Origin of the sequence: Shimazuella soli (assembly GCF_022511585.1) — a bacterium.
GTDB classification, from domain to species: Bacteria; Bacillota; Bacilli; order Thermoactinomycetales; family Thermoactinomycetaceae; genus Shimazuella; species Shimazuella soli.
In genome coordinates, this window is the sequence record NZ_JAKWBN010000001.1 from 458,822 (window position 1) to 516,492 (window position 57,671).

The following is a 57,671-nucleotide window of genomic DNA, read 5'->3' on the forward strand; positions in this document are numbered from 1 at the left end:
ATCAAACTGATCATTCGTTTTGTCTTTTTGGCTTTTCGTTTACCGTCTGGTAACTGTTTCAATTGATCTAATAACTTTTGTTCTTTTTTCAAAGATTCCTGGCGCCCTTCCTCGAATTTATGATTTCTGGCATCAGGTTCAAAGTTTTTGATATTACTGAGAATCATAGGGATAAGTGTAGTTGGTTTCTCGCTCCAGCGAGTTTTAGTAATATCGATTTCTCCAGTACATCGCATTCCGTATTTGGTTAGATATGCATGGATAGCATCACGGGATTCGGACCCGCCATCAAACTTAACCAGTTCATCCAAAAAATTGTCATCTTTTACATGTTGTAAATAACGGATTACTTCTGGATAAGGACGAATGACATCTGCAACATCCAATAGCGCCAGGCCCATTTCTGAAGTAATATTGTTTGGAACAGATAGAGAAAGTGTGTCTGCTGCATTTTTTTCACCTAACCACTTCTTCATTTTTTTATTGATCCAAGATGTCGCATATACAGCAACCATAATCGCACCAAGGCTTTGAGGATTATATAAAATTTTTCTTAATTGCTGGTAATCTTCTAGAATAAAATCAAATAAGTCTAATCCTGTTTTCGTTTGGATGTTTTGTTTTAACTTTTCTATTGATGTTTCATTACTCTTAATCAAATCAGGAATGATTGTCGGATCGTTTTGGAAGTAGATCTTCACCACTTGTGCTAGAAGTTTCCAAGACATTCCTTCATTGCTATTACGCAGACCCAGTACTTTTTTACCTTTGGGTAGTGATTTTATAAAATTTTTTCGATTTACTATGGTCAAGAGAGCGTCTTTTATGAGTGGATCGGACTGACCCATTGCATTTAATAAAACCTTTCTACTAAGAGGTGAAGCCAGATCATGTGTGAGATCAATAAACATTCTTCCCCCTGCTATAGCTAGGGGTTGATCAGGAGTTAAAAGATGAAAGAAAGATATTCCTAGTGGTTTGATCGGTTCTGTCATCATTTGCTGATGACCCATCGAAACATAAACATGGTTCTCTTTATCTTTTACCTCTGGGATGGGGTATAAAGTAGTGATAGGTCTGCTTTGAACAATATAAAATGTATCATCAACCAAACACCATTCAATATCTTGCGGGCAACCAAAATAAGCTTCAATCTTTCTGCCTATGTGTGCGAGCTGTAAAATTTGCTGGTCAGTGAGTGTTTGGGTCTTTTGCTGGTCAGGATCGATCTGCTGTGTCTCTATTCCTCCTTTTTTTCGACCATAGATGGCCAATTTTTTGGTTGCTATCATCTTATTAATGATTTTATTTTCCTGCACCTTATAGCAGTCGGCAGAAACTAGCCCAGAGACAAGAGCCTCTCCAAGTCCAAAGCTAGCATCGATGGATAGCTGCTTCCGATTGGAAGTAATCGGATCAGCAGTAAATAAAATTCCTGAAGCCTGTGGAAAAACCATCCTTTGAACGATAACAGATAAATAGACTTGGCTGTGGTCAAATTCGTTTTGAATTCGATAAATTACTGCGCGATCTGTGAAAAGGGAAGCCCAACATTTCTTTATGTGTCGCAATATTTCATCTTTTTCCATGACATTTAAATAGGTGTCTTGCTGACCTGCAAAAGAAGCATGTGGTAAATCCTCAGCTGTCGCACTGGAACGCACGGCATAAGCATGTTCTTCACCGAATCGGGAGAGATAGTGAGATACAGCTTTTTCCACCTCTGGAGGCATTTCAATTTCCTCGATGATTTGACGAATCTCCTTGCTGATTTTTCCAATTTGATCTCGATCATCTACTATTAGCAGTGTTAGTTGATTTAACAATGAGTGGAACGTTTCGTTTTGTTCTAAGGCTTTTTGATAAGCTTCTGTCGTAACACAAAATCCAGCTGGTACTTGTATTCCTTGAATCTTTGATAGTTCCCCTAAATGTATCCCTTTTCCGCCAACGAGCAAAAGCTGATTATTTTTCATTTCTTGGAAATCGAGAACCAAAGAACTCATTTTACATTTCTCCTAACCATTGCTTTTCTTTTGTGCTGTGAAGCATGTCTTTAACCTTTCTTAGTATGTTCGAACAGTAATCGCTTTGATTCATATAGTATCTTCTAAAGATTTAATTACAATTATATGTGTAAATTCTAGAACTTAGCTCTTATAAACAATCTATATTATTCTGTCTATATTTTATAATGAAAAGGAGAGAGTTGCATTGATATTGGGTGATATAATAAAAGACTAATGATTCATAGTCTTTTTGCTAATAAATACATTAGATGAAAAATAAGGTAAATCCAGCATATGATCTTCACTTTTAAAAACCCTTATATATCAACGTTTTTGTAATATAGGTTACAAAACTATACTTTTGTAACGCTATTTTATCGGCGAATGAAATGAAATTTGCGAGGTAACACATAATGAATGAAAGAAGTTTCTTGTGGTATAAGTTCTCTCTTTAATTACTTTCATTTTTGAGTTCCTCTCCGTTAATAAATATATAACTCTACTTTTCTATAATATAAAGATTTGTGTTGGAATTCCGTATTTATTCATTTTTATGTATAATTTAAAATTTACTATACTATTTAGCGGTCTTACGGGTTTTTCACTCTTATAAAACTTTGCTGTTCAATAGAAAGGGGCTAGTGTTTTATGTGATTATGCAAGAAGCATGAATAATAGAGGGTTTTCAGAAAGAAAATAATCTCATAAAAGTTAAAAGGATGTGGATTTAAGATGTCTGATTACAAGGTCAGAGTAGTAATTTCAGAGAATAAACTTCCTACTGTAAATATCGAAAATAAAATCACTGACTTTCAAAGTGTTTTCACTGAAGTTGCATCACGTTTTTACAGTGATAAATTTAAAAAAAGGGATTATACGGATATGATTAAAATGGAAGCTAGATAAGCCTCTTTTTCTTTTTTATGAGATAAAATATTTGTTTCTTTTGGTATAGCACTATATAATACCTGTAATAAAACAACTGTAGAACGTGAAAGGTTGTAGATTTATGGCGGGTAAACTAAGAATAGCATTATTTATGAGGGCAAGTACCAATAAACAAACAAGCCAAGGAAAGATGAAACTAGCATCTCGATCTGGGAAAGTATCTGCTAGACCTGTATCAGATGAAAATGATCTTCCTTTACAAAAGAAAAAATGTATGGAGTATATAGCGAATCAACCGGATTGGGAATTTACAGAATTAGAGTATGTAGAAGCTGGCGTATCTGGATTTCATACACATACTAGTAAACGGACAGGACTGAATCGTGCTTTTGAGGATGCGAAAAAAGGTCTATTTGACATATTGTTAGTATATAAACTCGACCGAATTGGTCGTCGGTCTACAGAGAGTTTAAATCATGCCATACGTTTTTTAAGGCATTGCCGAATTTGGGTAGTAGATAAAGATAGAGAGTTTACCAACAATGGAGATGCGGATGAAATATTGAACTTCATTGAATTTTGGTCTGCCAAAAAGTCTTCCATGGATACCAAAGTTCGTGTAACTGATATGATGAAACTCATCCATAAGGAAGGTTTTTGGACTGGTGGGAACCCTCCCTATGGGTATCGCAATCATCATGAGTTGTCCAACATGTTGGAAATCGACCCGAAAGAAGCAGAAGTGGTAAAAGAAATCTATCGGTTATATGTATCAGAAGGTTTAGGAATGCTGCGTATTGCTAGCATTTTAAATGAGAGAGGTTTACAGACAAGGACAGGTCGCCAGTGGCGATCCGAAAGCATACGGAAAATATTACGCAACACGGTTTATAAAGGCTATTTATCTTATGGGAAAACAAAGACAGTAGAAGGAGAGTTTGGATCTTATCAAAAGTACACGAAACAAGGAGAAGAGCTGGTTTCAGAGAAGTTTTGGCCGGAATACGAAATCATTTCAGCAGAGATCTGGGAAAAAGCACAGAAAATGAAAAAAGCGAGAGTGACCAATAATCAGTTTGGCGGTGTGGCTCCTCAGCGAAAAGGTACAGGAAGAGGGTTATTAGTAGGTGTTTTAACCTGTGAATGTGGCAGCAATATGACCTACGGAAGCCAGCGGGATTGGTTGGATTCCAAGAGGACTAAGAAAGGCGAACTATATGGTATCTATCGCTGCTTACGGCGTCTCAAGTCAGGTGTTCATGCCTGTGGAGCAAAAAAAGGAACGCATAAAACGGAAAAACTCGATAGATTAGTGTTGGAAAAAATAAAGGAATACACCAAAGAATTGATCACATCGAATGTATTAAGCGAGATTCAACAAAAGACGTTACATGCTTCCAAAGAAATCGAAGCAAAATTGTTGCAGGCAAAACAGGATCGGGAACAATGGCAGCGAGCAAAAGAAAATGCCAATAATCACTTGCTCAAGATTTTAATGGGTGAAGACTCTTCTTTTTCTGAAACACAACTAAAAGAGTTGTATGAGCGATCTGTTCGGGAATTAGAAAAAGCAGAGAGGCTGTACGAAGAGATGAAAGCATTAAAAGACAGCAATGGGTTATCGGAAGTAGATGTCTTAAAACTACAAGATGTATTAGAAGACTGGGGAAACTTATTTGAGATTGCAACTACTGAGGAAAAACGAGAAATGATTAAAAGTATCGTGCGAGAGGTAAAAGTCGCAGGAGAAGATATTACGATTGAACTTCATTTTGATGTTCCAAAGTTTTTTGAAGCAGTAAGCTGTGCGAGAGAAACTGCAGCAACGCTGGAAAAACGTAGTGGAATACTTCTATCCTCAGAATTGCAATATAGTAACAGTCGGAGTTCCAACCGTAGTTGATGCAGTAACGATTGCATTTGATACGGTGAACTACTTATTGGCTTACTTAAGTAGAGAAATGTCAGGAGTAAAAGGAAATCCGCTTGATCCTTTGAATCGTCCAGGACTAAAAGAATTAGAGCAGCAAGAAGTACCACTTGAGACGAAAACAAAGATGCTGGGGTTAGTTGGCGGGCTAGAAGATGATGAGAAAAGACAGCTTATCCATGAGATACTGTCGCCACTGGGTCAAAACCTGATGGTAACGCCAAAAGAAGTGGATGATTTTATTAATGATATGGCGAAAGTGATAGCAACAGGATTAAACTGCGCTTTACATGAAGCAGTGACGATGGACAATGTTGTAACACATATGCATTAATAACAGTAGGGAAAAATTCGTTGTATCTATGAACGGATTTTCTATATTGGGGCAGGGCTTCCTGCGAACCGAAGTTCACTGAAAGCCCTACGATCCCCTACCTCAGGCGGTTCTGGTTTGCATCTCCCGCCTCTGCTGTCGGTAGTACCGAATCAGCTCTGAGAAGTGAGGGACGAACAGATACACGAGATCGTCCCATTCGCCTACAACCCTTGCTCCATTTGCCCGGGCATAGGCGAGCTGGATGATCAGCTTCGACTTGCCGTGCTGAAGGGGGAACTCTTCTCCAGTGAGTCCCATCAGGGCAAGTTGTTCCTCACTCCAGTCCGGGCACTTGCCAATGTGTACACCTCGGGCAAGAAGCACGGGGGCAAGTTGGAGAACATTACGGAGTTCGATGATGTGACCACGATACTTGTTGTACTTCCTCATCTCTTGCAGAAGCAGCTTCAGCTCCCTACGAAGCTGAATGTTCTCTTGGTGCAACTCCTCGAAGGAGGGGGTCTCAGCTTCAGCTACCAGAATGGTCATGTTATCTGACCTTTCACTGTAGGGGATTTAGTTGGTCAAAGTAATTATAAAGGAAATCACCTGTAAGATAAATAGAAATTTACAGGTTAATTTCGAAATCATTTATCATTTGTTGAACGAGTTATTACCATTTGGGAAGAAAATTGAAATTGTAAATGTAAGAAGCTCTTTTTTTACAGATTTAGATGCTATTTTATTTAGTAGTGTTTTTGTTGTAGATGTTCTTTGAGAAGAATAAAACGCAGAAGGGATACCGATAGTGGTATCCCTTTTTCTATGTAAATATGAAATTTGTCGGCGGGCGGGTTAGCTATCTTTCTCCTTTTCTATTTTTTCGTTCTACTCTCTCAATCTCTCTCATAGGTATTGATAGAAAAGAAAGTGCACGGATGGGGGAGTCAGGATGAAGCGGACGCAATTTCGCATGGAGACATATAACCTATCAGATCCTAGATATCGGCGAATGTTCGTTATTTTTATGATGAGTACGGCTGGCCTTTTCTTGGTGTTGGGTGTCTTTTTTGTTTTTCAAACGGAGTCGAATCATAACTCACAATTGGGGAAAGTTACTTCCAATATAACTTCAAGGACACTACTTCAAGTAATGAGTGATAACGTTCCTTATTTGCAGGAAATGATTCACCGTCCAGGAAGTGAACAAATGGTATCACGTCTCTTTTTTGAAGTAATGACTAGTTTCGATCCTCAAGATCCTCGTACTTTTTTGAGCAATGAAATTCCTTTGTTTGCCCTATTTGATACAGATATTGATACAGCGAGTAAAGATGTTACTTTTTCGGATGTTCCTATTGAGTCATCACCGCCTGCAAATCTAGAAGAACAAGTGATGAATCAGATCAAGAAACAAGAGCAAACCGAAAACAAACCTCCATCTACTACGGTAACAAGCCCAAAAGTAAAAAGGGTGTTTATCTATCACTCGCATTTCTCGGAGTCTTATATCCCGGAGCTCGATCAATCCAAAGGGATGAAGGCAAATGATGCGAACAAAAACATTACCTTGGTAGGCAAGCATCTTGCGGAAGATTTGGCCAAGATGGGGATAGGTTCTGTAGCATCACATGTTCCATATCCATATCAAGGGGCTTATAATGCATCCCGCAAGACAGTAGTTCAAGCATTAAAAGAGTACGATCATTTAATGTATCTAATTGACATCCATCGAGACTCCCAGCGGCGTAAAAAGACCACCATTACGATTAAAGGAAAAACGTATGCAAGACTCGCTTTTGTTGTGGGAGGAGCAAGTAAGCATTATACAGACAATTTAAAATTGGCTCGTTCCATGTACAAAGATATCAATAAAATTGCTCCTGGATTAGTCAGAGGTGTCTTTATCAAGCCGAGGACGATGGGGACAAATGGTGAGTATAACCAATCGTTGTCCAAAGGGTGTATTCTTGTGGAAATAGGCGGAATTGATAATAATTTCCAAGAAGTGTATCGATCGACAGATATATTGGCAAAAGTGTTAAGAGAACGAATTTCAGATGCAATTCCTGTTCAAAAATAGAGAGGATGAAGCCAAATGCGATATTCTATCCAGATCATGAGCCTTGCCCTTGTGCTGTTGATAGGAGTATTTGTCGGTATTGATTCAGCAGAAAAAAATATTCAAAAAATGCAAGGTATCGAAGGAGCTCCGAGGGCAGTTCAGTTGAGCAGCAAGGGCGATAAATTGGAGCTAAATGTACTGGGACAAGTAGTAAAATCTAATAAAATCAACCCTGTGCAAGTACAAAAAGTACAAAAGACAATTACCCAGAGTGAAAATGTCTTATCCAATATTGGAAATGCGATTGGTTCCAATATGCGCTACTATTCCAGAATGATGTTGAGTGCCGTCTTCGCATGGACTAAATAAATAATTTAATTACAATAATTTAAAATTTTATTGAAAAGTCGGCTAAAAAAGTCGACTTTTTTTGTATTTCGAGTTCCTAATGTATATACAGATAACAGTGGATCATTTATTATGAAAATAAGTAGCACCATTTTTTACTTATATATAGAGAGATGGGTGAGGTTTGATGAAGGCTGTTAAGTGGATGAGTATTCTCACTGCTTTAGCTTTGGTCTTTACCGTTTTGGCCGGCTTTGGAGCGGCTAATAGTTCGTATGCGGCTGGTGGTCCTGATGATTACAAAATCGAAATCAACAAGACAACCAATTACCTTTACTTGTACAACAAATACGGTAAGGTAATCAAGACATACCGAGTTGCAACTGGAAAAACCAAAGCGTTAACACCTGAGGGAACATTTGAAATTATCATCAAAATCAACCAACCCGGTTGGAAAGGTATTCCTGGGGGAGATCCCAGAAATCCACTAGGTCCAAGATGGCTTGGTTTACAAGTTGGCGGTGATAATGGCCGTACGTATGGTATTCACGGAACCAACCAACCATCTTCCATTGGAACACATGCATCACATGGTTGCGTTCGGATGTACAGTAACCAAGTTATTGAGCTTTACAACACAGTAGGAACAGGTACATTGGTATGGATTCATACTGGCAAAAGTGATGGAATCTGGCACGGGAAACATCGTACTTCTAAACCAAGCCCTGCTGGTAAACTAACAGTTTCCGTCAGTGCTGCAAATATCCGTGCTGCTGCTTCTCTAAAAGCAAAAGTTTTACAAGTAGTACCTCGCGGAACTGTCCTTAACAAAGTTGGAGTGGTTGGCGACTTCTACAAAATCAAACTAAAAAGCGGTGCATATGCATACGTGCATAAATCAGTAGTAAGATAAAACTTAGAAAAAAACGCTCACAGCAAGGGGGCGTTTTTTTATGTAGCCTTTTGCAAAGGCTACAATAAACGAATACCATTGCTTGCTTTCCTTACAGCCTGCTATAATGATACAATGCAGTCTTGCTCTATAGGCTAGCAGGGAGGATTAACGGATGAATAAACAATCGCAAATACGTAATTTTTCCATTATCGCACACATCGACCACGGAAAATCAACGTTAGCTGATCGAATCCTTGATTTTACAGGGGCACTCTCTGAGCGAGAGAAACAAGATCAGTTTTTAGATAAGATGGATTTAGAGAGAGAACGTGGCATTACCATTAAGCTACAGTCAGTACGTCTCCCTTATCGAGCAAAAGATGGGCAGGAGTACATATTGAATTTAATCGATACACCTGGTCATGTTGATTTTTCATATGAAGTATCACGAAGTTTGCAAGCTTGTGAAGGCGCTCTACTCGTTGTAGACGCAGCGCAAGGTGTCGAGGCACAAACATTAGCAAATGTATACCTTGCATTGGAAAATGATCTGGAAATCATTCCAGTCATCAACAAGATTGATTTGCCTAGTGCAGATCCAGAGCGTGTAAAGGAAGAAGTAGAAGAAGTTATTGGTTTAGATGCTAGTGATGCCGTCCTTGCTTCAGCAAAAGCGGGTATCGGCATAGAAGATATTTTAGAGCAAATTGTTGCGAAAGTACCAGCACCTGCTGGAGACACTGAAGCTCCTCTACAAGCACTCATTTTTGATTCTTTCTATGATGCCTACAAAGGTGTAATCGTTTATATGAGGGTTGTTCAAGGAACGATACGCAAAGGCATGAAGATCAAGATGATGGCGACAGGCAAAACTTTTGAAGTATTGGAAGTAGGAGCTTACAATCCGCATCCTGTCTCCATGGATGAATTATCTGTTGGGGAAGTTGGTTTTGTGGTAGCAAGTATTAAAAATGTAAAAGATACTCGAGTTGGAGATACGATAACGGATGCTACTAACCCGGCACCCGAACCTCTTCCTGGTTACCGTAAAACAAACCCAATGGTATTCTGTGGATTGTATCCAGTGGATTCTTCCCAATACGAAGATTTGCGAGAAGCATTGGAAAAACTGGAATTAAATGATGCATCTTTGGCCTATGAACCAGAAACCTCTAATGCCCTTGGATTTGGATTTCGTTGTGGCTTTTTGGGTTTGCTTCATATGGAGATCATCCAAGAAAGAATAGAACGAGAGTTTCAAATATCCCTTATCACTACAGCTCCAAGTGTTGTTTACCAAGTCTACTTAACAGATGGAACTTCTATTCAGATAGAAAATCCAACATTGATGCCTCCTGTTCAAAAGATTGATCATGTAGAAGAACCATATGTACGAGCAGGCATTATGGTGCCCAATGATTTCGTTGGTACCGTTATGGAGCTCTGCCAAAACAAACGTGGTCAATACATCGACATGAAGTATTTGGATACTAATCGTGTGAATTTACAGTACGACTTACCGTTGTCTGAGATTGTCTATGATTTCTTTGACCTCTTAAAATCAAGCACCAAAGGTTATGCATCTTTTGACTATGAACTAATCGGGAATAAGACTTCGGACTTGGTGAAGATGGATGTTTTATTAAATGGAGAAGTAGTAGATGCCCTTTCCTTTATCGTTCACCGCAATCGTGCCCAACATCGTGGACGTTTGCTGGTAGAAAAGTTGAAAAAACTGATTCCAAGACAAATGTTTGAAATACCGATCCAAGCGGCAATTGGCAATAAAGTGGTAGCACGAGAGAACATTAGCGCCATTCGTAAAAATGTACTGGCTAAGTGTTATGGTGGAGATATAAGCCGTAAGCGCAAACTGTTGGAAAAGCAAAAAGAAGGTAAAAAGCGGATGAAAGCTGTTGGTAGTGTAGAGGTTCCGCAGGAAGCATTTATGGCAGTTCTTAAAATGGAGGAGAAGTAAGTGTTATCCCCTAAAGCGGTTTATATTCACATCCCATTTTGCGCTACGAAATGTCATTATTGTGATTTTACCGCTTATGTTGTAGATGGACAGCCAGTGGATGACTATATCGATGCTTTGGAAAAAGAGATCGAAATGACCGTGAAAGATGCTCCTCCTGGCAAGTTAGACAGCATATTTATCGGTGGAGGGACTCCGACAGTCTTGACTCCCGTTCAGATGGAAAAGTTACTCCGTATGATTCAAAGTTACTTTCCAAACTGGTCCTCCACTATTGAATATACAATGGAAGCAAATCCAGGAACGACCTCTAGCGAGTTACTCTCGGTTATGAGAGCAGGCGGAGTAAACCGTTTAAGTTTTGGTGCACAGACCTTCGAGCCGCATTTGCTGAGGGACATTGGAAGATCACATGGAGTAAGCGAAATTGCTACAAGCGTAAAAGATGCAAGGTATGCAGGTTTCACGAATATCTCACTTGATTTAATGTTTGGTTTACCAAATCAAACAGTAGAGCAAGTGAGAGACACATTGGAACGTGCAGTAGCATTATCTGTCGATCATTTCTCTTGTTACAGTTTAAAAGTAGAAGAAGGAACACTATTTTATCATTTGGAAGAGCGCGGGCAGCTGCCATTGCCGACAGAGGATGCGGAGTATGCGATGTATCAATTAATTCGTGACTATTTGCTTCAGCAAGGATATGTTCAATATGAAGTCAGTAATTTTTCTAAACCAGGCAGATCCAGCAAGCATAATTCCACTTATTGGAGAAATGAAGCCTATTATGGGTTTGGGGCTGGTGCTCATGGTTATGTAAATCATATTCGGCATGCAAATGTAAAAGGCATTACGGAATACATTGGACGCATAGACAATGGAGAACGCCCGATTTTACAACAGAATAAAATAGACATCCAAGAACAAATGGAAAATTACTTTATTCTTGGTTTAAGACTTTTGGCAGGAGTTAGTTTGAAACAATTTGAACAACAGTATGGATTACCTGCTGATAAAGTTTTTAAGGAAGCAATTGAAACATTAGTAAAGAAACAGTTTCTTATCATAGAAGATGATACTCTCCGACTTACCGAACAAGGTTTGTTATTTGGGAATGATGTTTTTGCCCAATTTCTATACTGATATCATTGACACAGAATCAGTGGTTTGATAACTTAAAGGGTAGATTTTAGCACTCAGAATAAACGAGTGCTAATAAAGAAAACTTGCCGTGTGTCTTGCCTTACAAGGCGATGACGGAGGCATAGTTGCACTTATGTAGATAAGATTTATGCCATCTTATCTACCAAGTTAGGAGGGAGGCAGATGTTAACTGAGCGGCAAAAAAAGATTCTCTGGGCAATCGTAGATGAATACATCCTATCAGCAGAACCTGTTGGTTCCCGTACTGTGTCAAAAAAAGAAGGGGTTGGATTTAGCCCTGCTACTGTGCGAAATGAAATGGCTGATTTAGAAGAGATGGGTTTTTTGGAGCAACCGCACACATCTGCCGGACGTATTCCTTCAGAAAAGGGATACCGCTCTTATGTTGATCATTTGCTGCATTCTCAAGTACAAAGAGACGAGTACAAAGCTGTTTGGATGCTAGATCCTATAAATGTACTGGAGATGGAGATGCAAAGCGTTTCAGCCAAACTCTCGCAGCTTACGAATTATATGGCAATGATTGTAAGTCCTAAGTTAGTAGAAGGGCACTTGAAGCATCTTTCTATTGTGCCGATCAGTGACAACCTTGCAGTTTCTGTCATTGTCAGTGACAAAGGGCAAGTGGAGCAACATCAAATCTTTATACCTGAGGCTATTTCTTTATCCATGATCGAGGAACTGGTCAATTTGCTCAATTATCGGGTAATTGGTCTTCCACTTTCAAAATTGAATAAACTTGCTTTTAGCCAAATTTATGATGATCTACATCACTTACTGTATCCTACTCAACTTGTTCCTACTATGCTTGAGCAACTATTTGAGTTTGAACATCCTGAACAAGTTTTTTTAAGCGGGACAACAAGGATGTTGGAACAACCTGAGTTCCGTGATGTCGATAAAGTTCGCGGGTTGCTCGATTTGGTAGAAGCAAACGAACAAGTTCTCCAACTCTTGGAGCCTTTAGAGCCAATGATACCAGGAGTACAAGTTCGAATTGGAAGTGAAATTTCACTTGATGGTGTTCAAGGATGTAGTGTGATAACTGCATCTTTTAAAGTGGATGAGGACCCTATTGGAACAATAGGGGTGTTAGGTCCCACAAGAATGGACTATGGTAAAGTAATATCCCTTATTGAAAGTTTTACTAAGTCAATCTCCAAGCGCAGTTAAGAAACTTAAAAAAACGTGAGCTTTAAAGCGTAGCCTGAATACTATATGCACCAAGAAACAATAAAGGATGTATCCTCGGTCCCCATGAAAGAAAGGAAGAGAAGGTTCAATGGCAGAAAGTGAATTTTTTGATGTAGATAAAGTAGATCCACGCTTATCTGCTCTTCAATCGAATGCAAATGCTGTAAAAGCTGTTGCATCTGCAGTGGAGACTACTCTTGGGCCTAAAGGTTTAGATACCATGCTTGTTGGGGAACGAGGAGAAGTAATTGTTACCAATGACGGGGTGACAATACTAGATCGTATGCAAGTAGAACATCCTGCTGCTCATATGATTGTAAATGTTGCGCGTGCTCAACAAGACGAAATGGGTGATGGGACAACAACAGCCACCTTACTCGCAGCGGCACTTGTAAGTGAAGGTGTAAAGCAGGTAGCATTAGGGGTTCCAGTTGTAAAGGTTATTGCTGGTATCAACCGAGGTATTCGTTTTGCCTTGAAAAAAATGAAAGATCGTGCTCGTCAGATTCAACATCTAGATGATGAGTGGCTGCAGCGAATTGCTTTTACAGCGAGTCGAGAAAATGAAGATATTACGGTGTCCGTAATAGAAGCTGCTCATCTAATCGGGCATGAGAAATTAATAGATAAAAACTTTCGATTATCTAGTTCTGTAGTTGCCCATCCTCGTGCAGAAAGTGCTGTGTTTACAGGTGTTTTTATTAATCGTTCCCGATTGAATCCACAAATGCCTCGAGCAAAAGTAGACGCGAGAATTTTATTGTTGGCTGACTCTCTTTATGCTGATACAGTAGATGATGAAGCACTCCGAACAGAGTCTGGATTTAAAAAACATGAACGTTTTCGTGAACAATTTTTAAAAGCTATTGAAAATATGGTTCATTTGAATGTAGGAATAGTTTTAACTACAGGAAACATTGACCCATTAGCAGAAGATATACTTACGGACTCTGGTGTAATGGTTGTCTCCGATCTCACACAAGAGGAAGTTCAGCGTGTCTCTGAACATACACTATCAAAACCGATCAAACGCAGTACTTTATTTAAACCAATTGAAGAACTAGAATCGGTATTAGGATATGCTTCCATTATCGAAGACGACGGAATCTTAGAGCGTGTGTTAATCAGTGGAGGACGAGGAAAAGCATATGCCACCATTTTAGTAAGTGCTTCTACTGATGAGGTAGTAGAAGAGAGGGAGCGGATATGCAAAGATGCAGCTTCCGCAGTGCAGGCTGCTGTAAAAGGCGGTTTTGTACCTGGTGGTGGTGCACTGGAACTTTCCATTGCCCGTGATGTAGAGCGCTTTCGAGATAGTATTCAAGGTATGGAAAGATTTGGAGTAGCTGTGGTAGCTGGGGCATTGGAGCGACCTATGACACAAGTCGTCGCAAATGCTGGATTCAACCCTCTTGAAAAGATCGAGATGGTGAAAGCTTACCAAGTAAAACGTGATTCCGATTCTTTGGGAATTGACTGTGATCGTGGTACTATCTCAGATATGATTGAAATGGGTGTTGTTGACCCACTGCTTGTGAAATATCATGCATTAAAAGCAGCAGGAGAAGTTGCTACAGCTGTACTTAGAATTCATACCGTTGTGAAGATGAAAAGCGGTGAATAGAAGGAGGGATTGGAATGGAAGAAAAACAAAAAGTTGAAGATGCAGAGGAAAACGTATTACATGTAGATGAAGATGCCTCTAAACCTTCCCGAGATGAGCTTGATTCACTGCAAAATGAATTGGCAATGCTGAAAGAGAAAAATGCACAATTGGAAAGTGAGTTAGCTGAATCAAAAAATCAATTAGCTAGGTCTGTTGCTGACTTAGAGAACGCTCGTCGTCGAGCACGTAAAGAAAAAGAAGATGCGGTAAAATATGCTTCTGTTCCTCTTGTAGAGTCTTTATTACCAGTCCTAGACAATTTTGAAAGAGCCTTAGATGCAGCAGAAGTAAAGGCTGAGGATAGAGGTTTACTCGATGGAGTAGAGATGGTATACCGTCAGTTGCTCCAGGCTTTGTCTGATGCAGGTTTAAGTTTGGTTGAGGCAGTAGGTGTTCCATTTGATCCACATGTACATAATGCAGTTATGCAAGTAGAATCAAGTGATCATGAGTCTGGAATTGTGATAGAGGAGTTACAATCTGGTTATCGCTTCCGGGATCGGGTAATTCGCCCCACAATGGTGAAAGTGAGTACGTAAGGCAGAACCTTTTGGGGGATGAATCACCATGGTATAAAAAGGTAATGCTCCAGCCCTTACAGGCTTTTACGCAAGAGGAGAAGTTGGCTCGCCTGTACGAATAAGGGGTATCCAGCTGCCAATCTTCGTAGACGAAACTCGCGAATGTAATCGTGAGAGGTTGACATGGACAAATTTCTTCTCTAAATTAAGATAAATTATTCTGTCAACTAAGCTATTATATACATAGCATTAATTTTTAGGAGGGTGTAAGTAGTGGGTAAGATTATTGGTATTGACTTAGGAACAACAAACTCTTGTGTGGCATTCATGGAAGGTTCAGAAGCAGTAGTAATACCTAATGCTGAAGGAGGCAGAACAACTCCTTCCATCGTTGGATTTTCTAAACAAAACGAAAGATTGGTTGGAGAAGCTGCAAAGCGTCAAGCTATTACGAATCCAGAAAATACAGTGATGTCAGTAAAAAGACATATTGGTACAGACTATAAAGTGGAAATTGAAGGAAAAGAGTACACTCCCCAAGAAATTTCTGCAATGATTCTCCAAAAATTAAAACAAGATGCAGAAAGCTATTTGGGAGAACCTGTAACTCAAGCAGTTATCACTGTTCCTGCTTATTTTAACGATAGCCAACGTCAAGCTACAAAAGATGCAGGTAAAATTGCTGGTCTTGAAGTTGCGCGTATCATCAATGAACCAACAGCTGCTGCATTGGCTTATGGTTTAGAAAAAACAGACGAAGAAAAGATTTTGGTTTTCGACCTTGGCGGTGGTACCTTTGACGTTTCTATTTTGGAACTAGAAGATAATTTCTTCCAAGTTATCTCTACAAGTGGAGATAACCACCTGGGTGGAGACGACTTCGACCAAGTTATCATTGATTATTTGGTTCAAGAATTTAAACGAGAAAATGGTATTGATTTATCACAAGACAAAATGGCACTGCAACGTCTCAAAGATGCTGCAGAAAAAGCGAAAAAAGATTTGTCTGGTGTACTGAATACCACCATTTCCCTTCCATTCTTAACCATGGATCAATTTGGACCAAAACACTTAGAGGTAACACTAACTCGTGCGAAATTTGAAGAATTGAGTGCAAAACTGATTGAACGTACCATGATCCCAACTCGCCAAGCATTGAGTGACGCAGGATTATCGCCTAATGATATTAGTAAAGTAGTATTAGTGGGTGGTTCTACCCGTATTCCAGCTGTACAAGAAGCAATTAAACGACTTACTGGAAAAGAACCTACCAAAGGTGTTAACCCAGATGAAGTAGTAGCAATGGGTGCAGCAATTCAAGGTGGAGTCATTACTGGTGATGTGAAGGATGTAGTATTGGTTGACGTTACACCTCTGTCACTTGGTATCGAAACAATGGGTGGTGTGTTTACCAAAATTATTGAACGTAACACTGCTATTCCAACAGATGGAACACAGATTTTTTCAACCGCTGCTGATAATCAAACTGCTGTAGATATCCATGTTCTTCAAGGGGAACGTCCAATGGCAAACGACAATAAAACGCTCGGTCGTTTCCAATTACATGACATTCCACCGGCACCTCGCGGTATTCCACAAATTGAGGTAACGTTTAATATTGACGTAAATGGTATCGTAAATGTTACAGCAAAAGATAAAGCGACTAATAAGAGTCAGGCTATTACTATTCAATCTTCCAGTGGATTAAGCGATAGCGACATTGAGAAGATGATTCGCGATGCAGAAGAAAATGCGGAGGCAGATAAACGTAAAAAGGAATCTGTCGAACTAAGAAATAAAGCTGAACAACTTGTATTCACCACAGAAAAAACAATAAAAGAATTAGAAGATAAAGTAGATGCAAGCGAAGTAGAAGCAGCAAATGCAGCAAAAGAACAAGTACAAAAAGCTTTAGAAGGAACTGACGAAGAAGCTTTGAAAAAAGCAACAGAAGACTTAGAACAAAAAGTCCAACAACTTTCTGTCAAACTGTATGAAAAAATGCAACAAGAAGCAGCTGCTCAAGGAAATGAGGAAGAGAAAAAGAACGACAGCAATGTAGTAGATGCTGAATTTGAAGAAGTCAAAGAAGAAAAATAATGCACACAATCCTCATGGCCATAGTCGAAGGATGTCCGACTCTGGCCTCCTCCATATTTTTTTAATTTTTAGGGAGAAGGAGGTGATCTTGTGAGCAAACGTGATTACTACGAAGTGTTGGATGTTTCTCGAACATCTACTGAAGAAGAAATCCGCAAAGCTTATCGAAGGCTTGCTCGCAAATATCATCCTGATGTAAACAAAGAAGCCGATGCCGAAGCCAAATTTAAAGAAGTAAAAGAAGCATATGAGGTATTAGGCGATCCACAAAAGAAAGCTCATTATGATCAGTTTGGTCATGCAGACCCAAGTGGTATGGGTGGTGGAGCTGGTTTTAATGGCCAAGACTTTGGTTTTGGTGATATTTTTGATATGTTCTTTGGTGGCGGTCGGCGTGCAAACCCAAATGCACCAAGACAGGGAACTGATTTAGAAGCTAGAATGCATATTGAGTTCAAAGATGCTATTTTTGGTGCTCAAAAAGATATCATTATGGTGAAAGCGGCAGAATGTGATATTTGTCATGGATCTGGAGCGAAAGCAGGAAGCAAACCAGAAGTATGTTCAACTTGCCAAGGAAAAGGGCATGTAGAATCCATTCAAAATACTCCTTTTGGACGCATTGTAAACCGCCATGATTGCGGGCAGTGCCGTGGTAAAGGAAAAGTAATTCGCGATAAATGTGTAAATTGCGCCGGTACTGGACAGACCAAGAAGAAATTTAAGATTCCTGTTACCATCCCAGCAGGCATCTATGATGGAGAACAAATTCGTATTACAGGGGAAGGAAATCCTGGAGTTAATGGTGGGCCACCTGGGGACTTATATGTTACTGTTTTTGTTAGAAAGCATGACTTTTTTGCAAGAGATGGCTATGATTTAACCTGCCAGATTCCTTTGAGTTTTGTGCAAGCTGCCCTTGGAGATGAGATTGTTGTACCAACTTTAGATGGTAGGGCTAAACTGAAAATTCCAGCTGGAACTCAGACAGGAACAGAATTCCGTCTAAGAGGTAAAGGGGTGCCGCGTGCACGTGGATATGAAGGTGATCTACGTGTACAAGTAAAGCTAGTCACTCCTGTGAAATTAACAGAAGAACAAAAGCAACTGCTTCGCGATTTTAATCGACTTTCTGGAGAATATATACACGAACAGAGTGATAATTTCTTTACGAAAATGAAAAAAGCATTTAAAGGAGAGTAACGGGCGATTGAATGCCCGTTTTCTTTTTACTTCATTTTTGCAGGATGTTTTTAGGAGGATGTTCCGATGAAGTGGTTAGAACTAGCAATATATACAGAGGAAGAGTCAGTTGAAGCATTGACAGAAAGATTACAGGATATGGGTGCTGGAGGAGTTTCCATTGAAGAATCGTCAACCATCGCTCAAACACAGCCGGGAGAATATGGTGAAATCATCGCTTTAAATCCTGCGGATTACCCTGATTCAGGGGTAATTGTTAAGTCTTATTTTGCAGAAGTAAGGAATACAGATCAGCTTGTCTCTCAAATGAAGGAATGTTTATGTGAATTAAAAGAATACGGCTTACGCGTTGGAGAAAGTAAAATTGAAACAAAGTGGGTAGATGATGAAGATTGGGCAAATGCATGGAAAGCTTACTACAAACCGACGCGAGTGTCTGATCGATTGGTTATCGTGCCAGTATGGGAGGAGTACAAAATCCATTCAGATGAATTACCCATTTATTTAGACCCGGGTATGGCATTTGGAACAGGAACACATCCAACTACGAGATTGACATTGCAGTTGATGGAAAAATATCTTCATTTAGGTCAAAAAGTCATTGACGTAGGATGTGGAAGCGGGATACTCAGCATTGCAGCTGAAAAGTTAGGTGCTAGCGAGGTTTTAGCCCTAGATTTAGATCCTGTTGCAGTGAAAAATGCACAAGAAAATTGTGAGCAAAATGATACCAAACGGATAGTAGTGAAGGCAGGGAATCTTCTGCAAGGTGTGGGAACGACAGCACAAGTGATTGTTGCTAATATACTAGCTGAAATCTTACAGCAAATGATGTATGATCTACCAAGAGTCCTAGAACCAGGAGGGATTTTTATTGGTTCAGGAATTATAGAGAGTAAACAAGAGGACATCGTGAAAGGTTTACAGTCTGTTGGTTTATCAGTATTAGAAATCATTACCGAAGAAGACTGGGTAGCTGTAGCCGCGAAGAAAGCTTGACGATGTGTCTTGCCTTTTAGGCGAAGACAGAGTCTTAGCTGCACTTGTGCACCTCAGATTATGGCACAAGTCTCGCTATGTCGCTATGCTCCTAGTCTCGCTTTGTAGATAAGATAAAATTTTACACTATCTTATCTACCGAAAAAATGGTAAACTGGTGAGGGTTTTTTCATGCAAAGATACTTTATTACACCTGATCAGTTGATCGGGGATGTAATTCATATAACAGGTGATGATGTCCATCACATTCGTACCGTGTTGCGTAGTCAGATCGGGGATACATTTATTTGCTGTATGATGGGAATGGATTATTTGGTGGAAATTGAGTCTATCAGCTCATCAGCAGTGAATTGCCATGTGATAGAAAGCTCTCCATCTATAGGGGAACCTAGCGTCCAAGTAACCCTTGCACAAGGACTGCCGAAGGGTGAGAAGTTCGAATGGATTTTGCAAAAAGGTACAGAATTAGGTGCAACTGCATTTCTGCCTTTTTCCTCTTCTCGAACCATTGTAAAATTAGAAGGAAACAAAGTACCAAAAAAACGTGATCGCTGGGCTAAGATTGTGAAAGAGGCAGCAGAGCAATCTCATCGCGGGATTATTCCATCTGTTGAACTTCCATTGAATTGGAAAGCACTTTTGTCGGAGATTCCAAATTATGATGTAGCGATAATCGCCTATGAAAAGGGTGGACTAGCCCTTCAAACGGTACCTTTTATACAAGAGAGTAAGTCTATTTTGATGATCATTGGACCAGAAGGTGGCTTTTCGGAGCAAGAGATAGGGGAAGCTGTCGAACATGGTGCAAAACCGATCACTTTAGGGAATCGCATCTTACGCACAGAAACAGCAGCAATTAGTTTGTTGAGCTGCCTCATGTTTTTGCAAAACGAATTAGGGGGTGACCAAAAATGAGTAAAATCGCATTTCATACTTTGGGATGCAAAGTAAATGCATATGAAACAGAAGCGATGTGGCAACTGTTTCAAAAAGCAGGATATGAAAGAGTAGAGTTTGATACCAAAGCGGATGTTTATCTGATCAATACATGTACGGTTACCAACACAGGGGATAAAAAAAGTCGTCAAGTGATCCGTAGAGCGATTCGAAAAAACCCAGATGCCGTTATTGCCGTTACCGGATGTTACGCACAAACGTCTCCAAGTGAAGTTGCAGCAATTCCTGGTGTAGATATTGTGGTAGGAACACAAGGTAGAGACAAACTCATCGAATATGTGGAACAATACCGCAGAGAACGCCAGCCAATTAATGCCGTAGGCAACATCATGAAACAGCGTGAATATGAAGAACTAGATGTTCCTGCATTTGCAGATCGTACCCGTGCTTCTCTAAAAATTCAAGAAGGCTGCAATAACTTCTGCACCTTCTGCATTATTCCATGGGCAAAAGGACTTTCTCGCAGTCGTAAGCCGGAAAATGTATTGACTCAGGCGCGCCAATTGGTTGCTGCTGGGTATAAAGAAATTGTTCTCACAGGAATTCACACAGGTGGATACGGGGATGATCTGGATAATTATCAGCTAGCCGATCTTTTGGTGGATCTTGATAAAATTCCAGATTTACACCGGATTCGCATCAGTTCCATTGAAGCGAGCCAAGTAGATGATCGTCTGATTGATGTATTAAATTCATCGGATAAAATGTGCCGTCATCTTCATATCCCACTTCAAGCAGGGGACAATGAAGTATTAAAAAGAATGCGGCGCAAATACACCGTTGAAGAATATCGGGAAACCATCTTAAAATTGCATGATGCTCTCCCTGGGGTAGCGATCACCACCGATATGATCGTAGGATTCCCAGGAGAAACCGAAGAACAATTTTTAAACGGTTATCGGTTTGTAGAAGAACTCGGTATGTACCAAATGCATGTATTCCCATATTCCAAACGCACCGGAACTCCTGCTGCAAGAATGCCGGATCAAGTAGCGGATGAAGTGAAAAACGAACGCGTCAGTCGACTCATTGCTTTGTCTAATAAACTCACTACTACTTATGCCAGTAAATATGTTGGAGAAGTGTTAGAAGTTATTCCAGAAAGAGTCTACAAAGAAGAGCCAGATAGCGGTTTGTATACGGGTTATACGGATAACTATCTTCCTGTGGCATTCCCTGCAACAGAGGACATGATTGGGAAAGTATGCCGGGTGAAATTGGATGAAGTAGGGGCAGAAATGAATAGAGGTTCTTTTGTTCGGGTGTTGGATGAGAAACAATTATGCTCCTAAAACGAAGAGTCATTTTATTTAAATGAAGCCCCACTAGGGATACCTAGTGGGGCTTCATAAAATTCGTATCTATCACACATTCATTATGTTCGGGCGGCGGCGTACTAACGACTGTCAGAACGTCGCCAACTCCCGAAGTTGGTTCACCAGAAGTAAGGGTCGTCCAGGTCCTCACGGGTGGCGATGTAGAAATACCAGAGCGGAATCCACGCGTTTCCCCAGGCGCTGGGGATCATCACGTGCTTCCCGTCGTAGTACTCATTCACCTCGATGTCGTCGGTGGTCCAGACGGACTCGCCATTGATGTTCGGGATGTAGGTCTTGCCATCCCGCCTTGTCACCGTGACGGTGGTGACGCCGGTGGTGACCTCGCCGTAGATGACGGTGGTCACGATGGAGCCGTTGTTCTCCACCTTTTGGTTGACATCCAACACAGCCGGGAGCTTGGTCTGGGCGGTCATGGTGTCCTCCTAGGGACTCGACAGGACTGCTTTTACAGATTAATTTTAGTATATTAATATTATTATGCAATCGTCAATATATACGATCTGATAGTTGATTTTAATGTTGGGCCATTTATTGGTTTACAATGGAGATGATTACAAATGAAAGTAATAGAGCTTTTTATCAATGGTAAAAAAGTAATCATTGAATTACAGGAAGACAGCGGGATTGATGAGGAATTTCTAAACATTACTAAAGGTGTTTTTCAACGCTACGAAAAAGCTTTGAAAGCACTACGAGATAGGTAATGGTACCTGCATCACAAGAAAATAGGAGGACTTAATATGCGAAAAGAAATATCGGCAGGTGGTGTAGTCTTTAGGAAAGTAATGGATGAAATTCAACTCTTACTCATCCAAGACCGCTTTGGCAAGATTACTTTACCAAAAGGACATCAAGAAGCAGGGGAGACGATCGAACAGACCGCTATTCGCGAGATTGAAGAGGAAACAGGAGTTGTCGGGAAAATTGTCACGAAAATAGACACCATTTCCTACATTTTTACACATCCAGAGCATGGAGAAGTAGAAAAAGAAGTAACCTATTATGTAGTTCAAACAGATGAAGATAGCGTTAGTCCTCAATTAGAAGAAATAAACGAAGTGGTTTGGTATTCAATTGAAGAAGCAAGAGAACTTCATAAAGCAAACGGTTATGATAACAACCAATCTATCTTGGAAAAGGCAATTCAATACATAACAAAAGAAAATTATATTTAATATTTGTCTTATTCATGAAGCCTCTCTGGTACCATCCATTCCACCAACTTAGCAAATCCAGCACATACAGGGAGTACCAACAGAGAACATACAATGTTATAAATTGTCTGCGTATGTGCAACTTGAATCGAAGGATCGCCCGAAAATTGAGAGACTACATCAAGGAGAAGTGGGATGAGTGGGAGGAATAAGAGTGCTCCTCCTACATTTAGAACAAGGTGTGCAATCGCAACTCTTTTGGCGGAGGGTTTGGTTTGTAGTGCTGCGATCAAACCAGTCGCACATGTTCCCACATTGCTTCCGATTACGACAGCAATTGCAAATGGAAGCGTAATGACCGAAGAAGCGTAAAAGCCCATCGCAATGGCTACCATCGCACTGCTGCTGTGAATGAGTGCAGTGATCACCATTCCTGTGAGAAATCCCATTAAAATGGGATGATCTGTACCTGACATCAGCCAATCGATATAACCAGCTTGCTCTAAAGGAGTAGCAACACCTTGCATATATTTTACCCCGGCAAAAATAAGCCCAAGACCAAACCATATGGGTCCGGTTCTTTGTTTAATGAAAATTAAAATAAGTCCGATCGCCACTAATGGCCAGGCGAAATCATCTAATTTTAAGGCAAGTAGTTGCGTCGTAACAGTGGTTCCGATGTTGGTACCAAGAATAATGCCTAATGATTGAGCAAAAGTAAGCAATCCTGTATCGACTAAACCGATAGTGAAAACTGTCACTGCTGTACTGCTTTGCAGTAATGCGGTCAAGATTGTTCCACACACCATTCCTCGCCAAGGTGTTTTAGTAAAGCGTAACAAAATATTTTGGAGATGCTTTTCTGCCAGGCTTTCAAGACCACTTCGCATCATTTTCATTCCGAATAAAAAGATGACAAGTCCCCCGCAAAAGGGAAGTAAAATAGCCGTCATAAATCTTCCTCCTCCTTACATCATATGGGGAAGAGGACATGCACATGCTTTCTAAATAAAAAAGCGATTCCTAATTAGGAATCACTAGAAAAGAGGAGTTATCTCTTTTTGGGCTGCCTGTTTAAAAAAGGGGGGGAATCTATCTCATCAAACTCAGGATAAAATGGATTTTGCCATTCTGGATGTTCGGATGGCTCTTGTTGTTTAGAGCGGGTATTTTTTTGGTCACCTGCTGGTGTTGGTTCTCCTAGATAAAACCAAGGGTCTTCTTGAAACTCATCGATAAAAGGTCCGTTAGGTTGATTCCACTTTTTTTCTACTTCCTCTGTCACTAATTGTTTGACTAATTTCCGTAATGCGGCTTCACTAACAGTATATTTTTTCGCCAAAATGAACTCTCCCCTTTGTTAAAATCGTGTTATAGTGTATGCTGATAAGATGTAAAGGTGAATAGTGGAGGTTACAATGGACTGTATTTTTTGTAAAATTGTAGCGGGAGAAATCCCTTCAGAAAAAGTATATGAAGATGAAGATTTGTATGCCTTTTATGATATTCAGCCCGCTGCACCTGCTCATGTCTTACTTATTCCAAAGAAGCATATATCTTCGATGATGGATGTAAAAGAAGAAGATAAGGGACTTATGGGTAACTTAATACTCAGTATCCAAAAAATAGCTGGACAATTAGGTATGGATAAAGAAGGCTTTCGTGTCGTTAACAACATAGGAGAGTTTGGGCAGCAAACCGTTCCTCATATTCATTTTCATCTGATAGGTGGACGTCAACTGACTTGGCCTCCAGGTTAAGAAGCTTTGACATCGCCTTATTTGATGATTTATAATGGAAAATGACCTTTTGTGTTCAAAATTTTACAAGGTTATTGCAGGTGTCGTGGATGCTGACCTCCTTTATATTGGATCAGGCCGCTATCTGCTTACTCTAGTGGCTTTTGTTTGCCCTTGGAGGGAGGGAGAAGCATGGTTGAAACACGTGTGAGAAAAAATGAATCACTCGATACTGCTTTACGTCGTTTCAAACGTTCCATCTCAAAAGATGGGGTTTTATCGGAGGCTAGAAAGCGCGAGCGTTATGACAAACCCAGTGTGAAACGGAAAAAGAAAGCGGAAGCAGCAGCACGCAATAAAAAGCGTAGATAAGAGGTGTCCGATCTGTGAGCTTAATCCAGCAGTTGGATCAAGATATGAAAGCTGCGATGAAACAAAAAGACAAAGAAACATTGTCTACCATTCGCATGGTTCGTTCCTCCATTAAAAAGGTGGAGATCGATAATCGAGGCGAACTAAGTGATGATCAAGTATTAGAGGTACTTGTACGCGAGATCAAGCAACGCAAGGACTCTCTGCAAGAATATGAAAAAGCAGGTCGTGAAGATCTTGCTGCAAAGGAAAAACGTGAGATCGAAATTTTGTCTGCGTATCTTCCTGCACAATTAACCGAAGAAGAACTTCTTGAAATTGTGAAAAAGGCAATTGCTGATACAGGTGCTTCTTCGAAAAAAGAAATGGGCAAAGTGATGAGTGTTGTTGTGCCGCTTACAAAAGGGCGTGCAGACGGCAAGAAGGTAAATCAGTTGGTCCAGCAGTTACTCGGATGACAGCGTGTTTTTTGCGCTGTCTTTTTTTCAACATCAAGAAAGGGGATAGAAGTTATGACCCTTGGAACCACTATGCTTGTAGCTTCGACTAGCTGGGATATCGTAACACATCCTGCTATCATGGCTATTCTTTTAACAATTGGCTTAGCGGGCATTTTTGTAGAATTACTAGCTCCTGGACATATTATTCCCGGTGCAATCGGCATTGGAGCCTTTGTATTGTACTTTTATGGTCAATTTGCAGCAGGAATAGCTGAATGGAGTGCGCCTGTTATATTCATAGTTGGATTAATATTACTCATTATTGAGATGTTTGTACCCGGAGGTATTTTCGGAACATTAGGTACTGTCGCTCTCTTTTATTCCGTAGTAGCAGCAGCAAAAAGTTTGGCAGTAGGACTTAGTGCTCTGGCTATCGGGGTTGTTGCTACTGTCTTGTTAATTTGGATTCTTTACAAATTTTTTGGGTTTCGTACTACATGGCGCAAAATTATTCTTTCGAGTCAGCAAAATAATGAAGAAGGTTATACTTCTTCCAAAAATCGTAAACATTTGATAGGAAAAAAAGGTACAGCACTATCCGCATTGAGGCCGGCTGGGTGGGCCATGATTGACGGTCGAAAAGAAGATGTGGTAAGTGAGGGCGATCTTATACCAAAAGATGCGACTATTATTGTCACAAATGTAGAAGGAACTCGAGTTGTTGTAAAAAAAGTGGATGAAGAGATAGAATAATTAGGTTATTATTAGGGGTATATCCATATCACATCATGTTAGGAGAATTTTAGTGGATGATACTAGCTTGTTAGGTCCTATTGTTATAGTTGTTTTAGCGATTATTGTTTTGTCTATCTTATTTTCGTTTGTTCCGGTTATGCTTTGGATTAGTGCGATGGCATCCGGAGTCTATGTCGGTTTGACCACACTGATCGGTATGCGTTTGCGCCGTATCACTCCTGCTCGGATTGTCAATCCGTTGATCAAAGCACATAAAGCTGGTCTTGGTGTAAACATTCAACAGTTGGAAACTCACTTTTTAGCTGGTGGTAATGTAGACAGAGTAGTAGATGCTCTTATTGCTGCACACCGTGCTGATATTGATTTGGTATTTGAACGTGCAGCAGCGATTGATTTAGCTGGACGAGATGTATTACAAGCTGTCCAAATGAGCGTAAACCCTCGTGTCATTGAAACCCCAGTCGTTTCTGCTGTGGCCAAAGATGGGATTGAATTAAAAGTTATTGCTCGGGTAACTGTTCGAGCTAATATTGAACGTCTTGTTGGTGGTGCAGGGGAAGAAACGATTATAGCTCGTGTAGGGGAAGGTATTGTTACCACAATTGGTTCTTCCACCAGTCACAAAGCAGTACTTGAGAATCCAGACAGTATCTCCAACACGGTTCTTTCAAAAGGTCTCGATGCTGGAACCGCTTTCGAAATCCTCTCGATTGATATCGCAGATATCGATATCGGTAAAAATATTGGCGCAGAACTACAAACAGATCAAGCCGAAGCAGATAAACGAATTGCTCAAGCAAAAGCAGAAGAACGTCGTGCAATGGCTGTAGCCCAAGAACAAGAAATGCGTGCACATGTAGTAGAGATGCGTGCCAAAGTTGTAGAATCAGAAGCAGAAGTGCCAAAAGCACTTGCAGAAGCATTGCGTTCTGGGAAGATGGGAGTGCTTGACTACTACCAACTTCAAAACATAGATGCCGATACTAAGATGCGTCGTACCATAGGGGATACGGGCGAAGATGATACAGAGTAATCTCTCAGCGAAATCCCACATTAGAATCCTATATAAAGGGAAGGAACGGGAGGGATGATATGGTTGCCATCTTAGAATTAATTAAAACGCTCATCCCTTTTGGCATCGCTTTTCTCATATTGTGGGGTATTGGCCGTCTATGCTGCACCAAAAGTAGCAAACAACCGGTGGGGGAGCAAAAGAAGCAAAAAAAATCGAAGCAGAAAAATAAGAATAAGAAACCGAGTACAGATCCAAATCAAGGCTTTGCTCAAAAAGAGAGTATGATGGATAACAAGTCTGACTTTTTCTCCTCCAAGAAATCCATGATCCCATCAGATAGGGAACATGCTGAATTAAATACTGTTTTGCCATTACCAATGGCGAAACAAAAGAAACTAAGACCATTGCAAAAGGCGTTTTTACTCAAAGAGATTTTAGATTCACCAAAAGCAATCAAACCATACAAACGAAAATATCCAAGATAAAATTCAGATCCTCTTAAAGGGGATCTTTTTTATGTTGAAAGGTCTTATAAACTATCTTATAAATCTGAAATATGTTAATCTAAAAATGGTAATGGGTGACTCCCGCAAATAGTGGATGCTGTCCCTGAAATAGTGCTTTTCAATTAAAAGTCAAATTTAGGAGCTTTCGTGAAGAACATCTATCGCGTCGCCGGTTTTGTATTCGTCCTCGCGGTTCTCACGGAATGGAAGGAGAACTTCCCCATCTATTTCGCCGCCGCAGTGGGCATCGTGTGCATCATCATTGCGATCTTCCGCGCGATGAGCTGGATTATGAGGGGAGTGTTCTTCACCTTCGGTGCTCTCATGGTCTTGGGTGTGTTCATCGGAATGGTGTTCATCGTCATCGGAGTGGTTTATGGCATCGCTGTGACCATTCGGATGCTGGTTCGCCATGCTTCTTGAGCATACAAGTGGATGTGGAGTTTTGTTATTTGTATCTTCGCGTCTACTGTCTGGATTGAGTCTCCTCAATCCAGATCCCGTAAATAAGTTATTTTTCATAGATTTAATCAATTCATCCATCAATAAAGGTATTGGTGGATTTTTTATTATTTCAATGGTAAAAACTTTTTTCATGTTTACTGACACACATTGTCAGTGATGGATTGCTATTGTTTAATTATTGACAGAGTAAAGGGGTTTTTTCATTGGACTTAAAGTATGAGATCTATATTGATGGTACATTGGAGCAAGTGTGGAGCGTATTGGTTGATCCTAAGTTTGTAAAAGAAATCTACTACGGCAGTGTGATCGAATCCACCTTTCAAGTAGGAGATTCGCTAGCTTATGTTGGCCCTGGAGCTGATGGTGATCGAACTGTGCATGTGTATGGTAATATCTTGGCTTATGAACCAACAAAAAAACTAAGTTTTACCCACTATACTGGAAAAGCATATAATCCAGATACGGAGAAATATGAGTCAAGAATAACTTATCAATTAGAGAAAGTCGGAGAAGTAGTAAAATTGACATTGGTTCATGACCAATGGAAACCAAACGATCCTTCCTATGAAGGAAGTAAGAGTTTTTGGCCGATCGGACTTTCTATGATGAAAAGTTTGGTAGAAACGGGTAAAACGTTGCGTGTCAGTTAGAAATTCAGTTTTAATGATGAAAAAGCCAGATTCCTTAGTGGAACTGGCTTTTTCTGTTTCCAAGCATTCACCATTTGATAAGAACTGAACGCTTTAAAAAGATAAATCGTTGTTGGCATAGCTCAAGATGAGCAAATATTTATAACCTTTCCTGTTGACCAATATGGTCAACAACTTTAAAATATAATTGACCACATTGGTCAAATGTAAAAGAGAGGAAGAAATTCCTATGGCCTCTAAATTTCTTGCCTTGGATCACACAAAACAACAACAAATATTAAATGCAGCAATGAAAGAATTTGCTCTTAAAGGTTATAAAGCAGCATCTACCAATCAAATTGTGGAAACAGCAGGTATATCAAAGGGATTATTGTTCCATTATTTCTCCAATAAACAAGGTTTGTATTTTTACCTGTACGATTATTGTGTAGATGTGATCTTGGAAGATTTTTTTGGCCAAATTGATTTTGACCAAAAAGACATTTTACTGAGATTTCGAGAAATGTTTTTGATTAAACTCCGATTGATGAACAAATACCCTGTAATATTTGATTTTCTCATAGCAGCAAATGTAGAAGAAGCGACTGAAATAAAAGATAAGCTTAATTCTCTCAACCAAGAAATTATTCGAGATAGTTATCTTAAAATGTTCACTTCCGTCGATGAGTCTTTATTTCGTTCTGACATTGATCCTTCTAAAGTATTGGATATCATAATTTGGACGATTGAAGGTATATCGAATAAGGTACAGGCCCAGGAAAATCATATAAAAGCCGAAGAACTACGCAATGGCAAAACGTTACAAGAATTGGATGGGTATCTGGAGATACTCAGAAAAACACTATACAACTAGAAAAACAGGAGATGTTTGACATGAGTCGTCATGTGAAAACTTTTGCAGATTTAACTTCCGCTGATTTCTCTTTTGCAGGTGGAAAAGGGATGATGCTGGCAAAGATGCGCCAGGATGGTTACCCTGTTCCAGATGGATTTGTCATTTTATCAACAGCTACTGGATCAGACAACTTAGACGACGATGTTTGGACAGAGGTAGTCACCCATTTAAACAAAATTCGAAACAGATATCCGCAAGCTAAATTTGCTGTTCGTTCTTCTGCTTTAAGTGAAGATTCATCGGAGGCATCATTTGCTGGGGAGTTTGACACTGTATTAAATCAATCTACAGATGAAGAGATAAAGGAAGCAGTTCAAACTGTAATTCATTCCGTTCATCATGAAAGAGTGAAGACTTATAGTTCCATAAAAGGAATGGGAGAATATCATCAGATCGCGGTTGTCATTCAAGTTATGGTTCCGTCCCAGATATCCGGAGTCTTGTTTACAGCTGATCCAGTAACAGGAAGTAGTGCCAGCATGATCGGAAATTTTGTTTATGGTTTAGGAGAACAGCTGGTTTCCGGAGAAACGGATGCTTATACGTTTGAATTAACTCGTATTCGAAAAAAATATAATGGCCCAAATGAAATGAAAAAATACGCATCGCAACTATATGATTTGGCGGTGAAGTTGGAAAAACAATTTGGTTTACCACAAGATTTGGAATGGGCAGTTGCAAATGAAAAATTATATATTTTACAAGCTCGACCAATCACTACACTATCCAAAGGGAATTTAGATTCTTATGATATAAATTATTCGTTATCAGGAGACTACCTCTGGACCAATGCTAATGTAGGGGAAGCAGTTCCAGATGTTGTTACTCCTTTTACATGGTCGATATTGCAATATTTAGATAAGGAAATCAGTGTCGTTCCAGGGTACTACCTTATGTCAGGTAATATATGCGGCAGAATATATACCAATATTAGTAGGAGGTTATCTGTTTTCTCCGCATTCGGAATCAATCCTAAATTCGCGCTTTCTCTCATTGGAGATGTATTTGGAAATATTCCACAAGAGATGGAACTGCCAATTTACCCATTTACTCGGTGGGAGTTATTAAAATTGATGGTGCCAAAAGTAAAACACTATCTCAAAGAAGTTCAGATTGCCTCAAAATCCATAAAGAAACAAATTTCAGATACCCCACAGTGGTGTCAAAATATGAAAAAACAAATTTTAGCAGCAACGACGACTGCTGAGTTGAAAAATATTTGGGACGATGAGCTGCATCCTTATCATCGTAAAGCGTGGTTGACACTTTTGTCTGGTGGAACAAAAGCAGTTTTAGCGATGAGATTAAAGAAGAAGTTGGCAAAAATGGTCGGAGAAGAAGATGCAAATGCTCTGCTTTCGAATTTAAGAGGAAAAGGCGAATTAGCAAGTCTTGGACCAATACTCGGGATATCCAAAGTATTAGCTGGTGAAATGAGTAAAGAAGAATATGCTTTTCAGTATGGGCATCGAAGTCCATATGAGTTTGAACTGTCCATTGCTGACCCAGCAGAAAATAGCGACTGGTTAGAGGGACAAATAAAAGACTTTCATCAGTCCAATATAAACGTGATGGAATTATTGACCACCCAAGAAGCCAGGAGTAAGGCGGCATTTGTTCGATTTGAGCAAAAGTATCCTCTTAAAAAGCGATGGCTGAAGGAACAGCTAAATTTGGCGGCAGAAGGTGCACAGCTGAGAGAAACAGTTCGTTCTGAGTTTGTTCGCGTACATCGTGTTTTACGAACCTTTATGCTTCAAGCCGGTGAAGTAACAGGGATCAAAGAAGATATATTTTTTCTTTATCTTCCAGAAATAGAAGGATTGCTGTCTGGCGAAGAAAATATAACAAAGTTTATCCCAAAAAGAAAAGAGACTTACGCTAAGTTTAAGTCTTTGCCTCCTTTTCCAGCTATTATACGCGGGCGATTTGATCCCTTTACATGGGTTAATGACCCTAAAAGGAGAGGAGATATTTACGATCCAACCATCCCATATACAGAAACCGATACAGAAGAGTTAAAAGGATTTGCAGGTGCTGCTGGGAGAATAGAGGGAATTGTTCGCGTTTTGAGAAGCCCGGATCAAGGAAAGGAATTGAAAGTAGGCGAGATTTTGGTAGCCTCTAGTACGAATGTAGGTTGGACACCGTTATTTCCAAAGGCAGCGGCTATTATTACGGATGTAGGAGCACCATTATCCCATGCTGCTATTGTTGCTAGAGAATTAGGAATACCAGCGGTTGTAGGATGTGGAAATGCTACTACTCGTTTAAGGACGGGAGATCGAGTAATCGTTGATGGTGGTCAAGGCTTGGTTCATATCATCGAAAAATAATAGGTGGGGGCAGTTGGGAAAATCATTCCTAACTGTTTTTTTATTTTATGATAAATACACTTGCATTAAGTGTATTAGTTGTTATAATACACTTATAAGAGAAAATACTCCTGAAAGGGAGGAGCATACATGGAAGAAAGAAAGGTTGGCTCTTTTGTTTTTCAAATCGATCTTAGCCAACCCTTATACGAACAAATCTTAGATCAGATTAGAAGTTCTGTAGCAAGAGGGGAGATCGGTTTGGGAGAGAAGATACCATCTGTACGTGAGTTAGCGATCAGTTTAAAGGTGAATCCAAATACAGTTATGCGAGCATATCAAGAATTGGAGAGAGATGGATTGACAGAAAAACGTCGCGGGCAAGGAACATTTATTACTACATCTAAAGACAGTATCGCATCGTTTAAGTCAGAATTAGCAGAACGCTATTGTTTAGAGTTTGTGGATAAAATGAAAAGTTTAGGATATACCGAAAAAGACATGATTCATTGGATCACCCATGCGAAGGGAGTAAACAAATGAATGCAATTGAGTGTAAAGGGCTGAGTAAACAGTTTGAGAAAAACTTCGCATTGCAAGAAGCGGAAGTTAAAATCCCAGAAAATCGCATTATAGGAGTATTAGGACCCAATGGTGCAGGGAAATCTACTTTTTTTCGATTACTTGTAGGGCAAATCAAAAGCAACACAGGTGAGATTCATGTACTCGGGCAAAAACCAAGCTGGGAATTGAATCATCAAATTGCCTATTTACCAGATCGTGCACGTTGGTATCTCGATTACAGTGTAGAAAAGACAATCGAATATGGGAAAAACTTTTTACCTGGTTTTCAAGAAGATAAGGCTTATGATCTAGCAGACAGAATGAAATTAGATGCTTCTATGATGACAGCGAGCATGTCTAAAGGACAAGAAGCAAAACTGATGTTAATTTTATGTATGGCTAGAGAGGTTCCTTTGGTTATATTAGATGAACCTTTTGCTGGAATTGACATGATTGCAAAAGAACAAATAATGGAAACCATCATCGATTTAGCAAGTGAACGAGAGCAAACGATTTTAATCAGTACGCATGAAATAGCGGAAACAGAGGGATTGTTCGATTATGTTGTCTTTTTTAAAGAGGGAAAAGTCATTCTCAGTGGAGATGTGGAAGAATTGCGAGGACAGCAAGGTTCTCTTCAGAGTATCTACCGGGAGCTATATCGATAGGAGGGATAAAATTTGTTTTGGAATCTAGTCAAACATGAGTTGAAACATAGGAGTTCGGAGAAAGATAAAAATTCGAGTCACAAAAGATATATTAAGTATATTTATTTAGTCGTCTTCTTGGTTATAGCTTTCGTGTTTATAACCAAACTTGCACTTGCTGGAGAGTTAGATCCAACCCAAATTTGGAATGTGTTGTATGGTTTACCTTTTGCTTTAATCGGCATCTCACGAGCAATAATCAAACGAGAGCAGCGCTGTAACACCGTTGGCTGGTGGTTATCATTGCCTTTCAGGCGTCAGACACTGATTTGGGCCAAATTTCTTGCTGCAATGTGGAGATCGATATTGACCTACCTTATCATTTTTGTCTTAGGATTAGTTGGTTTTTTTTATGCTTTACTAATCGATCCAAAGTTGCAACTGCATGATATAGGAAACTTTTTATTAACTGGCGCAAATGTTGGTTTAATCATGATTGTCATTGGTCCGCTTGTTATTGCATTAGGCATGTTTATTGGAATACTGGCTCTGACTGAATATCGTTATTTGGTCTCTCTATTTTGGATCGGATTTTGGGTAGTTTGGGCGCTTGTAATCTCGTCTTATGCAGAAGTGATATTCCATTTCATAAAACATCAATATGCAGCATTTCCAGGGGTTTCCTTTATTGCATGGTTGCCATGTTGGATCATCACCTATATTCTAATTGTTTTCATGTCTGTTCTTTTGGAAAGAAAACTGGTCTAAACAGGTATCGAGGAGGAGATAGTATGACGAATATGCTTGAATTTCATAAAGTGAAAAAAAGTTATGGCAAACGCATCGCAGTGAATCAATTAGACATCTCTGTCAGAAAGGGATCATGCTTTGGATTGCTTGGTCCCAATGGTGCAGGGAAATCGACGATGATGAAACTTATTTCCGGCATTATTCAGCCTGATTCTGGTCAAATAAAAGTAATGGGACTTGATATGAAAGAGAACATAGTAAAGATCCAACAAAAAATAGGCTATGTTCCACAATCTATTACCCTATATGAAGAGTTGTCAGCAATCGATAATCTACGTTTTTTTGGTGAACTGGCTGGGGTGAAAGGAAAAGAACTGCAAGATCGGATTCAAGATGTACTGACTAAAACAGGTTTATCTGATCGTGGCAAAGACGAAGTTCGTACGTATTCTGGAGGAATGAAACGTCGGATCAATATTGCTGTAGCATTGCTGCATAAACCTGATTTATTAATTTTAGATGAACCAACTGTGGGGATTGATCCTCAATCCCGTAACCTTATTTTTGAATTGATTCGCACGCTTCACAAACAAGGAATGACCATTATTTACTCTACACACTACATGGAAGAAGTCGAGGCATTGTGCGATGAGATCGCGATTGTTGATAATGGAAATGTCATTGCTATGGGGGAACTAGATGAACTTCTAACAAAGCATACAAAGCCATCCGTCTATATTGAATCTGCCCAGATATGTGAACAACCAAAAGTACCTACAGCAACAAATGTAATAGAAAAAGGAAATGGCTGGGTAATTGAAACAGAAGAACTGCTTCCAACAATTCAATATTTAACAGAAATAGCAGCAATTCAAAAATTAGATGTCAAAAAATTAGAAATATTACACCCGTCATTGGAAGATGTATTCTTGAAATTAACTGGTGTAAGTCTCAGAGATGTATAAGGGGGAGAGCTAAAAATGGGTACAGTATTAAAAAAAGAGTTGAAAATATTTTTAAAGCGAAAAGGAAACTTTATTTGGTTGTTTGCTATGCCGATTTTTTTTATCGTAGTTATGAATCTTATGTTCTCCAATACGGACTCAAAAGTAACGGTTCAACTTATAGATCGAGACCAATCTACTTTCTCCCGGGCATTTATAAAACAGTTGGATGGAATAAAAGAAATAGATGTGAAACTAGTAAGCAGCTCGTCTTTCGATAATCAAGTAAACCAGTTAAAAAAAGGAAACATTTCTTCTCTCGTGGTAATCCCTAAAGGATTTGAAAAACAATTCGGAACTAGTGCATCTCAGGTTCAATTGTATCGAGATGGGAATGTAAATCAAGCTGCAGCAGCAGTGGATGCTGTACTAAACGGTTTGAGTGATCAATACCGAGAACAAAAAATCAAAGCGAGTTTATTGAGTAAGGGCCAGACTGAATCTGAAGTAGCAGGTACGATGAAAGCTCCTATAACCATCACAACAATTAATGAAACATCGAGTAAGATTAATGGAATTACCCAAATTGTTCCAGGTTATATGATTATGTTTTCCTTCTTTATCATCATGACGATGGTAACAAGATTTACAACAGAGCGAGATTCGGGCATGGTTTCTCGTTTACAAGGTACATCCATCAGCTCTTGGCAATATTTATTAGGCATGTGGTTACCAAATGTATTTATGGTCATGTTTCAATGTTTAGTGTTGCTTCTATTTGGTCATTTTGTCTATGGCTTAGTTTTCGGCAACTTTTTGCTTGTTTTGTTTATTGTAATATCCCTGAGTATATGTGGAGCAAGTATCGGTATAGCGGTTTCCATGTTAATTCGGTCTGATCAGGCTTCAAAAGGAATCACCCAGTTATTTACGTTAGGCGGTTCTATGTTAGGAGGTCTATGGTTTCCATTTGATATGCTTCCCTCTTATGTACAAGCGTTTGGAAAAATGACTCCTCAATATTGGGCACAACACGGCTTACAAGAAGTTATGGTTCATGGAGCGAAAATAAGTGATATATGGCCAACATTTGCAGTATTGCTTTCTATTGGGTTTGTGGGTTTAATCATTGCAAAACTTAGTTATTCCACCTTTTTACGTCGAGCTGTAAATTAGGTTAATGCCTGGATAGGGTCCGATCACAGGTACACGAAAGATAATTCTACTTGCCAATGAGTAATAGTTATTTATAAAATAAACTATTATATATTAATGGAGGTAATTATTTGAAACGATTAACAGCTATTTTTCTCTCCATGTTGCTCTTGTCCGTAGTATTTGCTACTGCTCATTCGGAAGTAAGTTATGCAAAAATAAGATCACATTCCAGTTACCATACCGACTCGCATTCTAGCTACTATTCACCATCTTATAAATCAAGTGGTTATTCTTATTACAAGACGAAAAAGAAAAAGAGCATCTTCAGTAAGTTAGGTTCTTTCGTTGGTGGGGTTATTATCGCAGGTATCATCTTTATTGTGATCGTGATCATTGTCTTGATTGTATTATTTTTTGTTATTCGTCGATTTATTCGTCGAAGACTTAGGCATTAGGCCAATTTTGCCATCATTGGTAAGATGTATTACAAGTAAAGATAGAACCTCCTTCCCATACTAAAGGGTAGACAAGGAGGTGCAGAACCAAATGCCAAGAAGCACAAATAAATTATTAGTACCAGGTGCAGCAGCAGTATTAAACCAATTTAAAGAAGAAATAGCTAGTGAGTTTGGTGTGACCCTTGGAAAAGATACAACTGCTCGTTCAAATGGATCAGTAGGTGGAGAAATTACGAAACGTCTTATTGCTCAGGCTGAACAGCAACAAACCAAATAGTATAGGAACCAGCGACTCCATTCTCGGAGTCGTTTTTTTTTCTTCTACTCTCTCTGTTTCGTGCATATTCTTAACAAGGAGATGGAGGGAGGAAAACGATGAAACGACTTACACAACTAGCTTCCAATTGGTTTGATTTACCCCCTGAAGTAGTTGGGACTCTCCCTCGCGTAGAATGGATCGGACAACAGTTACAAATTGAAAATTTTATAGGCGTCCATCAATTTAACCCAGACTTACTCACGTTAAAAACAGCTACAGGTTATCTTACTGTGGAAGGAAACTCCCTTGTGATGGAAGCTATTTACCCAGACAGAATTTTACTTACTGGAAAAATTTCTGCAGTACATATGAAGAATAACGAATAGGGGAGAAGGCATGTGAGAGGTGGTACAGTAACCATTGAATGTGTGGGACAAAATATTTCAAACTTATTGGATCAAATCGTACAAGCTAAGATTGTCCTTAAGAATGTACAGTGGGTGAGTAAAGAAAAAGTGCGCATTACCGTTTTCCTATCAGATATCATGCAGGTTTGGAAGTATATGAAACAGTATCGGGTAGCTGGAAAAATGGTGAAGAAATCAGGTCCTTTTTTCATGTTCAAAAAGATAAAGAAGCGTAAATTTTTTGTCATTGGTTTTTCCATTTTTTTATTTTTGTTATTTTTCTTTTCTTCGTTTATTTGGTATGTAGATGTGGAAGGAAATGAGCAATTACCAGATAAACATGTTTTGTCTATTTTACAAAAGGAAGGAATTTATCCAGGACAGCTTAAAGTAGGACTTCCTAATACAGATCAACTGCAAAGGAAACTTCTAAAACGAATTCCAAATGCTTCTTGGATTGGAGTGCGTATAGAAGGGACTCGCATCATTGTTACAGTAGCAGAAAAAAAACGGGTAGATTCGATTGGGGAAAAGAAACTAATTCGCAGGCCTGTAGACTTGATTTCTAAGAAAAATGCCTTCATTATGGATGTACGTGTTTTCCATGGGAATCCGGTGGTCAAAGTACATGATGCCGTAAAAAAAGGGCAATTGTTGGTTTCAGGTACTTATGGAGAAGCAACATCTCCAAATAAGGGGCCAATTGTCGGGGCTCAAGGAATTGTTTTAGGTGAGGTTTGGTATGAATCAGAGGTAGTTGTACCACTGAAGTATGTACAAAACGAATACACTGGAGAGAAAACACGTTATACATGGCCATTTGTAGGGCCATTTGTCTTATCTAATCCATTTTCTACGCCTAAACCTTATGCAAAATCGGAATTAATGAGAAGAATATCGGCGCTTCGTATTGGAAAATATCAGATACCAATCGGTTTAGTACGCGATGTTTATTGGTCTGTAAGACAAGTAACCTATACTCGAAATCATGCAGATGCGATTGCATTAGGTAAAAAAAGAGCTAGATTGGAAATGACTAATACTATTGCTCCAGAAGGTAGAATTTTAGGGGAAAAAGTTTTGCACCAACGCATAGACAATGGTAAAGTTTATTTGAAGATACATTTTGATGTGGTTGAAAATATTGCTCAAGAAAAGCCTATACTACAAGGGGATTGAAACATTTGCAAAGCAATGAAAAACGGATTCACATTGAATTTCAAACTTCTGATGAAGCAATTAAATTGTTTGGCCCGCATGATACTTTTCTCAAAGTGATTGAAGCCGATAGTAAAGTCAAGATCGTGTCGAGAGGCGGAGAAATTGTAGTTTCTGGACCATCTGAACAAGTAGATAGAACACAGGAATTATTTCGTGTCTTACTGACCCTTATTCGCCAAGGTCTGGAGTTAAATGAACGTGATGTTGTATATGCCAAGCGGCTTTCGGAATCAGACAAGGCAGATGAACTATTGGAATTGTACCAGGAAGAAGTTGGTATTACCCAAAAGGGTCAAAAGGTAAGAGTTAAGACACTAGGTCAACGGCACTATGTCACAGCTATCCAGAAAAAAGATATCGTCTTTGGGATCGGACCTGCAGGTACTGGGAAAACTTTTTTGGCTGTTGTTATGGCAGTGATGGCCTTAAAGACTAATCGTGTGAAACGGATTGTGTTAACAAGACCAGCAGTTGAAGCAGGGGAAAACTTAGGATTCTTACCTGGCGATCTTCAAGAAAAGGTAGACCCTTATTTACGACCTTTATACGATAGCTTATACCTTATGCTTGGCATGGAACAAGTTACGAAAATGATGGAACGCGGACTAATTGAAATTGCACCTCTAGCTTATATGCGTGGACGAACATTAGAAGATGCATTTGTCATTTTAGATGAGGCCCAAAATACAACACCTGAACAAATGAAGATGTTTTTAACTCGTCTTGGATTTGGCTCCAAAATGGTCATAACTGGAGACGTCACCCAAGTGGACTTGCCTCGAGGAAAAAATTCAGGATTGCGAGTGGCAGAGCGGATACTAGAAAAAATTCCAGATATTCGTTTTGTCTATTTAAAACAAGCTGATGTTGTTCGACATACACTGGTACAACAAATTATTGAAGCATATGCTGAGGAAGACAACCAAGGAGCCAGTTAGTCATGGGAAAAAGCCAAAGAGCTTCTTTTTTTCAAGGAGAGTGGAAAAGTCATTTTTCCATACAGATACTCATTTACGCGATCTTCGGGGTCGCGTTCTATTTGTTGTTGCTTCCACATGCCTTGCCGCAGTTTGTCGATATAAAAGTTGGGAAAATAAGTAGAGAAACGATTATTTCTCCTATAACTAAAATTGATGATACAGCGACAAAAGCAGCAAAGGATAGAGCAGCATACTCTGTAGATCCTCAATACACAAAAAATGAAGAATTAACGAACAGTCAAATTGAAAAAATTGATTTGGTGTTTGCTGATGCAAGACGGATCATCGGAGATAAAACATTGAAAGAACCTGAAAAAATTAAAAGTTTAAAAGATGCAATCTCCCAAGAATTGCCAGAGGAATTTTATATCAAATTGGTACGCACTTCTTTAACCGAATTAACAGATTTACGCCTTACTACCAGGGACATTGTTTCCAATATACTAGAAGAAGGAGTTCGCTCTCAAGAACTCGCTACGAAAAAAGATCAAGTAGACAGTATGTTGGTCACTTCATCCCTATCGAGTAATTCACGCTATTTGGCACGTGAAATCACTAGATATTTTTTAATTCCTAATGAACTATATGACCAGAAGAAAACAGAATCACTTCGAGAAGCTGCTAAAGATTCTGTTGAATCTATCCCGATCAAAAAAGGACAAGTACTTGTTTCTTCTGGGGAAGTAGTCACACCTGATCAATATCGAAAATTAAAAGAAATAGGTCTGATACGCGAACAAACAAATGTCATACCTTATATGGGTTTACTGATCCTTGTCTTACTGATATTGTTTATCTTTCGGTTTTATGTGCAGCGCTTTCATTCCTTCCTACATGCAGATAACAGCCAACTTTTGTTGCTGATTTCAATTATGTTACTTACATTGATTGGGATGAAGATAGTTACATTGGGACAAAATCTAGAATGGAGTACAGTAGGTTTTCTTGCTCCAGTTGCGCTCGGGACAATGTTAATTACACTGTTGTTAAATTCAAAATTATCTTTAGCAGCAAGTTTAATTCTATGTTTAGCAGCCAGCATGTTTTTTAACGGAGATAATCAGTTTTTGTTTGATTTTCGTTTTGGATTAGTTACATTGATCAGTGGAATAATCAGTACCTTTGCCCTTGATGGTGTAAAACGAAGAAGTGCTGTCTTAAAAGCAGGTGTTTTAACTTCTTTCGTGAGTATGGTAGCTATTCTTGCTCTTTATACATTATGGCCAGCAGAACGGGATTGGGCGCAGCTTTTTCAATCCCTCCTGTTTGGGTTAATTGGCGGTATTTTCTCTGCTGTGCTTACGATTGGGTTCTTGCCATATTTTGAAGCGGTGTTTGGAATACTATCTCCCCTTCGTCTATTGGAGCTTAGCAATCCTAACCATCCATTACTAAAGGATTTACTCTATAAAGCTCCTGGTACTTATCATCATTCCATCATAGTTGGAAATTTAGCCGAGGCAGCTGCTGAATCCATTGGTGCAGATGGTTTTCTTGCAAGAGTTGGAGCTTATTATCATGATGTTGGAAAATTAAAGCGGCCACAGTTTTTTATCGAAAACCAGATTCATCGAGATAATCCACATGATAAAATATCGCCAAATTTGAGCAAAACAATTATTTTATCACATCCAAGAGATGGTGTAGAGATGCTAAAGGCTCACCGCATCCCAAAAGCAATCCAAGATATTGCTGCTCAACATCATGGGACAACATTGTTGAAGTTTTTTTATTACCGTGCACTAGAACAAAGCAATGGAACACAAGTTATTGAGGCTGATTATCGCTATCCAGGTCCAAAAGCACAGTTCAAAGAAGCAGCTATTGTCGGGATTGCAGATTGTGTGGAGGCTGCTGTACGTTCCATTTCCAAGCCAACTCCTTCTCGAATTGAAAATATGATTAGTAAAATCATCCGAGATCGACTTGAAGATGGGCAGTTTCATGAATGTGATTTGACCTTTAAAGAGTGTAATTCTATCGCGAAAGCCATGGCAGCTACATTACAGGGAATTTTTCATTCCCGTATTGAGTACCCAGAAGATATACCGGCAAAAGGGGCAAAATAGATGGTAACTATTGAAATAGAAGCAGAAATTCCTTTGACAGAAGAAGAAAAAGCAGCGATTGACAGAGTACCAGAAGTATTAGATAAAGTAGCTCAGATGGAAGAATTACCTGATGTTTCCGTATCATTAACCTTAGTTAGTAAGGAAAGAATCCAAGAAATTAATCGAGAATATCGGGAAAAAGATAGTCCTACAGACGTTCTTTCTTTCCCGCTATTTGAAAATCGATCGGAATGGAGCAAAGAAGATTGGGAAGAAACGATTGAACTTGGAGATATTATTCTCAGTCTTCCGATAGCAGGTGTTCAAGCAATAGAATATGGTCATTCTTTACTTCGTGAGATTTCCTTTTTGGTAGTACATGGATTTTTGCATTTACTAGGTTATGATCATGAAACAAAAGAAGAGGAAGAAGAAATGTTCGGCTTGCAAGAGAAAGTATTATCCGAGTTAGAAATTACGAGGTAGGGAGAGATGTTTCATGTGGGTGACAAAAGTACTCAAAAGCTTTCGATACGCATTAGAAGGCTTAAAGTATGCAGTTGTCACCCAGCGCAATATGCGCATTCATTTTATTACTGCATTGGTTGTCTTATTATTGAGCCTTTGCCTATCTTTATCAAAGCTAGAGATATTACTGTTGTTTGTCACTATCACCCTGGTATTGTTTGCAGAATTGATCAATACATCGATTGAAGCAGTAGTAGATATGATTACAGAAGAATTCCATCCACTTGCTAAGATTGCCAAAGATGTTGCAGCAGGAGCTGTATTTTTAACTGCAGGTCTTGCTTTTATTGTTGGCACTAGTATCTTTTTTCCTTATTTGCGGTTTATTCACACCAGTATTTCGGAACATTCTCTCTATCCGCCGACAATTGGGCTTACAGCTATTGTTTTAGTTACTTTTTTTGCTACTTTTTTGCTCAAAGCATGGGTATCGAGATATTGGAAAGACTGGGAACCAAGTTTGATCATGTCTCTTACCTTTTGTATAGCGACATTAATCATCTTGGTGATTTGGCAACTACCTATTAGTATCTTGGTGTTATTTTTAACTGGCATTGCCGTACAGTCACGTATTAAAGAAAACACCAATTATCGATCGATGTATTTTGGTGCGCTTATGGGGATTGTCATTGCTGTACTTGGATTGCAGCTTTTATAAGAGCGAAATACTCACTAGAATTATGAAAAAGAGCTTACAGGGGAGTATGCACTGCTCCCTTTTGCCTTTCAAAAGGAGGATTTTTATGACAAATAAGTTCCGCTCCGGATTTGTGGCACTTATTGGACGCCCAAATGTGGGAAAATCAACATTGATGAATGAAGCAATCGGCCAAAAAATTGCCATTATGTCAGACAAGCCTCAGACAACGAGAAATCAAATCAGAGGCATTTATACAGATGAACAAGGTCAGGTTATTTTCCTTGACACACCAGGAATTCACAAACCTAAGTCTAAATTAGGAGAATACCTCGTTAAAACTGCACAAAATGTGTTTACAGAAGTAGATCTTATTTTATTTTTAGTTGATGCAGAAGAAGGTTTAGGCGGTGGAGATCAATACATAATCGAGAGACTAAAAGGCGTTTCTACACCAGTATTTTTGGTGGTCAATAAAATCGATAAAGTTCATCCTGACGAACTATTGCCATTTATCGAGCAATACCGCCAGCTTCATGACTTTGATGAGATTATCCCTATATCAGCTTTAAAAGGAAATAATACAGGTCGTTTGCTTGAATTAATTTTAGAACGCTTACCAGAAGGTCCCATGTACTACCCAGAAGATCAAGTGACGGATCATCCTGAAAAATTTATCATGGGTGAGATTATCCGGGAAAAAGTGTTAGAATTAACACATGAGGAAATTCCTCATTCTGTTGCAGTAGTGGTAGAAGAGGCAAAGTTGAGGGAAAATCAACAAACATTATATTTGCGGGCTGCTATTGTCGCAGAACGCAAATCACAAAAAGGAATATTAATCGGCAAGCAAGGAGCAATGCTCAAGCAAGTCGGTAAACTTGCACGTACTGAGATGGAACGTTTATTTGGATATCGCATATTCTTGGATTTATGGGTTAAAGTGCGAAAAGATTGGCGCAATGAATCCCAATATCTGAGGGAATATGGATATCGCGATGAGGAGTAAAAAATAACCAATAACTTTGTCTCATATAAATCATGCTCCTCGGTCATGCTAACTCTGAACCCCTCTCTAGAAAGGAAGAGACTCGTTGCGAAATTTCTCATGGAGCTGTTTTCAGGTAACGGGTAGCATCGATGCCTATCTTTTATACAAAGATATAGAGGCTTTAACGGTTGAGCAGGATGAAGAACAGTTAGAGGACGAGAAGCAGAAAGAAGAGGCCTAGTAGAAAGGACAGCAATGATTATCAAATTGCAAGGAATCGTCCTTCGAAATCAATCTTATGGAGAAAGTGACCACTTGCTGTTTATTTTTTCCCGTGAAAGAGGAAAAGTAAGCATGATCGTAAGAGGTTCCAAAAAGCCAAGGAGCAGATTTGGTGCAGTTACAGAACCTTTTACGATTGCTGATTTTGTCTGTTATCAGCATAGTCCAACAAGCATGCCATCCCTTTCTCAAGCAGATATTATTCATCACCATCAAACCATACGATCAGATCTTTTATTGACTGCTTATGGGGCATATTGGTTAGAATTAGTGGATCGAATTATCGTAGAAAAAGAACCTTCTCTAACTTTATATAATCAGCTTGGAATGTTACTTTCTCAATTAAATGATGGCAAGGACCCAGAAATATTGACGCGTTTACTAGAACTTGCAATTTTAACAGCAGCTGGATATAAACCTGTATTTTCTGGGTGTGCTAACTGTGGAACTCCTTGGCAAAATGGAGAAGCAGCAGCTTTCTCACTAGCACAAGGTGGTATGGTGTGCACCAAGTGTATGACACCGAGAGATATCAGTATTACCCCTGCAACCGCCTATTACTTACGGATTTTAAATGATATATCTGCTGATCAACTAGGAAATGTCAATATAAAATGGGAAACCAAACGCGATCTGGAGACCATATTGCAATATTATTTGGATGCACAATTGGATATAAAGACCAAGTCGAGAGCTATTCTTCAACAGTTAAGATCAACTTGGAATTAAACAAAAAGCAAACAATCGGTTATACTTTTGTTTGCTTTTTTGTTGTGGAAAATGGTTATATTTGGCTATTTGTTTTCTTTATGGAAAAGAGGGTCGTAAGATAGAATAGAACATCATGACTAATAAAGGGGAATTTAAGTTGAAACAGTTTAGATTTCTATCACTCTCTTTTTTATTGATGACTGTGCTATTAGCTGGGTGTAATATAACGAAAACGTCACAGGTTGATCCGAAACAAAACTCAGATACGAAGATACAGAATGTGATGAAAAAGTCGCTAGATGCTTGGGATAACAGTTCGAAAAACCAAATTTTTGCTTGGACGACGAAAGATGATCAAGTCTATCCTTCTCAAGAAGGGACTTATAAAGTGTTAAAAACAGGAGAAGCACTTGAAGAAAAATATGACAAGTCTCATATTCATGCTACTTCTTCGAACAAAAGTGGATATGCGATCGATCAAACCCCGAGTAACTTAAAGCAAGGAGAATCATGGGACCAATGGAAAGCTGGAGAAAATACCACCTACAGTAAATTTATTGATCCAAGTTCTGATGATTCGGAGTTTGAGGGGAAATGGATGAAGCAAGACCAATATACAGGTGAATTATATGTGCCCTCTTTACCAGTCGATTATTTAAATGCGATAAAAGATAGCAAATCGACAAAGGGAGTAACGATTACGGAAACGTCAGATGCATATAAAATCGTAGCTAAACCGGAATTTTACGCTTCCCTGCCAAATTTCCTTCAAAATGTAGGGAAAAAGATGAAGTTTCAAGTGTATCCAAAAGCAGTCATCCACTCGGTCAATTTTGGAAATGGAACGATGATGGATTATAATGCCCAAAAAGTTAAAGTAAAAAGCGTGGATTGTTCGATCGTGATAAATAAGAAGACACTGCTTATTCAAGAAGCTGACTTTCATGTGAAGTTAGAATTGGGATTGACCTTCGGAAAATCTCCCACATCGGATCAAGTGATAACGTTGAAGAAAAAAGGGGAACTGCATACGCCTTTTCAAGTTCCTGCGAATGTGATTAAGGCAGCAGGTAAATAAAGACTGATAAACTGGCAGCGGCTGCACACATATCGTGTGCAGCCGCTGGAACGACCAGATTCTATTGGATCATGAGACCCTACTAGATCTGGTGATTTCCGTAGACCACAAAGTCCCCACGCCATCCCATGTAATCGAGGACATGGGGGACAGAGGTCGAGCTGGAGGGGGTCGACGGCTCGTCGGTCGTCTCCTCTGTCGCCTCGGTTGTGGAGGTGACCTTAGACTCCGGTTCGGTCGATGCCATCTTTGACTCCATCACTTACAGCTCACCCCGTCGGTGAACTACTTATTTTCATTATAATTAGATATATTATGAGTGTAAACAAATGAATTTGGCTGTTCAAAGTTGACAATTCCCTCTAGCATTTGGTAAGCTAAAAAAAATTTGAAGTGCGATGACAGAAAGAAGTAACGAATCCCCCACTTCCTAGCGAATCAGGGAGAGTGCGAGCCTGATAGTGGCATTCGTGAATAGGCGTTCTCGAGCATTAGTATGAATAAAAGTGGACCAAATTGCGTTTTGGTCAAATAGGGTGGAACCGCGGGAAACAGCTTCTCGTCCCTATGTGATGTATTTTTATCATCACATGGAGACAAGAAGCTTTTTTATTTTTTGGAGGTGAATGTGTTGAATTTTCAACAGATGATCAAAGCACTGCAAGATTTTTGGAGTGCAAAAGGATGTATATTGGTTCAATCTTATGATGTAGAGACAGGTGCTGGAACACTAAATCCGATGACTTTTCTGCGGGCGTTAGGTCCAGAACCATGGAATGTGGCTTATGTAGAGCCTTCTCGCCGCCCCGCTGACGGCAGATATGGCGAAAACCCAAACCGACTTTATCAGCATCATCAATTTCAGGTCATCATGAAGCCTGCGCCAGACAATATCCAAGAAATATATTTGGATAGTTTGCGTGTATTGGGATTGAATCCATTGGATCATGATATTCGATTTGTAGAAGATAATTGGGAAAATCCTACTTTTGGTGCAGCAGGGCTTGGTTGGGAAGTCTGGTTAGATGGAATGGAGATCACTCAATTCACGTATTTCCAACAAGTAGGAAGTTTGGAAACAGATTTGGTCTCAGCAGAGATTACGTATGGTTTGGAACGTCTGGCTTCCTATATTCAAGAAAAAGAAAATGTGTTTGATTTGGAGTGGGTAGAAGGTGTAGCATATGGGGATGTTTTCTACCAAGCAGAATATGAGCATTCCAAATATACGTTTGAAATATCGGATGAAGCATTTTTATTTTCTCAATTTGATGCTTTTGAACGAGAAGCAGGCAGGGCGTTGGACGAGTCGCTCGTATTTCCTGCATATGATTACATTTTAAAATGCTCACATACGTTTAATTTATTAGACGCTCGTGGATCAATTAGTGTGACCGAAAGAACAGGTTATATCAAACGAGTTCGTAACTTAGCGAGAAGGTGTGCGAAAGCATTTATTGCGGAGAGAGAAAAACTAGGATTCCCACTGCTTAAGCAAGGAGGCGTTCAAAGTGAAGCATAGTTTTTTATTTGAAATTGGTTGTGAAGAGATCCCTGCTCGATTTGTTCGAAATGCAGCAGAACAATTCTCAGAAAAAGTTGAGAAATGGTTTTCTGAGCAAAGAATTTCCATCGGAGCTGTTCAAACATTTGCGACGCCTCGTCGTTTAGCGGTATTGGTGAACGAAGTAGCGGTCAAACAAAGTGATCGTACGGAATTACTGCGTGGTCCAGCTGCTAAAATCGCCAAAACAGAAGATGGCTCTTGGAGCAAGGCGGCGATGGGATTTGCCCGTAAAAATGGTGTAGAACTTTCTTCACTAGAACTCAAGGAAGACAAGGGAACCGAATATGTCTATGCAGTGAAACAAGAAGTTGGATTACATACAGAAGAAGTGATAGCGAATTCTTTTGTGTCCATCCTGGAGAGTTTAACTTTCCCAAAAACAATGAGATGGGAAGCTACCAGGACGAAATTTATTCGTCCGATTCGATGGTTAGTCAGTCTTCTTGATAATGCGGTGATTCCGGTTTCTTTTGCAGGAATTACTGCTGACCGTATGACAAGAGGGCACCGGTTTTTAGGAAAAGATATTCCTCTTGCGGAAGCTGGCCAGTATCCAGCAGCCTTGCGGGATCAGTATGTAGAAGTGGATATGGATGCACGTTTTGCCAGTATTCGGGATCAATTGATCGAGTTGCAAAAAGAAAACAATTGGGAAATACCAATTGATGAAGACTTACTAGAAGAAGTGACCCAATTGGTAGAGTATCCAACAGTAGTCAGCGGTGAGTTTGCTACGGAATACTTAAGTTTACCAAAAGAAGTTCTCATTACTACCATGCGAGAACATCAGCGATATTTTTCTGTACAAGATGCAACTGGAGCTTTACTTCCCTATTTTGTGACCATTCGCAATGGAGATAAACATGGTTTGTCTTATGTCAGTCGAGGGAACGAAAAAGTATTGCGTGCAAGACTTGCTGATGCTCAATTTTTCTTTACAGAAGATAAGAAACTTACTATTGAGACAGCACAAAGAAAATTAAAGAATATTGTTTATCAAGAAGCTCTTGGTTCAATGGCTGCTCGGGTAGAAAGAGGAGAGAAACTTGCACTTGCTTTTGGGAAGTTTCTGGATCTTTCAGAACAAGAGCGAGTACAGTTATCACGTGCTGCTTCGATCGCTAAATTTGATCAAGCAACACAGATCGTCAGTGAATTTCCTGAATTAGAAGGTTATATGGGAAGAGAATATGCTTTTCTGCAAGGAGAAGAACCAGCTGTAGCAGAGGCTCTGTATGAACAAGTATTGCCCCGTCATGCAGAAGATCAGTTGCCGACAAGTAAGATTGGGGTTGTTTTAGGATTAGCGGATCGTTTTGACACTTTAGCCTCTGGCTTTGGCATTGGTCTTGCTGTCAGCGGTTCACAAGATCCTTATGGGTTTCGAAAAAAAGCTGCAGCTATCATTCAATTGCTCGTTCATTATACAAACTTCCCTTTATCGCTTACAGAGTTGATTAAGCATTCAGTGGAGACGGTTGCTGAAACAGTAACCCTTAAACTTTCAACAGAGCAATTGTACGAAGAATTAATGCAATTTTTCCGTATTCGACTCAAATCGTATTTGCTAGACTTACATGTTCGTTATGATGTTATTGAAGCAGTGTTAAAAGGGGAAATCGGCGAACTTTATTCTTTGATTCAAAAAACAGAAGTATTGGGCAAATTGATCGAACAAAATTCCTTTAAGTTAGATGTGGAAGGTTTTACTCGTGTAGCTAACTTAGCAGAGAAAGCAGATGACCGTCAGGTAAATGCTACTTTGTTTGAATCGGAATATGAACAAAGATTATTTGATACATTAAAACATGCCAAAGAACGTTATATTTTAGCTGATAGAGATGAGACATCAAAGTATCATGCATTAGCAAGTATGGTACCCGTAATTCATTCTTTCTTTGATCATGTCATGGTTATGGTTGAAGAAGAAAAAATAAGAGCAAATCGACTTGCTTTGCTTAGAGATATTAATTCGTTGGTACAATCATTTGCTGCTTTTGAACAAATCGTTTTTAGTGGGAAAGAATCATAAATGTAAACAAGAGGAACCTTGCTTTATGTCTTGGTTCTTCTTGTGTGAAAAATAGACTTAATAGTTCGAATGTTTAATGCTATAATTTTCCATAATGACATCAACAGGGGAGGTAAAAATTTATGTTATACGAATTTAAAAATATAGTATATACTATATATAACAATAGTATGTCACAATTGGAGGAATAGGAGGTGTAAAGACCATCGAACTTACGAAACGCCAAGAAACAATCATCGAAATTGTAAAAGAAAAGGGACCTATTACAGGGGAGCAGATAGCAGAAAAACTCCATCTAACCCGTGCTACCTTAAGACCAGATCTTGCCATTCTCACCATGTCAGGTTTTCTTGATGCAAGACCGCGAGTTGGATATTTTTACACAGGTAAAACAGCTAATCAATTACTAGGAGAGCATATAAAAAGTTTATCCGTGGGTGATTATAAATCTGTCCCTATCGTAATCCAGGAGAGCACATCTGTCTACGATGCAATTTGCACCATGTTCCTAGAAGATGTAGGAAGTATTTTTATCCTCAAAAAAGAAGGATATTTGACAGGTGTTGTATCCCGAAAAGACTTATTAAAAGCAGCCATGGGAAAGACAGAACTTTCATCGATTCCAGTAGGTGTGATTATGTCAAGAATGCCCAATCTGGTAATTTGCCGAAGTGAAGATTCCTTGTTTGAAGCAGCTATGCAAATGGTAAACCATCAAGTGGATTCACTTCCAGTGGTTCGGTCACATCAAGTATATCCTCAGGAATGGGAAGTAGTTGGCCGAATTACGAAAACTTCAATAGTCAAGGCATTTGTAGAACTAGGACAAGCAATGAAAGTATAGGGAGGGAAACCACTTGCTCGGCCATTCCATTATTTATTTGGTTTCCGATTCAATCGGAGAAACAGCGGAAGCAGTAATTCGTGCAGCAGCAAGCCAATTTGAATCCAAATCTGTCGAGATACGCCGTGTTTCCTATGTAGGTGATCGCAAAACAATTAAAGAAGTCATTGAAATCGCAAGAGAAGAAAAAGCTTTGGTCGTCTTTACACTAGTGGTTCCAGAAATGCAACATTACCTCATAAGTGAAGCAGTTAGAAATCAAGTGCCTTATGTAGATTTGATTGGACCTGTGATGAATGGAATTAGTCGATTACTAGGAAAAGAACCAAAAAGAGAGCCAGGGCTTATCCATAAACTAGATAAAGAATACTTTAGAAAAGTAGAAGCAATTGAATTTGCAGTGAAATATGATGATGGAAAAGATCCACGGGGTGTTTTACGTGCAGATGTAGTGTTAATTGGAGTATCTCGTACTTCCAAAACCCCACTTTCGATGTATCTTGCACACAGAGGGTTGAAAGTGGCGAATATCCCACTTGTTCCAGAAGTAGAACCACCTGATCAACTCTATTTGATTCCTCGTAAACGTTGCATTGGGCTCATTATTGATCCTGAACATTTAAATAGTATTCGACGAGAACGCCTCAAAGCATTGGGATTAACTTCCGAGGCTAGTTATGCGAACATGGGTCGGATACTAGAAGAATTAGAGTACGCCGAAAAAATCATTCGTCGAGTTGGATGTCCTCAAATTAATGTGACCAATAAAGCGGTAGAAGAGACAGCAAATATCATCTTAGATATGATCAACAAACAGGGGTGAAAGTAATCCATGTCTACAAAAAAAGTGTACTTATTTCCAGAAGGTTCCAAAGATCAGAAGAATCTCCTTGGTGGGAAAGGTGCAAATCTAGCAGAAATGACAAATGCAGGTTTACCAGTTCCTGCTGGTTTTACGATTACAACGGAAGCTTGTCTAGATTATTATCGTGATGGGGAACTTTTATCTGATGTGTTAATGGAACAAGTATACACTGCATTGGACCAGCTAGAGCAACAGACTCAGAAACAATTTGGCAATGATGTAAATCCACTCTTAGTATCAGTTCGGTCAGGTTCCGTATTTTCTATGCCTGGAATGATGGATACGATTTTAAATTTAGGTTTGAACGATAAAACAGTAGTTGGCTTAGCAAATTTGACCAGAAATCCAAGGTTTGCTTATGACTCTTATCGTCGTTTTATCCAAATGTTTTCTAATGTAGTGTTAGGAATTGATCACTATTTTTTTGAAGAAGTCATTGATGGGTTAAAAGAAAAAAGAGGCGTTTCGGAAGATACAGCTCTTTCTGCCGAAGATTGGCAAGAAGTGATTGGACGTTATTTAGAGATTGTTCAAACTAAGACGAACGCACCCTTTCCCCAGGACCCAAAAGTTCAGTTATCTCAAGCGATAGAAGCTGTATTTCGTTCTTGGAACAATGCAAGAGCAAAAGTTTATCGCAAAATCAATAAAATTCCTGATGATTTAGGTACAGCAGTGAATGTGCAATTGATGGTTTTTGGTAATTTAGGCGATGATTCAGGGACTGGAGTTGCATTTACGCGTAACCCATCAACTGGAGAAAAGGAATTGTATGGAGAGTTTTTAATTAATGCTCAAGGGGAAGATGTGGTTGCAGGGGTAAGAACTCCAAAGCCTATTGCTGATTTAAAAGAACAAATGCCATCTATTTATAAAAAGTTTGTAGAATTATCTAGCCTATTAGAAGTCCATTATGGAGATATGCAAGATATTGAGTTTACAGTGGAACGGGGAAAACTATATATTTTGCAAACGCGATCAGGTAAAAGAACAGCACAAGCAGCTGTCAAAATTGCTGTCGATCTCGTCAGTGAAGGGAAAATTAGTAAAGAAGAAGCACTGCTGCGCATCGATCCAGATCAAATGGATCAGATGTTGCATCCTCGTATCGATCCAAATGTTACTTTGCAAGTCATAGCCAAAGGTTTACCAGCATCCCCTGGGGCTGCATCTGGCAGTGTAATATTTGATGCAGATGAAGCAGAGAAAATGACAGAAAAGGGACAAAAAGTAATACTCGTCCGTCCAGAAACTACTCCTGAAGATATCCATGGCATCCTTGCAGCTCAAGGAATATTAACTAGTCGTGGAGGAATGACTAGTCATGCGGCTGTAGTTGCTCGTGGAATGGGCAAAGCTTGTATCTGTGGCTGCGAGCAATTAAAAATAGATTTGCGAAATGAATTGGTTGTAATAGGAAATCTCACGATTGCAAAAGGAGATCACATTACGATTGATGGAAGTAGTGGGCAAGTAATTCAAGGCACAGTACCTCTGATTGATCCCAATCTTTCTACTGAATTTGAACAACTCTTGCTTTGGGCAGATGAAGTTCGTCGTTTGAAAGTTCGAGCGAATGCAGATAATCCAGTAGATGCAAAGAAAGCTAGAGAATTTGGGGCTGAAGGCATTGGACTTTGTCGAACAGAACATATGTTTATGGAGCCTGATCGAGTCCCAATCGTTCAACAAATGATTTTAGCAGACAATGAAGAAGAACAACAAAGCGCCTTATCCAAATTATTGCCAATGCAGAAAGAAGATTTCAAAGGAATTTTTGCAGCGATGGATGGATTACCAGTAAATATTCGTCTCTTAGATCCACCTTTACATGAGTTTTTACCAAATATGGAAGATTTAGTGGTGGAACTTACGAAAATGCAGTATGAGAATACGAATACACAAGAGTCTGTAACAACAGAAGCTTTGCTAAAGAAGGTTCGTGCACTACATGAGTTTAATCCCATGTTAGGTCATCGGGGCTGTCGACTTGGTATGACAAATCCAGAAATTTATCAGATGCAAGTAGAAGCGCTCTTTTTAGCAGTTGTAGAATCCAAACAAGCAGGAATTACTGTAAGTCCAGAGGTAATGATTCCTTTAGTAGGTCATGTACAAGAATTAAAAGCTTTGCGAAGAATGGTTATTGCGGTTGGAGAAAAGATTCAAGAAGAAACAGGTGTGTCCTTTGATTACACCATCGGTACAATGATTGAAATTCCTCGAGCAGCGCTGACAGCAGAAGAGATAGCAGAACAAGCTGACTTTTTCTCTTTTGGAACAAATGATTTGACACAGACTACCTTTGGATTTAGTCGTGATGATGCTGAAGGCAAGTTTTTGCACACTTATGTAGACCAAAAAGTGTTGCCTGAAAATCCATTTATTGTATTAGATCAGGCTGGTGTTGGTTCTCTGATAAAAATGGCAACTGTAGCAGGGAGAAAGAAAAAAGAAGGGTTAAAAACCGGAGTATGTGGGGAGCATGGGGGAGAAAAAAATTCCATTCAATTTTTCCATGACACAGGTTTAGATTATGTCAGTTGTTCAGCCTTTCGAGTTCCCATTGCTAGATTGTCGGCAGCACAAGCACAATTAAACAACTCTGTCAAAAAAAATTAAAGAATTAAACCCGGTGCTACCGGGTTTTTTTCTGGAATTTGCATGTGTTAGGTAAATCTTACTAATCTAATTTTGAAATAAAATCTATTTTATAATTTGTATTTTTAGGTTATATTAATGATTGTATGTCCTAAAAACGGGAAATTATTCAATTAGAAGGACTCTATACAGTTTTGTAGAATAGAGCATATAAGATTACTTCAAGTAAAATCCATTTTTTAGGAATTTTTTTCATTGCATCATAATTCACTGCAAAAAAAGAGAAGATACATAAATCTTTCGAACATGTAAACATTACCAAATAAATTTCTAGTAATTTTGCAGGAGATTCTTTTTTTGCGGCGAACTATTCCAAGTGCTAATTCATCTTCGACAATGGTAACAGGTAGGGGCAGTGAAGTCGATGGGAAAAATATCTTCAGAGGTCTTAGAGCGTATCCGCAAGGAAGTAGACATCTTGGATGTAGTAAGTCAGTATGTGAATTTAAAGCGTGGCGGTCGCAATTACTTTGGTCTTTGCCCTTTTCACTCCGAAAGAACTCCTTCTTTTACTGTTGCAGCACATAAGCAAATTTATCATTGTTTTGGATGTGGCGCTGGTGGAGATGTCATCCAATTTCTCATGGATGTCGAGCAATACACTTTTCAAGAAGCTGTCATTCATTTAGCAAAAGAAAAAGATATTGCGATTCCAGACGAGGCATATACTGTTTCGGATGAAGATCAAGTTATTAGTCGATTGCGTTTTGTACTTTCCACAGCAACAAAACTTTATCACCACTTATTATTGCATACCTCTTATGGAAGGGAAGCTAGACAATATCTAGCGAACCGAAAAATAAGTTTGGAGACCATGAAAACATTTGAAATTGGTTATGCACCGCCTACCGAATGCTTGATACCCTTTTTTCAGAAGCGAGGAGTATCCATAGATTTATTAGTAGAAGCTGGTCTTGTCGTTATTCCAGATGATAAAACTCGATCTGCTTATGATCGATTTCGTCACCGTGTTCTCTTTCCAATCACTGATCCCCAAGGAAGAGTAGTGGGATTTGGTGGTAGAGCACTTTCGGATAATGGTCCAAAATACTTAAATTCTCCGGAGACACGCCTTTTTCAAAAGCGGAATCATCTGTTCAATCTTTCCCGTGCCCGGAAAAATATTCGCAAGGATGGACAAGCTATACTGATGGAGGGTTTTATGGATGTCATCTCACTTTGGCAAGCTGGAATTTATCATGGGATAGCTCCACTCGGAACTGCTCTAACAGACACACAGGCCCGCCTCATTGGTCGAAATACGAACAAAGTAATACTTTGTTTTGATTCTGATGAAGCAGGGCAATCTGCTACTGAGCGTTCTTTGGAAATGATGAAAGAGATGGGATTAAAAGTAAAGGTAGCTCAGATGCCAATAGGTTTGGACCCCGATGATTTTTTACGAGAAAAAGGAGCAACTGCATTTCGGGAAGAAGTTCTCGGTGGTGCGAAACCAATTGCTCAGTTTAAGTTGGATCGCATGAAACGGAGTTACAAGTTGACAGATGATGATGATCGTCTTAGTTATATTGCTGCCGCTATACGTTTTATCGCAGCATTGCCAACAGCTACTGAGCAAGATTTATATGCAAGACACCTCTCTGAAGAGTTTCATTTATCGTTAGAAGCAGTGAAAGAAGAACTGAGTAAGCAAAAATTTCCCAAAAAGAAGAGCATACAGAGGGATAAAGAAAAAGTCAAGTGGAATAATGGTAATCAAACGGTGAGCAAACATACGCTTGGAACTTCGCCAGTAGAAACGGCAGAAAAATATTTAGTAGCACATATGATACAAAATAAGCAAGTAGCTGGCTGGGTGGAAGATGAGTTGAAGGATTATCATTTTAAAGGGGACTATGGTTCTTTCATTCCTTATTTATGTGCCTATTATTCAAAAGGAAATCAAGCTGGTTTTGTCCCCGTTATCCAATCGCTTCAAGACCCAGTTCTAGTGAAAAAAATTACTTCGCTTGGAATGTTGGAAATACCAACAGAAGTGAGTAAGGAAATGATAGAGAACTTAATAGATAGAATACGCAAATCTGATTTAGTTGAGGCGATAAAGAAGCAAGGAAAGCAAGTAAAACAAGTGGAAAACGCAGGAGAGCCATTAAAAGCAGCAGAGTTGGGATTACAAGTGATAGAACAGCTTAGGAAAAAACAGAAAATGATTTAAGCAGTAAGAGGAAGGAGGAGTTAAATTGGCAAACGAATCACATGTCGATGAAATTACATTGGATCAAGCCAAAGAACAGTTAATAGAGTCCGGAAAAAAACAGGGTGTTCTAACTTATAAATCGATTATGGAGAAATTAGCATCATTCGAACAAGATTCTCAGCAAATAGATGACTTCTTTGAGGTGTTAACCGAACAAGGAATTGAAGTTATTAATGATGGAGAAGACGAGTTTAACCATAATGACGATACGGAAAATGATGATAACTTCCTACAAAATGATTTGAGTGTTCCACCTGGTGTTAAAATTAATGATCCTGTCAGGATGTATCTGAAAGAGATTGGACGAGTTCCGCTTTTATCAGCAGAAGAAGAAGTCGATCTTGCAACTCGTATTGAAGAAGGCGATGAAGAGGCGAAAAGGAGATTAGCTGAAGCTAATTTGCGTTTAGTAGTAAGTATTGCAAAAAGATACGTAGGACGTGGAATGCTATTTCTTGATCTAATCCAAGAAGGCAATATGGGTCTTATCAAAGCTGTAGAAAAATTTGACTACCGTAAGGGATTTAAATTTAGTACGTATGCAACTTGGTGGATTCGACAAGCAATTACCCGTGCAATTGCTGACCAAGCAAGAACTATTCGTATTCCCGTTCATATGGTGGAGACAATTAATAAATTAATCCGTGTATCTCGTCAATTGCTTCAGGAATTAGGAAGAGAACCTATGCCAGAAGAAATTGCAAAAGAGATGGGGTTAACTCCAGAAAAAGTTCGCGAGATCATGAAAATAGCTCAAGAACCTGTATCTTTGGAAACTCCGATTGGTGAAGAAGATGATTCTCACCTCGGTGACTTTATTCCCGATGATGATGCAACAGCTCCTGCTGAGGCTGCTGCATATGAACTCTTAAAGGAGCAGCTTAAAGATGTATTAGATACATTATCGGAAAGAGAAGAAAATGTTTTGCGATTGCGTTTTGGATTAGACGACGGCCGAACTCGTACCTTAGAAGAGGTAGGAAAAGTATTCGGCGTAACACGTGAACGAATTCGTCAAATTGAAGCAAAAGCACTCCGCAAACTTCGTCATCCAAGCCGAAGTAAAAGGTTAAAAGACTTTTTGGAATAAAACATGACACTGTTACTCACCAATCTAGCCCGATTGGTGAGTTTTTGTGTTCTCATTCTATCTCTATTCTAAGTCCAATGCAAATTAGGGAAGCAGCGAAATAAGCCTTTATCATCTGAATAAACAAAAAAATTGAAGAAAACAAACCTTCTCGCCTATAATAAGGTTGTAAGCGCTGTCAATAAGGGTTGTAGGAGGACAAAGAATGAACTTTGATCTTACGAAAGAACAATCCATGATTCAAAAGTTGATGCGTGAATTTGCAGAAGAAGAAGTAGCTCCAAAAGCTGATGAACGAGATAAAACTGGCGAGTTTCCGAGCGGAATCTTTAAAAAAATGGCTGATTTATCATTAATGGGTCTTAATTTCCCAGAAGATTATGGCGGCGGTGGGGCTGATACTATTTCCTTTGCAATTGCAGTCGAAGAACTAAGTCGGGTTTGTGCATCTACGGGAATAACCTACTCTGCTCATATTTCACTTGGATGTGCTCCCATCTACTTATTTGGTTCAGAGGAACAAAAAAAGAAGTATTTGATACCCCTATGTACTGGGGAATCTTTAGGCTCCTTTGGTTTAACTGAACCTAATGCAGGATCTGATGCAGCTGGAACACAGACATCAGCAGATAAATTAGCGGAAGGATGGTTGATACAAGGTTCCAAATGTTTTATTACAAATGCATCTCATGCCAAATTTCTAAGTTTAACTGCTCGAACAAACATAACAAAGAGTAATCGTGAAATCACTGCTTTTATCGTTCCAACGGATTTGAATGGTGTTACTATAAAAGATAATTATCTTAAATTAGGATTAAAAAGTTCAAATACAACAGAAATATTTCTAG

58 protein-coding genes (2 of these 58 running past the window's edge) are annotated in these 57,671 nt (G+C 39.3%); 53 read left to right on the forward strand and 5 right to left on the reverse strand.

The window, feature by feature from the left end:
* Positions 1-2,006 carry the 5' portion of a phosphoenolpyruvate synthase gene (ppsA, locus tag MK805_RS02490; protein ID WP_240873616.1) on the reverse strand. Its footprint begins 625 nt before the window's first position, so only the first 2,006 of its 2,631 coding nucleotides appear in the window; the start codon lies at positions 2,004-2,006; the stop codon falls past the left edge of the window.
* A 735-nt stretch (positions 2,007-2,741) separates the two neighbouring features.
* Here ppsA and MK805_RS02495 point away from each other — a divergent pair.
* The 3 genes from MK805_RS02495 to MK805_RS02505 all read left to right on the forward strand — a co-directional run bounded on the left by MK805_RS02495 (position 2,742) and on the right by MK805_RS02505 (position 5,161).
* Positions 2,742-2,915, forward strand: coding sequence for a hypothetical protein (locus tag MK805_RS02495; protein WP_240873617.1), 174 nt, complete (start codon positions 2,742-2,744; stop codon positions 2,913-2,915).
* 103 nt (positions 2,916-3,018) lie between these two features.
* Positions 3,019-4,800, forward strand: coding sequence for a recombinase family protein (locus MK805_RS02500; protein ID WP_240873618.1), 1,782 nt, complete (start codon positions 3,019-3,021; stop codon positions 4,798-4,800).
* Complete coding sequence (locus MK805_RS02505) at positions 4,739-5,161, forward strand: GPR endopeptidase (RefSeq protein ID WP_240873619.1); 423 nt, start codon at positions 4,739-4,741, stop codon at positions 5,159-5,161. Before MK805_RS02500 ends, MK805_RS02505 begins: the two co-directional genes overlap by 62 nt.
* 102 nt (positions 5,162-5,263) lie before the next feature.
* Here MK805_RS02505 and MK805_RS02510 read toward each other — a convergent pair whose 3' ends face one another.
* Positions 5,264-5,692 (reverse strand): hypothetical protein, encoded by a 429-nt coding sequence (locus MK805_RS02510; RefSeq protein ID WP_240873620.1) that lies wholly within the window; start codon positions 5,690-5,692, stop codon positions 5,264-5,266.
* A gap of 403 nt (positions 5,693-6,095) precedes the next feature.
* Between MK805_RS02510 and spoIIP the strand changes: the two genes are divergently transcribed.
* From spoIIP to mtaB, 13 genes are all read left to right on the forward strand, one after another.
* The gene (spoIIP, locus tag MK805_RS02515; RefSeq protein ID WP_240873621.1) at positions 6,096-7,226 is read left to right on the forward strand and encodes a stage II sporulation protein P; all 1,131 of its coding nucleotides are present in this window, start codon (positions 6,096-6,098) and stop codon (positions 7,224-7,226) included.
* Between the two features lie 15 nt (positions 7,227-7,241).
* Positions 7,242-7,577, forward strand: a complete 336-nt coding sequence (locus MK805_RS02520) for a DUF3679 domain-containing protein (protein ID WP_240873622.1) — start codon at positions 7,242-7,244, stop codon at positions 7,575-7,577.
* A gap of 166 nt (positions 7,578-7,743) precedes the next feature.
* Positions 7,744-8,469: a L,D-transpeptidase family protein gene (locus MK805_RS02525; protein WP_240873623.1), complete on the forward strand. Its 726-nt coding sequence runs from the start codon at positions 7,744-7,746 to the stop codon at positions 8,467-8,469.
* Between the two features lie 154 nt (positions 8,470-8,623).
* The gene (gene lepA / locus MK805_RS02530) at positions 8,624-10,429 is read left to right on the forward strand and encodes a translation elongation factor 4 (protein ID WP_240873624.1); all 1,806 of its coding nucleotides are present in this window, start codon (positions 8,624-8,626) and stop codon (positions 10,427-10,429) included.
* Positions 10,430-11,572, forward strand: a complete 1,143-nt coding sequence (gene hemW / locus MK805_RS02535; RefSeq protein ID WP_240873625.1) for a radical SAM family heme chaperone HemW — start codon at positions 10,430-10,432, stop codon at positions 11,570-11,572. It begins immediately after the preceding gene.
* 183 nt (positions 11,573-11,755) lie between these two features.
* On the forward strand, positions 11,756-12,766 hold the full coding sequence (hrcA, locus tag MK805_RS02540) for a heat-inducible transcriptional repressor HrcA (RefSeq protein WP_240873626.1): 1,011 nt from the start codon (positions 11,756-11,758) through the stop codon (positions 12,764-12,766).
* Between the two features lie 109 nt (positions 12,767-12,875).
* Entirely contained in the window at positions 12,876-14,411 is a 1,536-nt protein-coding gene (locus tag MK805_RS02545; protein WP_240873627.1) for a TCP-1/cpn60 chaperonin family protein, read from the forward strand.
* Between the two features lie 14 nt (positions 14,412-14,425).
* Positions 14,426-14,992 (forward strand): nucleotide exchange factor GrpE, encoded by a 567-nt coding sequence (gene grpE, locus MK805_RS02550; protein WP_240873628.1) that lies wholly within the window; start codon positions 14,426-14,428, stop codon positions 14,990-14,992.
* 255 nt (positions 14,993-15,247) lie between these two features.
* Entirely contained in the window at positions 15,248-17,074 is a 1,827-nt protein-coding gene (dnaK, locus tag MK805_RS02555; protein ID WP_240873629.1) for a molecular chaperone DnaK, read from the forward strand.
* 90 nt (positions 17,075-17,164) lie between these two features.
* Positions 17,165-18,277 (forward strand): molecular chaperone DnaJ, encoded by a 1,113-nt coding sequence (gene dnaJ / locus MK805_RS02560; RefSeq protein WP_240873630.1) that lies wholly within the window; start codon positions 17,165-17,167, stop codon positions 18,275-18,277.
* Between the two features lie 66 nt (positions 18,278-18,343).
* Positions 18,344-19,276: a 50S ribosomal protein L11 methyltransferase gene (gene prmA / locus MK805_RS02565; protein WP_240873631.1), complete on the forward strand. Its 933-nt coding sequence runs from the start codon at positions 18,344-18,346 to the stop codon at positions 19,274-19,276.
* 171 nt (positions 19,277-19,447) lie between these two features.
* Entirely contained in the window at positions 19,448-20,191 is a 744-nt protein-coding gene (locus MK805_RS02570; RefSeq protein WP_240873632.1) for an RsmE family RNA methyltransferase, read from the forward strand.
* Positions 20,188-21,525 carry a tRNA (N(6)-L-threonylcarbamoyladenosine(37)-C(2))-methylthiotransferase MtaB gene (gene mtaB / locus MK805_RS02575; RefSeq protein WP_240873633.1) on the forward strand — a complete coding sequence of 446 codons (1,338 nt, stop codon included), beginning with the start codon at positions 20,188-20,190 and terminating at the stop codon, positions 21,523-21,525. Before MK805_RS02570 ends, mtaB begins: the two co-directional genes overlap by 4 nt.
* Positions 21,526-21,668: 143 nt before the next feature.
* Here the strand turns inward: mtaB and MK805_RS02580 are convergent, their stop codons facing one another.
* Positions 21,669-21,986 (reverse strand): hypothetical protein, encoded by a 318-nt coding sequence (locus tag MK805_RS02580; protein ID WP_240873634.1) that lies wholly within the window; start codon positions 21,984-21,986, stop codon positions 21,669-21,671.
* A gap of 144 nt (positions 21,987-22,130) precedes the next feature.
* Here MK805_RS02580 and MK805_RS02585 point away from each other — a divergent pair, with 144 nt between their 5' ends.
* Both MK805_RS02585 and MK805_RS02590 read left to right on the forward strand, forming a co-directional pair.
* Positions 22,131-22,277, forward strand: coding sequence for a hypothetical protein (locus tag MK805_RS02585; RefSeq protein ID WP_240873635.1), 147 nt, complete (start codon positions 22,131-22,133; stop codon positions 22,275-22,277).
* Between the two features lie 36 nt (positions 22,278-22,313).
* Positions 22,314-22,748, forward strand: coding sequence for an NUDIX hydrolase (locus MK805_RS02590; protein ID WP_240873636.1), 435 nt, complete (start codon positions 22,314-22,316; stop codon positions 22,746-22,748).
* An 8-nt stretch (positions 22,749-22,756) separates the two neighbouring features.
* Here the strand turns inward: MK805_RS02590 and MK805_RS02595 are convergent, their stop codons facing one another.
* Both MK805_RS02595 and MK805_RS02600 read right to left on the reverse strand, forming a co-directional pair.
* Positions 22,757-23,680 carry a Na/Pi cotransporter family protein gene (locus MK805_RS02595; protein ID WP_240873637.1) on the reverse strand — a complete coding sequence of 308 codons (924 nt, stop codon included), beginning with the start codon at positions 23,678-23,680 and terminating at the stop codon, positions 22,757-22,759.
* A 98-nt stretch (positions 23,681-23,778) separates the two neighbouring features.
* Positions 23,779-24,069 (reverse strand): hypothetical protein, encoded by a 291-nt coding sequence (locus MK805_RS02600; protein WP_240873638.1) that lies wholly within the window; start codon positions 24,067-24,069, stop codon positions 23,779-23,781.
* A gap of 76 nt (positions 24,070-24,145) precedes the next feature.
* Here MK805_RS02600 and MK805_RS02605 point away from each other — a divergent pair, with 76 nt between their 5' ends.
* The 35 genes from MK805_RS02605 to MK805_RS02775 all read left to right on the forward strand — a co-directional run.
* Positions 24,146-24,487: a histidine triad nucleotide-binding protein gene (locus tag MK805_RS02605; protein WP_240873639.1), complete on the forward strand. Its 342-nt coding sequence runs from the start codon at positions 24,146-24,148 to the stop codon at positions 24,485-24,487.
* 171 nt (positions 24,488-24,658) lie between these two features.
* Positions 24,659-24,838, forward strand: a complete 180-nt coding sequence (rpsU, locus tag MK805_RS02610; RefSeq protein WP_240873640.1) for a 30S ribosomal protein S21 — start codon at positions 24,659-24,661, stop codon at positions 24,836-24,838.
* 14 nt (positions 24,839-24,852) lie between these two features.
* Positions 24,853-25,296, forward strand: coding sequence for a GatB/YqeY domain-containing protein (locus tag MK805_RS02615; RefSeq protein WP_240873641.1), 444 nt, complete (start codon positions 24,853-24,855; stop codon positions 25,294-25,296).
* Between the two features lie 54 nt (positions 25,297-25,350).
* Positions 25,351-26,031 (forward strand): NfeD family protein, encoded by a 681-nt coding sequence (locus tag MK805_RS02620; protein WP_240873642.1) that lies wholly within the window; start codon positions 25,351-25,353, stop codon positions 26,029-26,031.
* A gap of 52 nt (positions 26,032-26,083) precedes the next feature.
* Entirely contained in the window at positions 26,084-27,067 is a 984-nt protein-coding gene (floA, locus tag MK805_RS02625; protein ID WP_240873643.1) for a flotillin-like protein FloA, read from the forward strand.
* Positions 27,068-27,126: 59 nt separating this feature from the next.
* Positions 27,127-27,534 (forward strand): hypothetical protein, encoded by a 408-nt coding sequence (locus MK805_RS02630; RefSeq protein WP_240873644.1) that lies wholly within the window; start codon positions 27,127-27,129, stop codon positions 27,532-27,534.
* Between the two features lie 168 nt (positions 27,535-27,702).
* Entirely contained in the window at positions 27,703-27,978 is a 276-nt protein-coding gene (locus tag MK805_RS02635) for a hypothetical protein (RefSeq protein ID WP_240873645.1), read from the forward strand.
* Positions 27,979-28,223: 245 nt separating this feature from the next.
* Complete coding sequence (locus tag MK805_RS02640; protein WP_240873646.1) at positions 28,224-28,670, forward strand: SRPBCC domain-containing protein; 447 nt, start codon at positions 28,224-28,226, stop codon at positions 28,668-28,670.
* A 229-nt stretch (positions 28,671-28,899) separates the two neighbouring features.
* Complete coding sequence (locus tag MK805_RS02645) at positions 28,900-29,523, forward strand: TetR/AcrR family transcriptional regulator (protein WP_240873647.1); 624 nt, start codon at positions 28,900-28,902, stop codon at positions 29,521-29,523.
* A gap of 20 nt (positions 29,524-29,543) precedes the next feature.
* Positions 29,544-31,901 carry a PEP/pyruvate-binding domain-containing protein gene (locus tag MK805_RS02650; protein WP_240873648.1) on the forward strand — a complete coding sequence of 786 codons (2,358 nt, stop codon included), beginning with the start codon at positions 29,544-29,546 and terminating at the stop codon, positions 31,899-31,901.
* A gap of 129 nt (positions 31,902-32,030) precedes the next feature.
* Positions 32,031-32,423 (forward strand): GntR family transcriptional regulator, encoded by a 393-nt coding sequence (locus tag MK805_RS02655; protein WP_240873649.1) that lies wholly within the window; start codon positions 32,031-32,033, stop codon positions 32,421-32,423.
* Positions 32,420-33,112: an ATP-binding cassette domain-containing protein gene (locus MK805_RS02660; protein ID WP_240873650.1), complete on the forward strand. Its 693-nt coding sequence runs from the start codon at positions 32,420-32,422 to the stop codon at positions 33,110-33,112. The genes MK805_RS02655 and MK805_RS02660 overlap by 4 nt, the downstream gene beginning before the upstream one ends.
* A gap of 12 nt (positions 33,113-33,124) precedes the next feature.
* On the forward strand, positions 33,125-33,859 hold the full coding sequence (locus tag MK805_RS02665) for a hypothetical protein (RefSeq protein WP_240873651.1): 735 nt from the start codon (positions 33,125-33,127) through the stop codon (positions 33,857-33,859).
* 23 nt (positions 33,860-33,882) lie between these two features.
* Positions 33,883-34,806 (forward strand): ABC transporter ATP-binding protein, encoded by a 924-nt coding sequence (locus MK805_RS02670; protein ID WP_240873652.1) that lies wholly within the window; start codon positions 33,883-33,885, stop codon positions 34,804-34,806.
* Between the two features lie 15 nt (positions 34,807-34,821).
* The gene (locus MK805_RS02675) at positions 34,822-35,961 is read left to right on the forward strand and encodes an ABC transporter permease (protein WP_240873653.1); all 1,140 of its coding nucleotides are present in this window, start codon (positions 34,822-34,824) and stop codon (positions 35,959-35,961) included.
* 110 nt (positions 35,962-36,071) lie between these two features.
* Positions 36,072-36,398, forward strand: a complete 327-nt coding sequence (locus MK805_RS02680) for a hypothetical protein (RefSeq protein WP_240873654.1) — start codon at positions 36,072-36,074, stop codon at positions 36,396-36,398.
* Between the two features lie 91 nt (positions 36,399-36,489).
* A complete protein-coding gene (locus MK805_RS02685) occupies positions 36,490-36,678 on the forward strand; it encodes an alpha/beta-type small acid-soluble spore protein (RefSeq protein WP_240873655.1) in 189 nt (62 codons plus the stop codon).
* 98 nt (positions 36,679-36,776) lie between these two features.
* Positions 36,777-37,046 (forward strand): YabP/YqfC family sporulation protein, encoded by a 270-nt coding sequence (locus MK805_RS02690; RefSeq protein ID WP_240873656.1) that lies wholly within the window; start codon positions 36,777-36,779, stop codon positions 37,044-37,046.
* A gap of 12 nt (positions 37,047-37,058) precedes the next feature.
* Positions 37,059-38,246, forward strand: coding sequence for a sporulation protein YqfD (gene yqfD, locus MK805_RS02695; RefSeq protein ID WP_240873657.1), 1,188 nt, complete (start codon positions 37,059-37,061; stop codon positions 38,244-38,246).
* A 5-nt stretch (positions 38,247-38,251) separates the two neighbouring features.
* Complete coding sequence (locus MK805_RS02700; protein WP_240873658.1) at positions 38,252-39,226, forward strand: PhoH family protein; 975 nt, start codon at positions 38,252-38,254, stop codon at positions 39,224-39,226.
* Positions 39,227-39,228: 2 nt separating this feature from the next.
* Positions 39,229-41,337, forward strand: coding sequence for an HD family phosphohydrolase (locus MK805_RS02705; RefSeq protein WP_240873659.1), 2,109 nt, complete (start codon positions 39,229-39,231; stop codon positions 41,335-41,337).
* Positions 41,338-41,805: an rRNA maturation RNase YbeY gene (ybeY, locus tag MK805_RS02710; RefSeq protein WP_240873660.1), complete on the forward strand. Its 468-nt coding sequence runs from the start codon at positions 41,338-41,340 to the stop codon at positions 41,803-41,805. It abuts the gene before it with no gap.
* A 13-nt stretch (positions 41,806-41,818) separates the two neighbouring features.
* Positions 41,819-42,505: a diacylglycerol kinase gene (locus MK805_RS02715; RefSeq protein ID WP_240873661.1), complete on the forward strand. Its 687-nt coding sequence runs from the start codon at positions 41,819-41,821 to the stop codon at positions 42,503-42,505.
* A gap of 85 nt (positions 42,506-42,590) precedes the next feature.
* A complete protein-coding gene (era, locus tag MK805_RS02720) occupies positions 42,591-43,493 on the forward strand; it encodes a GTPase Era (RefSeq protein WP_240873662.1) in 903 nt (300 codons plus the stop codon).
* Positions 43,494-43,578: 85 nt separating this feature from the next.
* Complete coding sequence (locus tag MK805_RS02725) at positions 43,579-43,716, forward strand: YqzL family protein (protein ID WP_240873663.1); 138 nt, start codon at positions 43,579-43,581, stop codon at positions 43,714-43,716.
* Positions 43,717-43,730: 14 nt separating this feature from the next.
* Complete coding sequence (recO, locus tag MK805_RS02730) at positions 43,731-44,486, forward strand: DNA repair protein RecO (RefSeq protein WP_240873664.1); 756 nt, start codon at positions 43,731-43,733, stop codon at positions 44,484-44,486.
* Between the two features lie 139 nt (positions 44,487-44,625).
* Entirely contained in the window at positions 44,626-45,546 is a 921-nt protein-coding gene (locus MK805_RS02735) for a hypothetical protein (RefSeq protein WP_240873665.1), read from the forward strand.
* A gap of 631 nt (positions 45,547-46,177) precedes the next feature.
* The gene (gene glyQ / locus MK805_RS02740) at positions 46,178-47,068 is read left to right on the forward strand and encodes a glycine--tRNA ligase subunit alpha (protein WP_240873666.1); all 891 of its coding nucleotides are present in this window, start codon (positions 46,178-46,180) and stop codon (positions 47,066-47,068) included.
* Entirely contained in the window at positions 47,058-49,145 is a 2,088-nt protein-coding gene (glyS, locus tag MK805_RS02745; protein ID WP_240873667.1) for a glycine--tRNA ligase subunit beta, read from the forward strand. Before glyQ ends, glyS begins: the two co-directional genes overlap by 11 nt.
* 178 nt (positions 49,146-49,323) lie before the next feature.
* Positions 49,324-49,989, forward strand: coding sequence for a transcriptional regulator CcpN (gene ccpN, locus MK805_RS02750; RefSeq protein WP_420833047.1), 666 nt, complete (start codon positions 49,324-49,326; stop codon positions 49,987-49,989).
* A gap of 13 nt (positions 49,990-50,002) precedes the next feature.
* Positions 50,003-50,812, forward strand: a complete 810-nt coding sequence (locus tag MK805_RS02755) for a pyruvate, water dikinase regulatory protein (RefSeq protein WP_240873668.1) — start codon at positions 50,003-50,005, stop codon at positions 50,810-50,812.
* A 9-nt stretch (positions 50,813-50,821) separates the two neighbouring features.
* Positions 50,822-53,476 (forward strand): pyruvate, phosphate dikinase, encoded by a 2,655-nt coding sequence (gene ppdK, locus MK805_RS02760; RefSeq protein WP_240873669.1) that lies wholly within the window; start codon positions 50,822-50,824, stop codon positions 53,474-53,476.
* Between the two features lie 403 nt (positions 53,477-53,879).
* Positions 53,880-55,691, forward strand: a complete 1,812-nt coding sequence (dnaG, locus tag MK805_RS02765) for a DNA primase (protein ID WP_240873670.1) — start codon at positions 53,880-53,882, stop codon at positions 55,689-55,691.
* A gap of 25 nt (positions 55,692-55,716) precedes the next feature.
* Positions 55,717-56,823 (forward strand): RNA polymerase sigma factor RpoD, encoded by a 1,107-nt coding sequence (rpoD, locus tag MK805_RS02770; RefSeq protein ID WP_240873671.1) that lies wholly within the window; start codon positions 55,717-55,719, stop codon positions 56,821-56,823.
* Positions 56,824-57,028: 205 nt separating this feature from the next.
* On the forward strand, positions 57,029-57,671 hold the 5' portion of the coding sequence (locus MK805_RS02775; RefSeq protein ID WP_240873672.1) for an acyl-CoA dehydrogenase family protein. It continues 497 nt past the right edge of the window; 643 of the gene's 1,140 nt are visible here — the first part of the coding sequence; the start codon lies at positions 57,029-57,031; its stop codon lies beyond the right edge, outside the window.

Bases quoted from the DNA above. Each gene is read 5' to 3' on its own strand.
- MK805_RS02495 (WP_240873617.1), top strand. From the start codon at position 2,742: ATGTCTGATTACAAGGTCAGAGTAGTAATTTCAGAGAATAAACTTCCT.
- MK805_RS02500 (WP_240873618.1), top strand. From the start codon at position 3,019: ATGGCGGGTAAACTAAGAATAGCATTATTTATGAGGGCAAGTACCAAT.
- MK805_RS02510 (WP_240873620.1), bottom strand. From the start codon at position 5,692: ATGACCATTCTGGTAGCTGAAGCTGAGACCCCCTCCTTCGAGGAGTTG.
- spoIIP (WP_240873621.1), top strand. From the start codon at position 6,096: ATGAAGCGGACGCAATTTCGCATGGAGACATATAACCTATCAGATCCT.
- MK805_RS02520 (WP_240873622.1), top strand. From the start codon at position 7,242: ATGCGATATTCTATCCAGATCATGAGCCTTGCCCTTGTGCTGTTGATA.
- MK805_RS02525 (WP_240873623.1), top strand. From the start codon at position 7,744: ATGAAGGCTGTTAAGTGGATGAGTATTCTCACTGCTTTAGCTTTGGTC.
- lepA (WP_240873624.1), top strand. From the start codon at position 8,624: ATGAATAAACAATCGCAAATACGTAATTTTTCCATTATCGCACACATC.
- hrcA (WP_240873626.1), top strand. From the start codon at position 11,756: ATGTTAACTGAGCGGCAAAAAAAGATTCTCTGGGCAATCGTAGATGAA.
- MK805_RS02545 (WP_240873627.1), top strand. From the start codon at position 12,876: ATGGCAGAAAGTGAATTTTTTGATGTAGATAAAGTAGATCCACGCTTA.
- grpE (WP_240873628.1), top strand. From the start codon at position 14,426: ATGGAAGAAAAACAAAAAGTTGAAGATGCAGAGGAAAACGTATTACAT.
- prmA (WP_240873631.1), top strand. From the start codon at position 18,344: ATGAAGTGGTTAGAACTAGCAATATATACAGAGGAAGAGTCAGTTGAA.
- MK805_RS02570 (WP_240873632.1), top strand. From the start codon at position 19,448: ATGCAAAGATACTTTATTACACCTGATCAGTTGATCGGGGATGTAATT.
- mtaB (WP_240873633.1), top strand. From the start codon at position 20,188: ATGAGTAAAATCGCATTTCATACTTTGGGATGCAAAGTAAATGCATAT.
- MK805_RS02580 (WP_240873634.1), bottom strand. From the start codon at position 21,986: ATGACCGCCCAGACCAAGCTCCCGGCTGTGTTGGATGTCAACCAAAAG.
- MK805_RS02585 (WP_240873635.1), top strand. From the start codon at position 22,131: ATGAAAGTAATAGAGCTTTTTATCAATGGTAAAAAAGTAATCATTGAA.
- MK805_RS02590 (WP_240873636.1), top strand. From the start codon at position 22,314: ATGCGAAAAGAAATATCGGCAGGTGGTGTAGTCTTTAGGAAAGTAATG.
- MK805_RS02595 (WP_240873637.1), bottom strand. From the start codon at position 23,680: ATGACGGCTATTTTACTTCCCTTTTGCGGGGGACTTGTCATCTTTTTA.
- MK805_RS02605 (WP_240873639.1), top strand. From the start codon at position 24,146: ATGGACTGTATTTTTTGTAAAATTGTAGCGGGAGAAATCCCTTCAGAA.
- rpsU (WP_240873640.1), top strand. From the start codon at position 24,659: ATGGTTGAAACACGTGTGAGAAAAAATGAATCACTCGATACTGCTTTA.
- MK805_RS02620 (WP_240873642.1), top strand. From the start codon at position 25,351: ATGACCCTTGGAACCACTATGCTTGTAGCTTCGACTAGCTGGGATATC.
- MK805_RS02630 (WP_240873644.1), top strand. From the start codon at position 27,127: ATGGTTGCCATCTTAGAATTAATTAAAACGCTCATCCCTTTTGGCATC.
- MK805_RS02645 (WP_240873647.1), top strand. From the start codon at position 28,900: ATGGCCTCTAAATTTCTTGCCTTGGATCACACAAAACAACAACAAATA.
- MK805_RS02650 (WP_240873648.1), top strand. From the start codon at position 29,544: ATGAGTCGTCATGTGAAAACTTTTGCAGATTTAACTTCCGCTGATTTC.
- MK805_RS02655 (WP_240873649.1), top strand. From the start codon at position 32,031: ATGGAAGAAAGAAAGGTTGGCTCTTTTGTTTTTCAAATCGATCTTAGC.
- MK805_RS02660 (WP_240873650.1), top strand. From the start codon at position 32,420: ATGAATGCAATTGAGTGTAAAGGGCTGAGTAAACAGTTTGAGAAAAAC.
- MK805_RS02670 (WP_240873652.1), top strand. From the start codon at position 33,883: ATGACGAATATGCTTGAATTTCATAAAGTGAAAAAAAGTTATGGCAAA.
- MK805_RS02675 (WP_240873653.1), top strand. From the start codon at position 34,822: ATGGGTACAGTATTAAAAAAAGAGTTGAAAATATTTTTAAAGCGAAAA.
- MK805_RS02685 (WP_240873655.1), top strand. From the start codon at position 36,490: ATGCCAAGAAGCACAAATAAATTATTAGTACCAGGTGCAGCAGCAGTA.
- MK805_RS02690 (WP_240873656.1), top strand. From the start codon at position 36,777: ATGAAACGACTTACACAACTAGCTTCCAATTGGTTTGATTTACCCCCT.
- MK805_RS02705 (WP_240873659.1), top strand. From the start codon at position 39,229: ATGGGAAAAAGCCAAAGAGCTTCTTTTTTTCAAGGAGAGTGGAAAAGT.
- ybeY (WP_240873660.1), top strand. From the start codon at position 41,338: ATGGTAACTATTGAAATAGAAGCAGAAATTCCTTTGACAGAAGAAGAA.
- MK805_RS02715 (WP_240873661.1), top strand. From the start codon at position 41,819: ATGTGGGTGACAAAAGTACTCAAAAGCTTTCGATACGCATTAGAAGGC.
- era (WP_240873662.1), top strand. From the start codon at position 42,591: ATGACAAATAAGTTCCGCTCCGGATTTGTGGCACTTATTGGACGCCCA.
- recO (WP_240873664.1), top strand. From the start codon at position 43,731: ATGATTATCAAATTGCAAGGAATCGTCCTTCGAAATCAATCTTATGGA.
- ppdK (WP_240873669.1), top strand. From the start codon at position 50,822: ATGTCTACAAAAAAAGTGTACTTATTTCCAGAAGGTTCCAAAGATCAG.
- dnaG (WP_240873670.1), top strand. From the start codon at position 53,880: ATGGGAAAAATATCTTCAGAGGTCTTAGAGCGTATCCGCAAGGAAGTA.